Below are 57,671 nucleotides of genomic sequence, written 5' to 3'. Positions count from 1 at the left end.
AGTCTCAGATCTTCAATGCGATCTATGGGATTTTCGACGAGGAAGTCGAAGAGAATGTGGTCGAGAGCCACATCAGCAAGCTGCGCAAGAAACTGCGCAAGAAGCTCGGCGTCGATCCTGTCGATTCCAAGCGTTTCCTTGGCTATTGCATCGATTGGAAATAACCATCTGGCGGCTTTTGCCGCCAGTTTTCAGGGCCTTGCAGCCGATTGTGCTCCTAAGCGTTTTTTCAAACAGCTTCACGCAAGGCCCACTTCATAATCTTCTCACACGACGATCGAATGGGGACGTGGTATGAGCCTTTCAGGCAGCATGAATACAGCCGTATCCGGTTTGCAGGCTCAGGCCAGCAAATTGAGCACGGTCGGCGACAATGTCGCCAACTCGGACACGACGGGCTACAAGCGGGTCTCGACCGCTTTCTCAAGCCTGGTTGTCGGCTCTACCGGCAGCGGCACCTATAATTCCGGCGGCGTGCAGACGACCACCGTCAACAGCATTTCCGAAGACGGCTCCTATCAGTCAACGACGTCAGGCACGGACCTGGCCATCAAGGGCGACGGCTTTTTCGTGGTCAAGGATGCCTCAGGTAGCGTGTTCCTGACCCGGGCTGGTGATTTCCAGGCTGATCAGAGCGGCTATCTCGTCAATTCGGCCGGCTATACGCTGCTGGGCTATTCCTATGAGAATGGCGAACCGGCATCGGTTATCAATGGTTTCGAAGGGCTTGAGCCGGTCAAGATCCAGGATGACAGCATTTCGGCCAATGCCACGGCAAACGCGACGATTTCTGGCAACCTGAAATCTGGCGAAGCAGCAGTAACCGGTACGACTCCGGCAAGTGGCGGTTCTGATTATACTTTCAAGAGCTCGATGGTTGCCTACGACAGCCTCGGTAACGCCAATCAGTATGATATCTACTATACCAAGACGAATGACAACGAGTGGGAAGCGTCGGTCTTCCGCACAAGTGAAGCGACGGCGGGCACAAACTTCCCGTATACCAATGGTGTTCTCGGCTCAACGTCTCTGACCTTTGATGATAAAGGGAAGGTCAGCGGCGGCGATGCATTCACCTTCACTGACAACGCGACTAATCCCCCTCAGACGATCAATATCGACATGTCGAAGATGACGCAGCTTAGCGCTGCCAGCTCTTCGACCGGTACGGTCGACGGTAATGGTGCCAGCCCGGCCTCGTCTGTTGCAGTCGATAGTAGCGGCAACATCGTTGCGACCTACAAGGATGGCTCGACGTCCAATCTCTACAAGATTGCCATGGCAACGGTGGCGAGCCCAGACAATATGAAAGCTGTCAGCGGTACGGCTTTCCAGGTGACGGCGGATGCCGGCACTGTGGTGGTCGGCTTTGCCAATACCGGCAGCTTCGGCAGCATTCAGGCCAAGACGCTGGAAACCTCCAACGTCGATCTCGCGACCGAACTGACCAACATGATCCAGTCTCAGCGTAGCTATAGCGCCAATTCCAAGGTGTTCCAGACTGCGGCTGATATGCTGGACACGCTTATCAGTCTGAAGCGGTAATTCTGTTCCAATAAGGCGGTCCCATGTCCCTCTCGTCGACAATGTCTACGGCAACCAGTTCCCTCGGGAACACCAGCACGCAATCGCAGGTCTTGTCGAAGAACATTTCCAATTCCCAGACGGAAGGTTATGTAAAACGGGATGCCGTCACGATCACGAACAATACCGGAGGGGCACAGGTCCTTACGGTCCGCTCCGACGATCCGGTTCTGCAAAAGCAAATGCTCTCCGCCCAATCACAGGCGGAGGGCCAGGATACTCTGAATACTGGTCTCGATCAGCTCAAGTCTCTGTATGGCGGCAATAACTACGAGTCTGCGCCTTCCACTTACATTACTAAGCTACGCGATGCGATGCAGTCCTATGCGGCGCAACCGAGCGAACGGTCGCTGGCTGAAACGGCGGTCAGTGCTGCCCAGGACGTTGCCAACTCTATCTCCGCGACCACGCAGGGGATCAGCAAGGTTCGCGCCCAGGCCGATTCCGACATCAGCGATGATGTCAGCAAGCTCAACGATCTGTTGTCGCAATTCCAGACGGTCAACGAAGCCGTTACGAAGGCGACGGCCTCTGGCGGCGATCCGAACGATGCTCTCGACCAGCGCGACAAGATCGTCTCCGACATTTCCAAGCTCGTCGGCGTTTCCACGGTCAAACGTGGCAATAATGACATGGCGCTGTATACCAATGACGGCACTGTCCTGTTCGACAAACTGCCGCGTAAAGTCAGCTTTGAGTCGACCGGCGCTTTTGGTGCCACGACATCGGGCAACCCAGTCTATATCGACGGCGTGCCGCTGAAAGCTGGCACCGGCGGCAATACGAGTGCGCAGGGTTCGATCGCTGCCAGCCTTCAGATCCGCGATACCATTGCGCCGCAGATGCAGCAGCAACTTGACGAGACCGCGCGCTCGCTGGTGACGACTTTTTCGGAAACCGATGCCACGAGCGGCGACAGCCCGCTGCCAGGTCTCTTTACCTGGTCGGATGGCTCGACGCAGGATGGCGGCACGCTCGTTCCCGGCATTTCCGAGAGTTTCAAGGTCAATGATGCCTATGTCACCTCCAAGAACGGCGATCCTACATTGCTGCGCGACGGCGGCGTCAACGGAAGCAGCTACAAGTGGAATACCACAGGCGGCGTCAGCTACTCCAAGCTGCTCGATAGCTACGTCACCGGGATGGAGAACAAGCACGACATCGATCCAGCTGTCGGCCTTGGCGACACCTCCAATGTCATGGACTTGTCTTCCAATTCGGTCGGCTGGCTGGAGAGCTATCGCTCTGCTTCGGATTCGGCCAACGAGACGAAGGCTGCCCTGTCGCAGCGGGCAACTGAGGCCTATCAAAACAAGACCGGGGTCAACCTGGACGAAGAATTGTCGAAGATGCTCGATGTCGAGCAGTCCTACAAGGCATCGACCAAACTGATCAACGCGGTCGACGAAATGCTGAAATCGCTTCTGGAGATCGCATAAGTCATGAAGACATCAAGCATATCCAGCCTGACTATCCAGAATGCCATGCGCCTCACGATCAGCGATGCGCAAAAGCAGATGTCGGAAGCGCAGACGGAAGTCACAACAGGCAAATTTGCGGACGTGGGCACCGAACTCGGCGCCAAAAGCTCCTCCGCGGTGGATCTGAACCGGGATTCCCTGCGGCTTCAGTCGCTGATCAGCACCAATTCGATCGTATCGACCCGTCTCGACTCGTCCCAGACGGCGCTGGACACGATGGCGACGGCGGCAACCAAGATCCAGTCGACCCTGGTTGGGCTTGGCAACAGTTCAGACAGTACGACGCTGAACTCGGCACAGCAGACCGTGAAGGATGCCCTTGCCAGTTTCACTGGCGCCGCCAACACCTCCGTCAACGGCGAATATCTGTTTTCCGGCGTCAACACCGATGTGAAGCCAATCGCAGACTACAGCGAAGTGGCATCCGACGGCACGCTCAGCAAGGCGAAGCAGTCTTTCGACAGTCTGTTTTCCAACTATTTTGGCATGTCTCCGGATGATTCCGGCGCAAGCAGCATCACCGCCGATCAGATGACCGACTTCATGGAGAACGTGCTGGAGCCGTCCTTCACCGGATCGGACTGGACGGACAACTGGTCCTCGGCCACCGACGATACGATGCAGAGCCGGATCAGCAAGAACGAAGTCGTTCAGAGCTCTTCCAGCGCCAATGCAAACGGTTTCCGTTACATGGGTCTGGTTTCGGTGATCGGGACGGAGATGCTCAAGAGCAACTATTCCGACGCGACCCGCAACGCGATGGTCAAAAAGGCGGTGGAATATTCGGGTCTTGCCGTATCCGGCCTCAACGACGAGCGGACCCAGCTGGGTTTGTCTCAGGAGCGCGTTACCAAAGCGAACGATTCCTTAAACTCTCAGAAGGACATTATCGAAACGCAATTAAGCAACCTGACAGGTGTTGATGCTTATGAAGCCTCGACCCGTCTGAACAATCTGCAGTCCCTGGTTGAGACATCGTACACCTTGACCTCACGCTTGCAGAAGCTCAGCCTTGTGGATTACCTTTGATGATCAAGGGTGAGTAGGAGTAAAGGAAATCTAGATGTACCAGTTTTCCTACAACGAGATCATGGAGGACGGGGTTGCCGACGCCAAAGAGCGTGAGCGCCAAGTTCTAGAACGATCAATAGACTTGCTGAGCCAGGCCCGGGATGCCGGCCGCTATGGCCGAGAAGGCATTGAAGCTCTTTATTACACGCGCCGCGTCTGGATCCGCTTCATTGAGGATCTGAAGCAGCCTGACAACCAGCTTGGCACGGAGCTTCGCGCCAATCTCATTTCCATTGCCCTTTGGATACTGAAGGAATGCGACCGCATCAGAAAGCGGGAGTCCGACAACTACCAAGGGATCATCGACGTAACCACCATCATTAGGGATGGACTTAAATGAAGAGCACCTTGCGAATCTCGCTGAAATCCGGGGAACGAATCTTTATCAATGGCGCCGTTCTGCGCGTTGACCGGAAGGTTGCCCTTGAGTTCCTGAACGATGTGACGTTCCTGCTGGAAAACCACGTGCTCCAGCCGGAAGATGCCAATACCCCGCTGCGTCAGCTCTATTTCATCGCCCAGATGATCCTGATCAATCCGGAGGGCAAGGAACAGACGATGACGATGTTCCGCAAGTCGATCGTCATGCTGCTCTCCTGCTTCCAGGATGACGAAGTGCTGGCCGAGCTGAAGCGGATCGACGCTCAGGTGGTCTCAGGCCGGGCATTCGACGCACTCAAGGCCATTCGCGGCCTCTATCCGATCGAAGACCGGATCCTCCACAACCAGGAAATGGCACCTGCGACGATCGAACAGATCCGCAAGGAGATTGCGCCATGGCGGTAGACGCGACGACTTCGGCGACCTCCAAGAGTTCGACGACCTCGACGACTTATACCAATCCGTTCGCCAACGCTTCGGCAACATCGGATGCCGCCAGTGCATCGATGAACTACGACAGCTTTCTACAGCTGCTGATCGCGCAGCTGCAGAACCAGGATCCCACCCAGCCGATGGATGCGACCCAACAGGTCTCTCAGCTCGCCACTTATTCGCAGGTGGAGCAGTCGATCAAGACCAATACCTTGCTGCGCTCCATGCTGCAGGCCGAGGCACTGACACGTGCAGGCGATATCGTCGGCAAGACAGTCACCAGCTCGGATGGCGCCACCACCGGTGTCGTGTCCAACGTCAAGGTCAGCGACGATGCCGTGACGCTCACCACCAGTGCCGGCGGTTCCGTGCCGCTGCAAACGGGCGTCCAGTTCAAGACCGGCTCCTGATGCATTTTGCCGCTTCGGAGCGGCATGCGGATACCATCAGTCTTCTCGGCAAAAGTCCCCTTTCCGGTATCGGTCTGGGGAATTTTGCCGTAATAATAGCCGGGAATCAGGTGGCATGAGGCCGCTGGAGGAATTCCAATGAATGAAGCCGACGCCCTCGACATCATGCGCACCGCCGTCTGGACGGTACTGGTCGCCTCGGGTCCGGCCGTTCTCGCAGCCATGATTGTCGGTGTGGTGGTCGCGCTGATCCAGGCACTGACCCAGGTTCAGGAAATGACCCTGACCTTCGTGCCGAAAATCGTGGCCATCATGATCACCATTGGCATTTCTGCGCCTTTCGTCGGCGCCCAGATCTCGATCTTTGCAAATCTTGTATTTTCCCGAGTGCAATCCGGATTCTAAAGCGTGTTGCCGTGAGTAGGCTTCACGGCAACACGCTTTAGCTCTTCTTTTGTCGCATGTACGTTATCGTTTAATTGCGGGCAATTAAATGCGACATGCTTTAGGTCTGTCAGGTTCGGATAGTTGGACTGGTTTCCACCTTTCCTGAAAAACGCCAGCGCCGTAATACTTCATCTTCGCGCGGTTTCTGTCTGGTCATGCTCTAGGCATCTTCGCGCAAGCTTGGCTGATTAGTCCTGTAGTCCTCTCGGCGAATTCTTTCGATTCGCCAGCCTTCTCATGAAGAGACGGAACAGGACATGGCGCAAGCACCGACGACCCCCATTCCGGCAATGGCCACAAATCGCAGTCGAGAAATCGGCTTTGCGATGGGCATTGTTGCCATTCTATGCATTCTATTCCTGCCGATCCCGCCTTTCATGATCGATATGGGATTGGCCTTCTCCATCGCCTTTTCCGTGCTGATCCTGATGGTGTCGCTGTGGATCCAAAGGCCGCTGGATTTCTCGTCCTTCCCGACCATCCTACTGATTTCGACCATGGTGCGTCTGTCGTTGAACATTGCGACGACGCGCGTGATCCTGTCACATGGTCATCAGGGGCATGACGCGGCGGGCAGCGTGATTGCCGGCTTTGCCGGACTTGTCATGTCCGGCGATTTTGTGATCGGTCTGATCGTCTTTGCCATCCTCGTTACGGTCAACTTCATCGTCATCACCAAGGGTGCCACCCGTATCGCGGAAGTCGGCGCCCGCTTCACCCTGGATGCCATTCCCGGTAAGCAGATGGCGATCGATGCCGACCTGTCGGCGGGCATTATCAATGAAAGCGAGGCTCAGCGCCGGCGCAAGGAACTGGAGCAGGAAAGCTCGTTCTTCGGTGCCATGGACGGTGCTTCTAAGTTCGTGCGCGGCGACGCGGTCGCCGGTTTGATCATTACCGCCATCAACATTTTTGGCGGCATCGTCATCGGCTACTTCCGTCACGGCATGCCGGTTGGCGAAGCTGCTGACGTCTTCGTCAAGCTGTCGGTGGGCGATGGTCTGGTTTCGCAGATCCCCGCCCTGATCGTCTCCTTGGCCGCCGGCCTTCTCGTCACCCGCGGCGGCAATGCCGGCTCGACGGACGAAGCGGTCATCAATCAGCTGAGCGGCTATCCGCGCGCCCTGTCGGTCGCTGCGGCGCTGATGTTCCTGCTCGCGATTATTCCGGGTCTGCCATTGGTCCCCTTCGTGACCCTGGGCGGCATCATGGCCTTCGGCAGCTGGTACATTCCCCGTCAGGTGGAAGCCGCCAATCTCGCCAAGCGTCAGATCGAGGAAAAGAAGGTCAGCCAGAACAAGGAAGCCGAAAAGGATTCGGTCAAGAGCGTCCTCAAGACCTCCGAGATCGAGCTTGCTCTCGGCAAGCTTGTCTCGACCCGTCTGCTGGGCTCGCATCAGGAACTGGCTTTCCGTGTCGGCAAGATGCGCAAGAAATTCGCAAGCCAATACGGTTTCGTGGTGCCGGAAATCAAGGTCACCGACGACATCGGTATTCCCGACAAGGCCTATCATATCCGCATCCACGGCACGACGATCGCGTCCAACATGCTGCGTGTCGGCGAAGTGCTCGTCGTGACAGGCAATGGTCGCAAGCCTCGTATTCCCGGCGACGAGATCCGCGAACCCGCCTTCGGCATGCCTGCCGTCTCGATCATGGAGACCTTTACCGAGGACCTGAAGCGCGAGGGCTTCCATCCGATCGACAACGTCTCGGTCGTCCTCACCCATCTCAGCGAAGTGATCCGCAACAACCTGCCGCAGCTTCTGTCCTACAAGGATGTGAAGATCCTGATCGACAGACTGGACCCGGAATACAAGAAACTCGCCGACGAAATCTGCTCCTCGCACATGTCCTATTCGGGCCTGCAGGCGGTGCTGAAACTGCTCCTGTCGGAGCGCGTGTCGATCCGCAACCTGCATCTCATTCTCGAAGCCGTGGCCGAGCTGGCGCCGCATGTGCGCAAGACCGAACAGATCGTCGAACACGTGCGGGTGCGCATGGCCCAGCAGCTGTGCGGCGACTTGACCGACAACGGTGTGCTGCGCGTGCTGCGTCTCGGCAGCAAGTGGGATCTGGTGTTCCACCAGGCGCTGAAGCGCGACAACAAGGGCGAAGTGGTCGAGTTCGACATCGATCCACGCTCGCTCGAGGAATTCAGCGAGCAGGCAAGCCGGGTTATCCGTGAATTCATGGATCGCGGCCTGCCTTTCGTGCTTGTCACCTCGCCGGAAACGCGGTCTTATGTGCGCATGATTATTGAGCGTCTGTTTGCCACTTTGCCCGTTCTGTCGCATGTCGAACTGGCTAAGGGCATCGAGATCAAGATCCTGGGATCTATTTCATGATGAGCGACCCGCAGGGATCGGTGCTGGCACTGTTTCTAGTGTTCTGCCGCATCGGTGCCTGCTTCATGACCATGCCGGGCTTTGCCGCGTCGCGCGTGCCGACCCAGGTGCGCCTGCTGGTGGCGGTTGCCGTGTCGATGGCCTGCACGCCGCTGCTGTGGGACACGGTCTATCCAAAGGTCAGCGGCGGCGGCTCCATGTTCGTCGCGCTGATCGCCACGGAAACGCTGATCGGCGTTGTCTTTGGCATGATTACCAGGATCTTCACGCTCGGCCTGCAATTTGCCGGCTCGATTCTCACCATGATGATCGGCTTCAACGGCACGACCATGCCCGACGTGCTGGAAGACAGCCCCGAAAACCAGATGACCAACATGATCAGCTTCTGTGGGCTGATGATGTTGTTCATGATGGATTTTCATCACATCGTGTTCCGCGCCTTGATCGATAGCTATACGGTCATGCCGATGGGTGGCGTGCCGGATACGCAGAAGATGCTGATCACGCTGACGGATACGGCCTCGCGTACCTACATGCTAATGCTGCGGCTCTCGAGCCCTTTCATCATCTACGGCCTGATGTTCAACGTCGGCGTTGGCCTGGTCAACAAACTCGCACCGCAGATCCCGGTCTATTATATTTCGACCCCCTATCTGATCACCGGCGGGCTGTTGCTCGTCTATTGGTCGATCGGGGTGATGATGCGCCAGTTCGCCGATGCCTTCATGCCGATCTTTCTCGGCCGCTGACGGGGAATGAGCGATGTTTCCTGCACGATCGATGAGGCCGCGCCATGGGACCCGATAAGAAATCCAAGAAGCTGAAGCGGCTGGTCAATGTCCAGCGGCATCTGGAGAAGATCGCCGAATTCGATCTGGTCGAAACTGCCCGCCAGCGCGCGGAAATTTCCGCCGGCCTCGATCGCACGATCGAAGCGCTTGGCTCGATGGATCCGGTGCACCGGCTGTTTGCCCAATCCTATGCCGAACGCTTCGCCCGCCTGTCCAGCGACGACCGGCGCATGGCCGACGTGCAGCGCGTTCAGGAAAACAAGGTTCTGCGCCAGCGCACCAAGGCGGAGCGGCTGGAAGACAAGATGTACGAAGCGCGGGATGCGGAGGATCGCGAGGCCGAAGACCAGGCGCTTCAGGATCTGATCGATCTCACACTTGCCACACCAGCCTCCAGCAAGCTTCACAAGGGATAGTCGTTCTCGTATTGATTTTCAGGGAACGATGACCGTGGCTATTTCTCCTCCGAGCGATCTTGTTATGGACGTGGTACGGGCGGCTGAACCGTCCGCCATGGCTGAGGCTCAGCAAAGGCTGCAGTCGGCGCGGGCGAGCGTCCAGGCGGCCAGCCTGAATGAAAAAAGTGCTGGCTTTGAAGTGGCGATGAACGCACTCAACGATGGCGCCGCCACCAAGGCAGGCCTTGCCAATCGCGCCACCAATTCGATCAAGGCAAGCGATATCCCGAAGCCCTATCGGCAGTACGAAGGTATCGTGCTGCAGAACTTCATTTCCAACATGCTGCCCAAGGATAGCGAAGCTGTTTACGGCAAGGGCAATGCCGGCGAGATCTGGAAAAGCATGATGGCCGAGCAGATCGGCAACACGATCTCCGAGCGCGGTGGCGTCGGCATAGCGAAGCAGATGTATGCCGACGAACTGGCAAAGCTACGCGGCCATGGGGTTCAGAACCTGACCACCGATCCGGCCCAGAAGAACATGGCGCAGATGCGGCTCGACGAGATCGAGCGCAAGACGCTCGGCTTGTCGGAGTCGGCGCAGAACAAGGACGACGTTGCCGCGCCTTATTCCAACACGACTTCAGCCACCGTCTGAGATTTTTCCGGAGACCCCGACCTTGCGACAGGCGGGTGGGTATCCGGTAGCGACACCATCGTCTGACCCGGCGAAAGCTGGTCAAGGCTTAACCTATAAGAAATGACGGCAAGCCCCCGTGCCGCAGCGCGGGGGAATGCGCGTCGGAATTCAAGGAACAAAGTTTTCATGGAACACGTGACCCAGGACTACCGGATCAAGACCGTTCTTGGCCGCCTCGAAATGATCGTTGACAATGAAAACCAACGGATCGGCAAGGATCCGGAATTCGACCTGAAGGTTTCGAACGCACACAAGAGCCGCTGCCTCTATGAACTGACCATGCTGTTTCGCGATACCGACCCCAAGGAAGTGGCCGTCAATTATGTCGAGCAGATGCATGGCCTGAAGAAGAAGCTGGCCCTGAACGCAAGACGGGTCGAGGCTCATCTGGAGGCGGTGAAAGCTGTTGCCGATATTTTGCGTACCGCGGTGCAGGAAGCCGATGGCGATGGCACTTACTCCCAGGAACAGTTTCTCTATAGAGAAAATTGATGGTCAAGATTGTTCTAGCCGGCGTCTGGGCCTGCATCGTCGCTCTGGTGGCGGTTTATTTCTCCGTGAAACTGGCCACTGCGCCGCCACCGGTGGAAGAATCCAAGGCGCCGCCGACAGAAGTGGTGCGAGGCGAATCCATCACCGTGCCGTTCCTCGATAATGGCGCGGTGAAGGGCTATTTCATCGGTCGCTTCTCTTTCATGGTCGACAAGCAGAAGGCCGAGGGGTTGCAGATGCCGATGACGGCGCTGACCACGGACGAACTGTTCACGCTGCTGGTGGGCAATCGGATGGTCGACCTGTCGAAATCGACCAAACTTGATGTCGAGGGCTTCAAGCAGGCGATCAAGACCGGCATCAACAAGCGGCTGGGCACCGATGTCATCAATGACGTGCTGATCGAGCAGCTCGATTTCCTCGGCAAGGATGATATCCGCGAGGGCGGCGGCGGTAAGCCGAAGCTGCTGCCGGCGGTCAAGATCGTCGAAGGACAGAAGCCGCCGGAATCCGCAGCACCTGCTGAGTAAGCCTTATACATCATGCAGCCGGTCCGATGGACCGGGCCGGTCGCCACAAGATTGCAGTAAACGAAGTATAAACGAAAAGCTCCTATTTCTACCGGGCTGTTTAAGCCGGATTTTATGCCTGTCTGCTAGCCTGGACACGGTTTCAATCTGGCTCGTCTCGTTTATGAATACTCTTTCTACGCGCAAAGCTCCCGTTGCCGATGCTGATGAGCAGATCAGTACGGCACGCCTTATCCACCGGGTGCGCCAGGATCTGGCCGGGGACTGGTTGCGCAGCGGCCGCCTCCATCATGATGATGAGTTCCACCCGATGAACCTGATTTCCACTGCCGAAGAGATTGCGCCGAAGAAGATCCTGTTTGGCATGCCGATCTTTGATCTCTCCTGGGTCTCTGGACTGAGCCTGATCGCCCAATACGCGGCCACGCCCGGCGCCCACGCGCAGGTGTCTTTCCTCAATGCCAATAATATCAATATCATGATGAAGGACGCCGCTTACCGCGAGGTCCTCAAGAACCATATCGTGCTGCCCGATGGCATCGGCATGGATCTTGCCGCCAGCATCATCGATGGCCAGCCCTTTGCCGCCAATCTGAACGGTACCGATTTCGTGCCGGCCCTGTTTACCTATATGGAAGAGCCGCGCCGGATTGGCCTGCTCGGTGCCAAGCCCGGCGTGCTGGCCGGCGCTATCGCCCGGTTTCGCAAGCATGCCCCCTGGCATGAATTCGTGCCGGTTGCCGATGGCTTCTTCGACAGTGAGGAACTGCCGATTATTCTCGAGCGGCTGGAGGACGCCAAAATCGACGTCCTGCTTGTGGGTATGGGCACGCCACTGCAGGAAAAATGGATCGCGCAGCACATCAAGCCGCAGCATGCGCGGGTGGTGTTCGGCGTGGGCGCGCTGTTCGATTTTGTCTCCGGCACCATGCCGCGCGCGCCGCTGTGGATGCGCAAGATCCGCTGCGAATGGCTCTATCGGTTGACCCGCGAGCCGAGCCGCCTCTGGCGCCGGTACCTTATCGGTATTCCGGTCTTCCTGATGCATGTGCTGCGCTTCAAGATGGAAGCGCGCCGTGAACGGGCGTCTGCGCGCTCCTGACATTTGTCCGGGAGCCGACAATAAAAGTTTCGACAGCCCGCATGGTTCGTCCCGAGCCATGCGGGCTGTCTGCATTTTTTCAGGCTTACCGCAGCTTTTGCCTTTGACAGCGCCCACCGCGATGTTAGCTACCTTGGTCATAAGCCCGTCTTCAGCGGGTGATCAGGGCACTGCAGTGCTCTGATCTGTTTTAACGCATTTCCGGACGGAAAACCGTTTCACACTTTTCCTGGAAATGCTCTAGCCTTTTCGACGAGAGGAACCACGCGTGGCGACGGTGATTGACGGGAAACAGGTAGCGGCATCGGTTATCGAGGCTGTCAAAAATAGTTCCGAGGCTTTCGAGCAGGCGGTCGGCCAGAAGGTCGGTCTTGCCGTGGTGATCGTCGGTGATGATCCGGCCAGCCACGCCTATGTCGGCTCCAAGGGCCGGATGGCCAAGCAGTGTGGCTTTAATTCCGTTCAGCATACCCTGCCGCTGGAGACGACCCAGCAGCAGCTTCTCGATCTCGTGGCAAGCCTGAACGCCGATCCGGCCATTCACGGCATCCTCGTGCAATTGCCGCTGCCCAAGCATTTCGACAGTGAGGCTGTAATCCAGTCGATCCTGCCGGAAAAGGATGTAGACGGGCTGCACATCGTCAATGCCGGCAAGCTGGCGACTGGCGATCTCAAGACCGGCCTGATTTCCTGTACGCCGGCAGGGGCCATGCTGCTGGTGCGCCAGATCCACGGCGGTGACCTTTCCGGGCTGAACGCGCTGGTGATTGGCCGCTCCAACCTGTTCGGCAAGCCGATGGGGCAATTGCTGCTCAATGCCAATGCGACCGTAACAATGGCGCACTCCCGCAGCCGAGACCTTCCGGGCCTCGCTCGGCAGGCGGATATTCTCGTTGCCGCCGTTGGCCGTGCGGAAATGGTCAAGGCCGATTGGGTAAAGGATGGCGCCACCGTGATCGATGTCGGCATTAACCGAGTCGATGCCCCGGAAAAGGGTGAGGGCAAGACCAAGCTGGTCGGCGATGTCGCCTTTGGCGAGTGCCAGGCCAAGGCCGGTGCCATCAGTCCCGTACCCGGTGGTGTCGGCCCGATGACCATCGCCATGCTGATGGCCAACACCGTCATCGCCGCCTACCGCAGCGCGGACAAAGAAGCGCCGACGTTCTAAAAGCATTTTCAGGAAAAGTGGGAACCGGTTTTCCGTCCGGAAATGCGTGGAAGCAAACATTTCCAGGAAAAGTGGGAACCGGTCTTGCCAATCGGAAACTGCTAAATCATGAGGGCGCCGGGCCGGTGGAGGCCCGGATCACCAGTTCCGCCTGCCAGAGCTCCTGGAGCGGCGGGCCTTGCGGTGGCGTGTCGATATCGGCGATCAGCCGTTGCGCCACGCGCCGTCCGGCGTCGCGAAGCGATGACCGTGTCGTGGTCAGTGGCACCCGAAAATGCTCGGGCTTCAGGAGCGGCAGGTCGTCGTCGTGGGCAACCAGGGAAATATCCTGCCCGACCGTCAGCCCAGCGTCATTGATCGCCCGCACTGCACCGAGCGCCAGCACGGTACTGGCGCACAGCACCGCTGTCGGTCGAACCGGTCCCTGCAGCAGGGCGCTCATTTTCCGGTAGCCCCATTGGTCTGTCATCTGGGTGTGACTGATCGCGGCAGGTGGCAGTTCTAGCTGCGCAGCCATCAGCGCCTTTTGCGCGCCGATCCGGCGGCGCAGCGCAAAATCCAGCTCTTCCGGCCCGTTTAACAGCGCGAAATGGCGATGGCCAAGCCCGATCAGCAATTCCGTTGCCTGATGGAAGGCCTGCTCGTTGTCGATATCGAGATAGGGATAGTCTTCGGCAATGCCCTGCGACCGGCCGTGCACGATGAACGGCACGGAGAGCGACTTTGCCATGGCAATGCGCGGATCGTTGGCCCGGAGATAAGCGAGATAGAAGGCATCGACGGCGCCGCTGCCGACGAGGCCTCTGATAGCCTGCTGCTCGGCGGCGGGATGGGCTGGAATGATAACGAAATGAAATTCATGCTCCAGACAGGCTTCCGCCAAACCGCTTTGGAACTCGGCAAAATGGATGTCGGCGCTGAGATCAGGGGAAATCGGCATGACCAGCCCCAGTGATCCGGCTTTGCCAGTTGCCAGCCGAAGTGCTGCCCGATTGGGCCGATAGCCGGTCTCTGCAGCAGCCTTCGCCACCCGCTGCCGGGTCTCTTCATTGACTTCCGGATAGCCGTTCAATGCCCGGCTGATCGTCGTCTGCGACAGACCGAGCATCTGCGACAATTCTTTCAGGTTCACGCGGAAACGTCCTCCCTCCAGCATCGTCGTTCATGCCGAACGTGGCGTGATGCTGTCAATTTTATGATTTGCCTGGGTTCTCCCACACCCAAAGCGCTTTCAAAATACCAGCCGTACCAAATGCTGCAAACTGAAAATGGATTTTTAGGCCGAACCCTTCCCCAAATTAACTGGCGCTCCATTTTTCCAGCTGGAGGATGGGCAGATTAGCCACTAATCCGCTTGACTCTCGCGCGAACAATGATGATTGTTTCCAACCAAAGCGCTTTGGGAGTTGGATTTAGAGCGCGAACGGAATGGTTTCAGCTTTTTAGGGCGTGGAACGGCCACCACAACAGGTCTGGATTAAAGGGAGGGATTTTCGTGAAAAAACATCTGCTGACGGGGATTGCAGCGCTTTGCTTGCTCGCGGGCGGCGCCAATGCTGCCGATTTGAAGTTCAAGCCGGGCGAGGATGCCCGTTTCAACTGGAAGAGCTATGAGGAATTTTCCAAGTCCCATCAACTGAAGGGCCAGACCATCACGATTTTCGGTCCCTGGCGTGGCGAAGACCAGACGCTGTTTGAAAGCGTGCTAGAATATTTCCGCCAGGCCACCGGTGCCGATGTCAAATACTCTTCTTCTGAGAATTACGAGCAGCAGATCGTTATCGATACCCAGGCTGGCAGCCCTCCCAATGTCGCTATTCTGGCGCAGCCTGGCCTGGTCGCCGATCTCGCCGCCAAGGGCGCGTTGACGCCGCTTGGCGAAGATAACTCCAAGTGGCTGAAGGACAATTTCTCTGCCGGCCAGTCCTGGGTTGACCTCGCCACCTACAAGGGCAAGGACGGCAAGCCGATGATCTACGGCTTCCCCTACAAGATCGACCTGAAATCGCTGATCTGGTACGTGCCCGAGAATTTCGAGGATGCCGGCTATGACGTGCCGAAGTCCATGGAAGACCTGAAGAAGCTGACGGAGAAGATCGCTGCCGACGGCGGCGTGCCGTGGTGCATCGGTCTCGGTTCCGGCGGCGCCACCGGTTGGCCGGCCACCGACTGGGTCGAGGATTTGATGCTGCGGCTCTATCCCGCTGATGTCTATGACAAGTGGGTGAAGAACGAGATCAAGTTCGACGATCCGAAGGTGGTAAAGGCCATCGAGGAATACGGTTGGTTCTCGCGCAATCCGAAATTCGTCGATGGTGGTGCCGCCGGCGTTGCCTCAACCGATTTCCGCGATAGCCCGAAGGGCCTGTTTACCTCGCCGCCCAAGTGCTACCTGCACCATCAGGCCTCCTTTATTCCGTCCTTCTTCCCGCAGGGTACCGTCGTCGGTCAGGATGTCGATTTCTTCCCGACGCCGAACTATGCAAGCAAGCCTGAACTTGGCAATCCGGTCGAAGGTGCCGGCACGCTGGCGATGATTACCAAGGATTCGCCCGGCGCGCGCGCCTTTATCGACTTCATCAAGACCCCGATTGCGCATGAAGTCTGGATGGCGCAATCTGGCTTCCTGACGGCCTTCAAGTCGGCCAATCAGGACACCTATGCCAATGCTCCGCTGAAGAAGCAGGGCAAGATCCTGCTCGATGCCACCACCTTCCGCTTCGACGGCTCCGACCTGATGCCCGGCAAAATCGGCGCGGGTGCCTTCTGGACCGCCATGGTCGACTATGCTGGCGGCAAATCCGCCGAAGACGTCGCCAAGGGTATCCAGAAATCCTGGGATGGCCTGAAGTAAGGTTCGAAAGCGGCCAGGACCCTCGCCATCAGGCGGCGGTCCTGGCCACATCTCGTCAGGCAGGTTGGGAGGCCGGAACCGTGGAACAGCTTTTATACGCATTGGTGACCATCGTGGTCGGCGTCGGTGCAGCGCTCGCCTATTTCTTCGGGTCGAACCTGATCCTCGATCGATTGTTTCCCTCCAACAGTCCCGATCTCGCCCGCGCCTCGCGCAATCTGCGGATATCGAGCCAGATCCGTCCGTGGCTGTTTCTTGGTCCGGCGCTGCTGTCGCTCGCCATCTATCTGGTCTATCCGCTGTTTTCCTCGATCGCCTATTCGCTCTATGACCGGTCCGGCACGCAATTTGTCGGTCTCGACAATTATCGCTGGATGATTTTTGACGGCGAGTTTCGCCTTTCGATCTTCAACAACATCCTCTGGCTGATCGTGGTGCCAACGGGAGCGACGCTGTTCGGCTTGATCATCGCGGCGCTGACCGACCGGATTTGGTGGGGCAATATCGCCAAATCGCTGATTTTCATGCCGATGGCGATTTCTTTCGTCGGCGCTTCGGTGATCTGGAAATTCGTCTACGACTACCGCGATGCAGGTCAGGCCCAGATCGGCCTGCTCAACGCCATCGTCGTCTGGTTCGGTGGCACGCCGCAGGTATGGATCTCGCTGTCTTTCTGGAATAATTTCTTCCTGATGGTCATCCTGATCTGGATCCAGACCGGCTTTGCCATGGTGCTGCTATCTGCTGCGTTGCGCGGCATTCCCGAGGAGACCATTGAGGCGGCGGTCATCGATGGCGCCAATCCTTGGCAGATCTTCCTGAAAATCAAGGTGCCGCAGATCTGGGGCACGATCGCCGTGGTCTGGACGACAATCACCATCCTCGTCCTCAAGGTTTTCGATATCGTGCTGGCCATGACCAACGGCCAATGGCAGACCCAGGTTCTGGCCAATCTAATGTTCGACTGGATGTTCCGCGGTGGCGGCGATTTCGGGCGAGGGGCGGCCATTGCTGTCGTCATCATGCTGATGGTCGTGCCGATCATGATCTGGAATATCCGCAACGCACGCCGCGAAATGGGAGGCCACTGACATGCGCACACGGGCTCTCTCGCCGCTGAATATCGCCGTCCATGCCACGGTTTTGCTGCTGGTCCTGCTCTGGACTATTCCTACTATTGGCCTTCTCGTGACGTCGCTGCGCGACAAGAACCAGATTGTCGCCTCCGGCTGGTGGACGGCACTGACCAGTTCCAGCAAGAACGACATCTATCGCGCTCCCGGTGCCGAAGCCCAGCATCAGGAAGGGCCGCTCTTCGTGATCACTGGGAATGTTCTGGAAGGCGGTTCCGGTAAGGTCAGCGCCTTCGGCACATCCAGCCTCAAGCCCGAAGAATTCAAGGCCGGCGAAACGGCCCAGTTGAAGGATGGCCAGAGCCTGACGGTGGCTGAGGACGGCACCTTCAAGCTGACCTCCAACACATCCTTCGAAGGGTCTCGCGGTCAGCGTATCTTCTTCACTGCCACGCAGCCGCCGCGCTTCAGCCTCGACAATTATCGCACGGTGCTGAATGCCGAGGGCATCGGCAAATCCTTCATGAACTCGCTGACGGTCGCCATTCCCGCGACGATCATTCCGATCCTCGTGGCAGCCTTTGCCGCCTATGCGCTGGCTTGGATGCCCTTTCCCGGTCGCTCGTTGCTGCTGGCCACCATTGTCGGGCTGCTGGTCGTGCCGCTTCAGATGTCGCTGATCCCGCTTCTCAGGATCTATAACGATGTCGGCGCCTTCTTCGGCGTGCCGTCAAAAACCTATCTCGGCATCTGGCTGGCCCATATGGGCTTCGGCCTGCCGCTCGCCATCTATCTCCTGCGCAATTATATCGCCGGCCTGCCGCGTGAAATCATGGAATCGGCCAGGGTCGATGGCGCCAGCGATTTCGAGATCTTCATCAAGATCGTGCTGCCGCTGTCTTATCCGGCGCTCGCGTCCTTCGCGATCTTCCAGTTCCTGTGGACCTGGAACGACCTGCTGGTCGCCATGGTCTTCCTCGGCACCGGCAATGATGAGTTGGTTCTAACCGGCCGGCTCGTCAACCTGCTCGGATCACGCGGCGCTAACTGGGAAATCCTGACGGCGTCGGCTTTCATTACCATCATCGTGCCGCTGCTGGTGTTCTTCGTGCTGCAGCGCTACCTCGTGCGCGGCTTGTTGGCCGGCTCTGTGAAGGGCGGCTGATGCACGGCCGCTCCCGTCTTTCATGTCCTCCCTCCCCAAAAGTGCAACAGGATCCCTTTTCATGAATGCTGTTTTTGATAGTGCCGCGGCGCCCGACAAGGATTGGTGGCGCGGTGCTGTGATCTACCAGATCTATCCGCGCTCGTTTCAGGATTCGAACGGCGACGGCATCGGCGATCTCAAGGGCATCACCGCCCGCCTGCCACATGTGGCAAGCCTTGGCGCCGATGCGATCTGGATTTCCCCCTTCTTCACCTCGCCGATGAAGGATTTCGGCTATGACGTGTCTGACTATACGGATGTCGATCCGATGTTTGGCACGATTGGCGATTTCGACGCGGTGATCGCCGAAGCTCACCGGCTTGGCATCAAGGTGATGATCGACCTGGTGATCTCCCACACCTCCGATCAGCATGCCTGGTTCGTCGAAAGCCGCTCCAGCCGTATCAATGCCAAGTCCGACTGGTATGTCTGGTCCGATCCGAAGCCGGATGGCACGCCGCCCAACAATTGGCTGTCGATCTTCGGCGGCTCGGCCTGGGCCTGGGATCCGACCCGGATGCAGTATTACCTGCACAACTTCCTGACCTCGCAGCCCGATCTCAACATGCACAATCCGCATGTGCAGGAAGCAGTGCTGGATGCAGTTCGCTTCTGGCTGAAGCGTGGCGTCGATGGCTTCAGGCTCGACACGATCAATTTCTACTTCCACGATCAGCACCTGCGCGATAATCCGGCGCTCGCACCCGAAAGACGCAATGCGTCGACGGCGCCGGCGGTCAATCCGTATAATTTCCAGGACCATCTCTACGACAAGAACCAGCCGGACAACCTTGAATTCCTCAAGCGCTTTCGCGCCGTACTGGACGAGTTCCCGGCCATTGCTGCCGTCGGCGAAGTCGGCGACAGCCAGTATGGCTTGGAGATCGCCGGCCAGTATACGTCCGGCGGCGATAAGATGCAGATGTGCTACGCCTTCGAATTTCTGGCGCCTGAACCGTTGACGCCGACGCTGGTCGCCGACACGCAGAAGGCCTTTCAGGAGGCCGCACCCGAGGGCTGGGCATGCTGGGCTTTTTCAAACCATGACGTGGTGCGCCATGTCAGCCGGTGGGGTGCCACTGTCGCTGATCGCGCTGCCTTTGCCAAGTTGATGGCGGCCGTGCTGATGACCCAGCGCGGCTCGGTCTGCATCTATCAGGGTGAGGAGCTTGGCCTGACGGAAGCCGACATCGCTTTTGAGGATCTGCAGGACCCCTACGGCATCCAGTTCTGGCCGGAATTCAAAGGCCGCGACGGTTGCCGCACGCCGATGGTTTGGGATTCGCTTGCCAAACAATCCGGCTTCAGCGCTGCCGACAAGACCTGGCTGCCGATCCCGGTGGAACACAGCCTCAATGCCGTGCATGTCCAGGAAGGTCATGAGGACAGCGTGCTGGAACAGTATCGCCGCTTCCTGCATTTTCGCCGGACACTGCCTGCCTTGATCAAGGGCGAAATCGCTTTCCATACGGTGAGCGAAACCGGTCTTGTCTATGCGCGCAGCTTTGCGGGAGAGACGGTGCTGTGCGCCTTCAACATTTCCGCCGAGCCGCTGGATCTGCCACTGCCGGATGGAGACTGGCAGGCGCTGGAAGGCCATGGCTTCGCCGGTACTGCAGAGGGCGGCAAGATTCGTCTGCCGGCCTGGAGTGCATGGTTCGCGCGCGGCTAAAGTTTGTCAGGGGAAAGCGCAATCCGGTTTTCCCGACCAGACAAACGAAAACAACAGGGATCGGAGGCTGTCCTTACAGCCTCCGATCATACAAACGGACCTGTCCGCTGGTTCTCAGTCTGGCAGTTCGAAACCGAAAAAAGGGGGAGGACAATGGCAAGCTTGGTCCTGAAAGACATCCGCAAGGCCTATGGTCAGGTCAAGGTGTTGCATGGCATCGACCTGGAAATCGCCAAAGGTGAATTCGTGGTCTTCGTTGGCCCGTCCGGCTGTGGCAAGTCCACATTGCTGCGGATGATCGCCGGCCTGGAGGACATAACCAGCGGCGAAATGCGCATCGATGGTCATGTTGTCAACGACGTGCCGCCGTCCAAGCGCGGCATTGCCATGGTCTTCCAATCCTACGCGCTTTATCCGCATATGACTGTTTATGATAACATGGCCTTCGGCATGCGGATCGCCGGCGAGGACAAACAGGAGATCGAGCGCCGAGTGCGCTCAGCCGCAGCCATTCTTCAACTCGAGCCCTATCTCGACCGGCTGCCCAAGGCGCTCTCGGGCGGCCAGCGGCAGCGCGTGGCGATCGGCCGCGCCATCTGCCGCGATCCGAAAGTCTTCCTGTTCGATGAGCCGCTTTCCAATCTTGACGCAGCACTGCGTGTTGCCACGCGCATCGAGATCGCCAAGCTGCACGAGCAGATGTCCGACACCACGATGATCTATGTCACCCACGACCAGGTCGAGGCGATGACGCTTGCCGACCGGATCGTGGTTCTCTCGGCCGGGCGGATTGAGCAGGTCGGGGCGCCGCTCGAGCTGTACGAGCGGCCCGCCAATCTGTTTGTTGCCCAGTTCATCGGTTCGCCAGCCATGAATATCCTGCCCGTCACTGTCGTCGACGCAGGCCCGGAGACCCGCATCGCGCTGAAGGACCGCTCAACTCTGTCGGTGCCGATTGCCGTACCAGCCGCTGATGCCGGCAAATCAGCAAGCTTTGGCGTGCGCCCGGAGGACCTCACTGTCGCCACCGAAGGTCCAGCCCTGTTCGAAGGGACAGTGTCGCTGGTCGAAGCGCTCGGGGAGGTGACGATGCTGTATGTCGACGGCCCGGTCGAGGGGCAGCCCGTTGTGGTCAAGCTGCCCGGCATTGCTAATGTCACCAAAGGTGAACGACTGCGCTTTGCCGCACCCAAAGAAAAACTGCATTTATTTGACGCGCAAGGGCAAAGCTACAAGCAGAAGTAGAATTCATTTTTGCTCTATTAACCACCAGAAAACAGGAGAGGGGCTGCACCTGTCCCCCCTGCTGTTTTATCACTCTCTGTTAATGTCCGTTGCCTAGCCTGAGCTCAGTGAAGACGTGAGTGGGGTAAGCGTTATGAGCACGGCAGCGGGTCGATCAAACTACCTGGGCAGGGAAGAATCCTTCATGTACGACCGGGAAAACCGGTTCCGCATGGAAGACACGATGAATTCCGGCCGGTTGGAATATACTGAAAAGGGCATGACGCATATGGCGTCGCGCCGTTGCGATATTATCCGTATCTCGCAGAGCGGCGCGATTATCGCACTTCTCACCCAGTATAATCTTCCCAAGCAGTTTTATCTCGATATTCCTGACGCGCGCATCAACAAGGTCGGCGCTGTTCTCATGAAAACCTTCCCGAACAATACGGCTGAGATCCGCTTCCTACGGTTGCTCACCCAGAAGGAGATCGACCGGATCTTCGTGTTCAGTACCCATCCGGCGCATCGCGACCGGGTTCTGGATGTGCGCAGCTGGTAAGCCTGCACGTCAACAGGTGCTGGCCGGCTGTCTGCCTAAAGCGCAAGCCTCCAAGGCAAGGTCTGCAGGGCAGCCAGGTAAAGGTCGGTACGATACCTGACAAACTTTCAGTTTGAATCGTTGATGGGGAGCTTCGGCTCCCCATTTTGTTTTCAGTGAGGCGCAACCCTGATCGTCTGACCGCTATCGGACAAAACAGCCGTCGGGCATGCCGCAGGCCGGGCGCGCCATGGGACGGAACGCTTTAGTTCCCCCGTTCATGCCGCTTCACTTGGGCAGCCCTTGCCGGATTAAGCTCAACCAAATCAAGGAAATAAGGCGAAAAGTCCTGCCATTCAGGCTGAAGCGGCATTTCTACGGTGGCTCTGCGTCGCGCTCAGCAGATCAAGATCAGTTCAAGCACGCACTGACGGAATGCGCTAAAAATGCCGTAAAGCCATGGTGACCCTCGCTGCGGATGAATATGAGACATTTCGATAATAAAAAACTCGATTCGTAAACCTTTTGGTTACCAAGTTTCTTCATCCTTTAGAGACAGTCGAAGTTCCGCGAAAGCGGGGGGCGAAGGGATCGGCTGGCCTTGGTACAAACGTTGCGGTTTTGAAGCCGCCAGCCGCTGCAGGCTGTTTGGGTACGAGTTTACGAGTATGGCGTTCGCCGTTGATTTCTTTCCGGGCACTGATCGATCGGGACGGGCCACATCCGTTCTGCTCCCCAAGCTGATGTCAGGTGCGGCTCTTGTCGGCGGTGGTCTTGCCGCCGGTCTCTGGGTCGCCGTCACCTTCAGCACGCTGCATGGGTTCAGCTTTTCGCAAACATCTGCCTCGGCCCCGTTTGCGCGGGACCTGGCCTCCGAATTCCGCCAGAGCCTGATGCTGCCCAAGCCGCCTCTATCAGTCGCCAGCCATACCAATGGCCGCTCGGTAGAGGCCGTGAAGCAGAAGATGGCCGAGGTTCGCCAGGAAATGGCAGCCCTTACCGCACCGGCTTCCAAGCCGCTCGACCAGGCTGGTCGCGCTATTCTCGAACAGGCACTCGCCGTGTCGATTGCCGAACGGGCGCTCGCGCAGCGCTGGAGCAACGATACCGGCAGCGAGGTTGCCGAGGCAGCTCTCAAACAGCCGGCAAGCCAGCCGCAGGTTCAGAACGTCGCCCAGGCGACACCACAGCCATCCGCCCCAGCAACACCCGCCATGCCGCCGCAGCAGGTGGCTGAAGCCATCTTGAAAACAGCGCCGCCGCTTGGCGCGATCAATCAACAGCTGCCGGCTCAGTTGCAGCCGGTCTCCACCCTGGTTGCCGATCGCGGCCCGGTCGCACCTGCACCGACTGCTGCTGCCGCAACGATTGCTGCTGCTGCGCCGCCGGTGAAGCCAACTGAAATGGCGATGTTGCCCGAGACAGTGCCTGCGCCGCTGAGACGGCCAAAGGGCGATCCCTTCCGCGAAGTCCTGGTTGGCACCAAGGCCGAAGCTGATGCAGACAATGATTCGACGCAGAAGACGGAGCCGAAGACCATTCCGTTGAAGTCGGCGCCGGAAAAGAATGCGCCGAAGACGGTGCTGGCCTATGCCCGCTCGCAGGAAACGATGGATGACGACGAGAGCCCGTCGATCTTCCGCAAGCGCGCATCCCTGCCGGGCCGTGGCAGCGGTGTCGCCGTCTACGATATCTCAAGCGCAACGGTCTATCTGCCGAGCGGCGAAAAGCTGACGGCCCATTCCGGTCGCGGCGAAAATCGTGATAATCCGCGCTCCGCCCATATCAAGAACCGTGGCGTCACGCCGCCGAACATCTATCGTCTGTCGCCGCGTGAAAGCCTGTTCCATGGGGTGGAGGCGTTGCGCATGACCCCTGTTGGCGGCAATAGCATGTATGGCCGCGACGGCTTCCTAGCTCATACCTTCATGCTGCGCATCCGCGGCGATTCCAGCGGCTGCGTCGTATTCCAGGATTATCCGCGCTTCCTGGCCGCCTACAAGCGCGGCGAAATCAGAACCCTGATCGTGTTGCCAACGGTGGCTGAACTGCCGAAATACATGGCGAAACTGTAAGTCGACACTAACCTATATGTTAAGAGGATGCCGCGCCTTCAAGCGCGGCATCTCCGTTTCAAGCCATGTGCTGGAAGGCGATGATAGCGCAGGTCACAGTGATTGCGCCGCCGATACGAGTGGCGATCTGCGAAAAGGGCATCAGGCTCATTCGGTTGGCAGCGGTCAGAATGGCGATATCGCCGGTGCCCCCCTGGCCGCTGTGACAGCCGACAACCACGGCAACATCGATCGGAAACATCTTGACCAGCCGCGCTGACAGAAAGCCGGTGCCGATTAGCGTGCAGACCGTTGCCACAACAGTCACCACCGTCTGCACCGTGAAGGCGCTGATAAAGCTCTGCCAGGGCGTATATGAAATTCCCATGGCAAACAGCAGCGGCCAGGTGACGATGCGCGAGAAGAAGGCATAGACCTCGCGGCCACCGTCTTCCAGGCTCGGCGACACCAGTTGGCCGAGCTTGGCGATGACGACCAGAAACAGCATGGTGATTGGTGCTGGAAAATCAAACAGCCGCTGCGCCAGCACGCCGACCAGATAAAACGTGACGATGGTGACGCCAGCGGTGGCGATCATTGCCCGGTCAACGGGCTCATCGCTGCGGCGGGCATTGACGTCGATATTCAGCAGGCCGGCCTGTAGCCGCCCTTCGCCGGTCAGATGCGGATAGCGCTTGCCGAGCACATTCAGCAACCCGCAAAGGACGACGGCGGTAAAGCTACCGAGCATGACCACCGGAATGATCTGGGCGAAAATCTCCGTCTGCGGCTGCGACATGACCCCGGCATAGCCCATGGACAGCGGAATGGCGCCTTCACCAAGGCCACCCGCCATGATCGGCAGAACGACGAAGAACAGGCTGTGTTCGAAGCCCATCCCGGTGCCCATGCCAACCAAAGTGCCGACCATCATGGCGACGACGGAACTGATCGCCAGCGGCACGAAGATCTTCAGGAAGCCGGCGATCAGCACGCTGCGATCCATGCTCAAGATGCTGCCGACGATGATGGCGGCGATATAGAGGTATAGGAAATTCGAGCTCTTGACGAATGTGTCCATGGCTTCGGCCACCGGCGGCGGAATGAGGTGGTAGAACACCATGGCCGAGGGTACGACGAAGCACATGATCGCCGCACCGCCCATCAGGCCGAGCCAGGGCAGCCATCGGCCAAGCTGCATGAAGAAGAAGCCGCCGAAGGAGAGGATGGCGATCGACATGGTAAGATCGGAGGGAACCTTGCCTGTCGCCACGAAGGCGGCGATGAGCAGGAACAACAGAATATAGATCGGCGCCGGCACCACGCCGATCTTCAGATCGACGATCCGCCACCAGCGTTCACGCCAACCGCTAACCGGCTGCGGTGCATGACTGTTAGGCTGCTTGGAAAGATTGGGCTGCGATCCATCCGAATGGCGATCGCCGTCGTAAAGTGATGACACTATGAACTCCTGTCTATCTCCCAAGGAGGGTTTTATAGGACCCGACGCGAAGGGGAAATAGAAAAGCCGGTGCGATCTGGGAAAGCACCGGCTGGAGTGAGGCAAAACAGCGTTGGTGATAACGTGTCTTGGCGCATGCGAAGGCGATGGGGGCCGGATCTTTCTTAAAAGACGCGGCTCAACTTCGAGATCAGAACAACACGCTCGCGCCTTGGTCTGCCGGTCCGGCAATCCGGCGGAGCGGCGCAAACAATTCGCGGCCCATGCCGAATTCGTTGTCGGAGAGATCGACCGTCACCGCCGGGCGGGCGGCAAATTCGGCACCGTCGACCAGCACTTCCAGCGTGCCGGCGACGGCGTCGAGGCGCAGTATGTCGCCGTCCTTGATCTTGGCGATCGGCCCGCCATCGACAGCTTCCGGTGTAACGTGAATGGCGGCCGGCACCTTGCCTGATGCGCCGGACATGCGCCCGTCGGTGACCAGCGCCACCTTGAAGCCGCGATCCTGCAGCACGCCGAGCGACGGGGTGAGCTTGTGCAGTTCTGGCATGCCATTGGCCTTGGGGCCCTGGAAGCGCACGACGGCGATGAAATCCTGGTTCATCTTGCCGGCCTTGAAGGCATCCTGCATGTCCTGCTGGCTGTGGAACACCATGGCCGGTGCCTCCACAACATGCCGCTCCGGCTTGACGGCTGAGATCTTGATGACAGCTTTGCCGAGATTGCCGGTCAGCATCTTCAAGCCGCCATTCGCCTGGAACGGGGTTTCGATGCGGGCCAGGACCTTGGGATCGGCGCTGTCTTCAGGCGAGGGCTGGCGGTCGACGGTGCCGTCGGCATTCAGATGCGGTTCGATCGTATAGGCAGACAGACCCTGGCCATAGACGGTGCGCACGTCGTCATGCACGAAGCCGGCCCGCAGCAATTGCTTGATCAGGAAGCCCATGCCGCCGGCGGCGTGGAAATGGTTCACATCGGCTGAGCCGTTCGGGTAGACCCGGGCCAGCAGCGGCACGATGTCCGAAAGGTCGGAAATATCCTGCCAGCTGAGGACGATGCCGGCCGCCCGCGCCATGGCGATCAGGTGCATGGTGTGGTTGGTCGAGCCGCCGGTGGCGTGAAGGCCGACGACGCCATTGACGATCGAGCGCTCGTCGATCATTTCGCCTGATGGCGCGTATTCGTTGCCAAGCGCGGTGATCGCCAGCGCCCGCTTGGTGGCTTCCTTGGTGAGCGCGTCGCGCAGCGGCGTGCCCGGATTGACGAAGGAGGCGCCGGGCATGTGAAAGCCCATGATTTCCATCAGCATCTGGTTGGAATTGGCTGTGCCGTAGAAGGTGCAGGTGCCAGGACCGTGATAGGATTTGCTTTCGGCTTCCAGCAGTTCGGCGCGGCCGACCTTGCCTTCGGCATAGAGCTGACGGATGCGGGTCTTCTCGTCGTTTGGCAGGCCTGTGGTCATCGGACCGGCGGGAATGAAGACCGAGGGCAGGTGGCCGAAGGTCAGCGCCGCAATGACAAGGCCGGGCACGATCTTGTCGCAGACGCCGAGGAAGACGGCCGCATCGAACATGTTGTGGCTGAGGCCAATGCCGGCGGCCATGGCGATAACATCGCGGGAAAACAGCGATAGTTCCATGCCGGGCTGGCCCTGGGTGACGCCGTCGCACATGGCGGGCACGCCACCGGCCACCTGCGCCACGCCGCCGACCTCTGCCGCAGCCTTACGGATCAGCGCCGGATAGGTCTCAAACGGTTGGTGGGCCGAGAGCATGTCATTATAGGCGTTGATGATGCCGAGATTGGGGACGGTGTCGCCAGCCAGCGCCGCCTTGTCCCCGGGGGAACAGACCGCAAAGCCGTGGGCGAGATTGCCACAGGCCAGCGTCCCGCGGTTGACGCCCTTGGATGCTGCCCGGCGGGTACGATCCAGATAGGCTTCGCGGGTCGGCTTGGAGCGCTCGACGATCCGCTTGGTGATAGCTTCGATACGATGATCGGCACTCATTGACGGCATCCTTCCTGACAAGGGGCAACAGCCGGCGGCATCGCGCTTGTCCAAGCGCTACGGCCATCCGGCGGGTCTACAGCATCGTGCCTTCGATAAAAGGCCACATGATTGTTGATACCAAAATGGATCAAGGACGTTCTGATCGAGATCAGGGCGCCCAATAAATATCGACAGGCGTCTCGGCCCGGGAGAGCACGGCGCGAATAGGCATTTCCGCTTCGTCCTCGCCAGCCAGCGCCTTTTCCAGCACCGCCTGCTTTTCCTCGCCCTCGATATGAAGGATCAGCAGACCGGCATCGGCGAGGCTGGAGAAGGACAGTGTCAGGCGCGGTTCGCCAGCGCCTGATGCCTGCATGGTAATCACCCGTGGCGGCAGTTCGAGATCGAGCGCGTCTTCCAGATTGTCGCCGCCGGGAAAAAACGAGGCCGTGTGGCCGTCGCTGCCCATGCCGAGAATGACGACATCAAGCGGGGTGCCGAGATCCGACACCGCGTCGGTGGCGACAGCGGCGGCCGCCTCGATGCTGTCTTCCGGCGCATAAAGCGGCACGAATTCAGCCTCTGCCGCTTTGTTCTTCAGCAGATGCGTGGCCACCAGCAGATGGTTGGAACGTGGATGATCCTCGGGCACGAAGCGCTCGTCGACCAGCGTCACCGACACCTTGCTCCAATCCAGATCCTCAAGCGATAGCGCCTCGAAAAAGGCCTTGGGCGTCGAGCCGCCGGATACGGCCAGCGAAGCGGCGTCGGAGGCGGCAATTGCCGCCTTCAGCGCTTCAGCAACCCGACCGGCCAGCGCGGTCGCCAATGCTGCGCCGTTTTCAAATGTATGCAGGCTATGCGTCATGATGCCGGGATCCTCAATCGTTCTCGTGCCAAGTGCGGCCGTCGCGTTCGATCAGCGCGATGGCCTGGCTCGGACCCCAGGTGCCTGACGTATAGCCCTGCGTTTTCTGACCGACTTCTTCCCAGCTCTTCAGGATCGGATCGACCCAGTTCCAGGCTGCTTCTACTTCGTCGCGGCGCATGAACAGCGTCTGGTTGGACCGGATCACGTCCATCAGAAGCCGTTCATAGGCATCCGGATTGCGCACGCCGAAGGATTCGGCAAAGCTCATGTCCAGAGGCACATGGCGCAGGCGCATGCCGCCCGGGCCAGGGTCCTTGATCATCAGCCACTGCTTGACGCCTTCATCCGGCTGCAGACGGATGACCAGCTGGTTGGCTTCGATGCGGCCGGCAACATCGCCGAAGATCGAATGCGGGATCGGCTTGAACTGAATGACGATTTCCGACACTCGCTCGGCCAGCCGCTTGCCGGTGCGCAGGTAGAAAGGCACGCCAGCCCAGCGCCAGTTGTTGATCTCGGCCTTGATGGCGACGAAGGTTTCCGTGTCGGAGGAATCTTCAAGCTCCTCGATATAGCCCTTGACCGCGCCGCCCTTGGAGGCGCCCGCCTTGTACTGGCCGCGCACGGTAAGCTTTTCGACATTGGAGGCGTCAATCGGCTTCAGTGCCCTCAGAACCTTCAGCTTTTCGTCGCGCAGCGCCTCTGAGTTCATCGAGGAGGGGGCTTCCATGGCGACAAGGCAGAGCAATTGCAGGATATGGTTCTGCACCATGTCGCGCAGCGCGCCGGCCTTGTCGTAGTAGGTGACGCGGCCTTCAAGCCCGACGGATTCGGCCACCGTGATCTGCACGTGGTCGATATGGGCGGAATTCCACAACGGCTCATAGAGCGCATTGGCAAAGCGCAGCGCCATCAGGTTCTGCACGGTTTCCTTGCCGAGATAGTGGTCGATGCGGAAGATCTGCTCTTCCTTGAACACCTTGCCGATCGTGTCGTTCAGCGCCTGCGCAGAGGCGAGATCGCGGCCGATCGGCTTTTCAACGACGATGCGGGTGGATTTGGTGATCAGCTTGTGATCGCGGATCTTGTCGGCGATATCGCCGAAGATCGACGGCGATACGGCGAGATAGAAGGCGCGTACGATGTCCTTGCCGCTATCTAGCAGCTTCTTCAGCGTGTCCCAGCCCTTGTCGGCCTTGGCATCGACGGAGACATAATGCAGCCGTTCGAGGAAGCGCTTGACTTCGCCTTCCTCCAGTTCGTCGGCCTTAATGAATTCCTTAAGTGCCTTGTGGGCAAATTCTCGGTATTCCGCATCCGTCATCGGGGAGCGCGACGCGCCGATGATCCGGGTCGGCTCGGTGAGCTGACCGGCCAGCTGGCGGTGATAAAGGGCCGGCAGAAGCTTGCGCTCGGCAAGATCCCCGGTGCCGCCAAAGACGACATAGTCAAAGGGTTCGACAGGAATAATCTGGCTGCTCATAAGGGCATCTCTCATTCATGGCCATCGGCTAGGCTGTTGGCTCAGGTTATAATTCAATCGATTTAAAAAAGCCACACCCAGTGTGGTTAATTTCCTGATAGAGGCTCGGGCGCCTCGGATTGGCGCGGATCGTGGAGGATCCTTTTTGTGTCGCGTTGTTGGTCAGCATCATGGGCTTTGCCTTCACTTTGGCCGGTAAACAGCCTCGAAATCGACCCCATGACGCTGGACAGAAAACTCTTGCTTGCTACCGGGTTTTCAACAGGCTGCGGAGCGGCCTCGGGGTCAAGGGCGTCAGGTGTCTCTTCCGTCTCGGCCAGAAGATCGAAAGCCATTTCAGCTTGCGATTGTGGCACGAGAATAGCCAATCCGCCCAATCCTCTGGACAGGTGGACGCCGCGATAGTTCCCTGGATTGCCGCGCTCACCAACGATGATGCCATAGGCTTCCAGAAAGGAGCGGGTTACCAGATATTCGTCTTCGCTATAGACAGTCGCAATGCAGACGGGGCGATCGAGGATCTCCTTCATGCTTCTTTTCCTTGGCCTTAGAACCGGTCGCGCAGCGCATACCAGCTGAGTGCCAGAAACAGAAGCGGCGAGCGCAACCGTCGCCCGCCCGGAAAGGCCGGGACCTTCAATTCCTTGAACAGATCCAGCTCGTTCGCTTGCCCCAGAACCGACTTGGCAAACATCGTACCGCAATAATTTGACAGCATCACGCCATGGCCGGAATAACCGGCGACCGAGATCACCCGGGGCATGACTTCGCGGGCAAAAGGCTGGCGGTTCATGGTGATGCCGACCGAGCCGCCCCAGGCATGGGTCATCTCGATATCCTTGAGATCAGGATAGATCTCGGCGATCTGTCGGCGGATATGGACGGAAATGTCGCGCGGGCTATCGGCCGTATAGGCTTCGCGGCCGCCAAACAGCAATTGCCCGTCGCGGGTCTTGCGGAAATAGCGCACCACGAAGCGGCTGTCGGCCACCGCTTCCGAGCCGGGCAGGATCTTGGGGAAGTCCGTGAGCGGCACGGTGGCGCCGATGAAGGAGCGGATCGGCATGACATGCGCAGAGGTTACCGGCTCCAACCCGCCGATATAGGCATTGGTGGCCAGCAGGACATGAGTGGCCGTCACGGTGCCGCGTGGCGTCTCGATCATCGTCTTGCCGCCGCTTTGCGCAATCGATGTGGCCTTGGTCATTTCATGCAGGCGGGCGCCGGCATTCTTTGCCACCTTGGCAAGACCGACCAGAAGCTTCAGCGGATGGATATGGCCGGTGCCGATATCGCGGATGCCGCAGTAATAGACGGAAGACCCGAGCCTTGCCGTAGTTTCCTCCCGGTCCATGAATTGCATATGCGGATAGTCGAAGCGAGTGGCGGCAATCTCGATGCTCTTGCGATAGTCCTTCTCCTTGCCGCGCTTGTGCTCGACATTGAGCTGGCCGGGCATGAATTCCATGTCGATCTGGTGTTCACGGGCAAAGTCGAGAATATAGGCCTTGGCATGTTCGGCCATGTCGAACAGTGCCTTGGCGCGCTCGAACCCGAACTGTTCTTCCAGCTCTTCCGGCCAGGCGCGCTGGCCGGTGCCGAACTGGCCGCCATTGCGCCCGGACCCGCCATCGCCAAAACGCCCGCCCTCGATCAGCACGACGCTGACGCCGGCCCTTGCCAGCGTATAGGCCGCCTGTAAACCGGTATAGCCGCCGCCGACGATGGCAACATCTGCCGTGACCGAACCGTCCAGCGGCTCATATTCTGGCCTCTCGCCCACCGTTGCCTGATACCAGGAAAGGCCGGGCGCAATCGGGCTTTGCCACATGGAATTTTCTCCTTGTCGGTGTGCCGCTTCCAGCGCGGTTAGCGCCTGAAGCGGTTTGCGCCGATATCAGACGTTGAGCAGCAGGAATTCCCGCTCCCAGGGGCTGATCACTTGCATGAAGGTCTCGAATTCGCCGCGTTTGACACCGGCATAGATGTCGATGAAGGCGCGGCCGAACACGGTTTCGAAATCCGGCTCGGATTCCAACAGCGCGACGGCTTCCAGAAGCCCACGCGGCAGCTCGATCGAGCCTTCGTTGGCGGTGTCTGCCGTCGGCGCGGTCGGCTCGATTGCCTTGCAGATCCCGAGATAGCCGCAGCCGAGTGAGGCAGCGAGCGCCAGATAGGGATTGGCATCCGAGCTTGGCAGCCGGTTTTCCACCCGCCGCGCCGCTGCATCTGAAATCGGCACACGAAAGGCCGTCGTGCGGTTGTCATAGCCCCAGGCATTGTTGACCGGGCAGGCCATGTCTGGTGTCAACCGCCGGTAGGAGTTCACATAGGGCGCCATCATGACAAGGGAATTCGGCACATATTTCTGCATGCCGCCGATGAAGTGGAAGAATTCCGAGGACGGCGAACCATCCGCCTTGGAAAAGATATTGCGGCCGGTCTCGATATCCACCACTGACTGATGGATATGCATGGCCGATCCCGGCTGGGCCTGCATGGGCTTAGCCATGAAGGTGGCGAAGATCCCATGCTTCAGCGCCGCCTCGCGGATGGTGCGCTTGAACAGGAACACTTGATCGGCCAATTCGATCGGATCGCCGTGACGCAGGTTGATTTCCAGCTGGGCCGGGCCTTCCTCGTGGATCAGCGTATCGATTTCCAGACCCTGCTTGGCCGAGAAATGGTAGATATCGTCGATCAACTCGTCGAATTCGTTGATGCCGGCAATCGAATAGCCCTGGCCACCAATGATCGAACGGCCAGAACGGCCGGTCGGCGGACGCAGCGGATAATCCGGGTCCTCGTTCTTGGCCACGAGATAGAATTCGATTTCCGGGGCGACAACGGCTTTCCAGCCCTTTTTCTCATAGAGTTTCAGGACGTTCTTCAGCACGTTGCGCGGCGTGTAGCTGACATCTTCGCCCTCGGTGCCGACGATGTCGCAAATCACTTGCGCGGTCGGATCGGTCTCCCAGGGCACGACCGACAGGGTCGACAGATCAGGCAAAAGCTTGATGTCGCTGTCGCGGCTGTCATAGCGGAAATTGCCGGTTTCATCGGGATATTCGCCTGAAATCGTGTGGCGATAGAGCGCGGACGGCAGGGCAAGCGAAGTATTGCTGGTGAATTTTGAGCTCGGCATCATCTTGCCGCGCGGCACGCCGGCGAGGTCGGGCGTGATGCATTCGATATCCTCGATGCCACGGGCGCGCAGCCAGGAGGCCGCTTCCTTCCAGGTCTTGACGCCGCGTGTCGGGCTCGTGTCAGGGGGAATGCTTGCCTTTTTGGATGCCGCGCCCTTGGGTCTGAGCATTGTCTTTTTTGCAGGCATGTCTCACCGGATCTGAGTTGATACTGTTTCTATCATATCGACCTCGCACGAATTGGCGAGGCCCATTATGGGATTGACATCGCGTTGCCGATCGAAAACACCGCCTTGCGGGAATAATATTGCCGGAGAGCAAGGCATGTGGCTGCGAAACCGCACCGATGTCTTGAGACATGACCGAAAATGATGATGGAGACATGACATTGTCGACACTTGGGCCAAGAACTGGGGCGGACACACGCGTCGACGTGGTGGTGCTCGGCGCCGGTGCGGCCGGCATGATGGCGGCGATCCGCGCAGGCGAACGCGGCCGTTCCGTCGTGCTTCTCGATCATGCCAAGGCGCCCGGCGAAAAGATCCGTATCTCCGGCGGTGGTCGCTGCAATTTCACCAATCTCCATGCCGGACCGAAGAATTACCTGAGCGCCAATCCGCATTTTGCCAAGTCGGCGCTGGCCCGGTTCACGCCATCCGATTTCGTCGCCATGGTCGATCGCCACCGGATCGGCTGGCATGAAAAGACCCTTGGGCAATTGTTCTGCGATGACAGCGCCAGGGACATCATCCGCATGCTGCTGGAGGAGATGCGCGCTGCCGGCGCCAGGCTGCATTTGCAGACGGAGATCCGCACGGTGGAAAAGACGCTGTCCGGTTTTCGCGTCGAGACATCGGAGGCGGTTTACGACTGCCAGTCGCTGATCGTCGCCACCGGTGGCAAATCGATCCCGAAAATGGGTGCGACCGGCTTTGCCTACCGGCTTGCAGAGCAATTCAGCCTCGGCCTGATCGAAACCCGTCCCGGTCTGGTGCCGCTGACATTGGAGCCGACATTGCTGGAAGATCTGGCGCCGCTGTCGGGCGTCTCGGTTGATGCCATAGTGCGCCATGGCAAGACGACCTTTCGCGAGGCCTTGCTGTTTACGCACCGTGGGCTGAGCGGCCCGTCCATTCTGCAGATATCGTCCTACTGGCGCGAAGGCGAAGCCGTCAGCATTGCCCTGGAGCCGGATCGGGACTTTCTCGAGCTCTTGAAGACCGCCCGTCGTGAAAATGGTCGCCAGGCGGTGCAGACCGTGCTTGGCCAATATCTGCCCAAGCGCTTGGCCCAGCACTGGAGCGAGCGTCTTGGCCTTGAAAAACCGCTGGCCGACCTGTCCGACAAGGTGCTTTCAAGCCTCGTCAGTGCGTTAAGCGATTGGCAGATCAAGCCAGCCGGCTCGGAAGGCTACCGCACCGCCGAGGTCACGCTGGGCGGGGTCGATACCAAGGACCTCGATTCGAAAACCATGCAGGCAAAGGCGGTGCCGGGCCTTTATTTCATCGGTGAAGCCGTTGACGTGACGGGCTGGCTGGGCGGCTATAATTTCCAATGGGCCTGGGCATCGGGCCATGCGGCCGGTCTTGCGGCTTAAAGTCGGCTTGGGATCACGACCGTCGATACGATTTCTTTACCGCGATCGGTTTTCTCTTCGCAATAAAAGCAGCACGCCGCATTCCGGCCTCTATCTTTCAATAGATGTTAATATACCTTGTTCATCGTGATCTTCGCTCGATTGTTTTCCTGTTTCTTCGGAAAGCCAATTGCGGTTACGATCAAGGTCGGGGTGATTCCCCGCTCAACTTTTGGAAAGTGCTGCCTATGAACAGACCCATCCGGAAGGCCCGCGCTATTGCCATTGCCAAGGCACGCGACGATCACAACAAACTCATGCTGCGCACCGCCGGGCTTGGCCTGGTGGCATGCTTTCTCGCTTACGGACTGATGCTTCTTGGCTGAGCGACCAGATCGCTGTTCAGGGCTAATGGTTCTTCCGTCTTGCCCGCGTCAGCGGTGACTGACGGCCGCCATCGATATAGCCGCATCGTGGTTCTCAGCGTGCGTTCGATCCAGCTGAGCCGAGGCCAGAGTGGCTCGGCGTAAAAAGCATAGAATGCGTCTTCCTTTTGGGCGGATGTCATTGTGTGGCGGTTGAGCGCCGTTTTTCTCATGTCATCCTGATAGGCAAGCAATCCCAGAAGATCCATGGCACCTCTCCAATGTCCGGGAGAAGGTTAGTCTTTCGCTGCTGGTGGAAGTAGAGGCGATTTTGCGCTATGTCTTTCACCTATGAAAAACCTCGCGTGGGACAGCTATCAACTCTTTATCGCAGTGGCGCGCTATCGCGGGTTGACGGGCGCCGTTCAATCAACAGGACTCAGCGCCGCAACGCTTGGCCGGCGCATGCTGGAGCTGGAGGCTGAACTCGGCCGCACTCTGTTTCACCGTGCCCAGACCGGCTACACGCTGACAGCGGATGGCCAGGCGCTTCTCGATCATCTCAAGTCCTTTGAGGCTGCTGCGCGCGGTGTCGATCTTTGGCGGCGACAGTCGTCGGAGCCGGCATTGGTGAGGGTCACCGCTGGCACCTGGGTTGCCCGGCTGATTGCCCAGAACATGACGAAGCTGTGCCGCAGCACTGATGCATTTCGCGTCGAGCTGACGATCACCGAGGAGCGGGCGGCCCTTGCGCATCGGGAAACCGATATCGGCATCCGAGCCGTCGAGCCGCAGGAGAGCAATCTTGCCCGCATCGCGCTTGGCGATGTCGCCTATGCCGCTTACCGGCACCATCTGGCCGATGACCTTCAGCTCCAACCCTGGATCGCGGTTTCACCGGACGCGGCAATCTCGGCCTATCTGAAATGGCCGCATCAGCTTGTGGCCGATCAGATCCGGGTCACGGTCAGCAGGCCGCGGTCGCTAAAGGATCTGGCGGTTGCAGGCGCGGGGCTTGCCGTGCTGCCGTGCTTTGTCGGCGACGCCGATCCGCAGCTGCAGCGCGTTGGTAGCGAGATCAAGGAACTGCGTCATCGGCAATGGCTGGTCACCAACAATGACGATCGCCACCGCAGCGAGGTGCGCCTATTCGCCCGCCGACTGACCAATTTGATGAAGGATCTGGGACCGGCCTTTGCCGGGAACCGGCAGGGCTGACTTCGATTGGTGCAATGCAAAAAGTGCGAAATTTCGCAACTCTTCTAAAGGTTGCGATGGCCCTACAATTTTCCCCAGTTGACTGGGCGAATAGAGTCCAAATCGAGTCTTTGTCTTCAGAATTTGTTCAGACCGACATGTAACAACAAAAAGGCGACATTTCTATTCGAGTATTCGAAATAATAATATCGCCCTAATTCCAGGGGGTTGCTGTCATGTTCGATCGTCTTCTTTCGCACTACAAAATCCAGACCAAGGTTCTGGTCTTCATCATTCCCTTCGTGCTTGCGATATCCGCTGTCGGCGCGGCGGGCTATTACGCCTCGCGCTTGTTGCAGGGTCAGATGGAAGTCACGAACAATGTGGTCAACACGTTGAGCGGGTTTAAGAACGTCTATCAGTCGATGACCGTGTTTTTGCAGCAGACCAATGACAGCACGAAGGCGGCGCTGGATCGCGAGCTGGATACGCAGCTCTCGGCCTTGAAGACCATGCGCGACACTCTAGCGGATCGCGATGGCGCGACGCGGATCGATGCGGCCATGACCGGCACTCAATCGATCGCCGGCCAGGTCAAGCGTCTATGGGACCTCGACCGCAGCGAAACCGACCTGCGCGCTGCCCTTGATAGCGATATCAAGCAGCTGTCGAGCCAGCAGGGCGACCTTCTCAGCTTCTCCACACAGGTGCGCGAAGCGCTTGCCAGCGATGAAGGCAAGGCAAAGACCATGCTGCGCGACGCTGATCGGCTGACCCGCGGCGCCAATCTGATTGCGCAACTGGTCACCGATTTCAACAGCGCCACCGTGCCACAGACGAAGATGGACATGGTCAAGACGCAGATGCCCGAGCTGAAGAAGGCCGTGGCCGATATCGTCGCGGCGCTGCCGGCCGACCAAACGGTGCTCGGCAACAATCTCAACGACAATATCGTCCAGCTGGCGGCCCAGGTCGATCTCGGCATCGTCAATGATGCGACGGTCGGCGCGACAGAGCAGGCGATCAACCTGATGCGGCCGGTCTCGATCCGTTTGCAGGGCGCCTCTACACTCAAGGCCCGTCAGGCCACCGCCGTATTCGGCACACTCGACCAGCCGATTGCCGAGGCAACGGCATTGCTGAATGCCACCCGTCAGCTTGCCGATATCGCCGATGGCGTCGAATTGCGCGGCGTCAGATTTACGGCGGCTGCAAATGCCGACAACCTGCAGAAGTTCCAGGCGGCACTCGGCAGCCTCAGCCGCCGCGCCGCCGCCATGGCGAAGGACGACAGTGTTAGCGCCGACATCAAGGCAAAGCTCGCCGGCATCGAACCGCTGACCCTGTCCATGGGCGATAAGGCAAGCAAGCTTCTCACCATGGACGGCGAGCGCGTCTCAGCCTTTACGACCGCCGCCCGCGACATCGACGTCATCTGGACCCAGCTCAGCGATTTTGCTGCCGCCCAACAGGACGTGGCCGATGCTGAGCGGGGCGTCGCCGATACGCTATCGGCCATCGCGCTTGCTGCCGGCATCTTCATCGCCGCCATTGCCGGCGTCGGCCTGATTGCCACTTTCAAGGGACCGATCAACCAGATCACATCAGCTATGCGCCGGCTTGCCGGTGGCGATCTGCAAATCGCAATCGCCGGCGAGGCACGTCACGACGAGATCGGCGACATGGCCCGCGCGCTTGGCGTCTTCAAGAGCAATGCCGAGGCGAAGATCCGCGCCGAGGCCGAAGGCGAGCGCGTCCGTGCCGAGATCGAGGCCGACCGCGCCCGCAACGACGCCGAAAAGCAGGAGACCGAGCGGCAGGTGCAATTCGCGGTCACCGAGCTTGCTAGCGGCCTCGAACGTCTCGCCAATGGCGATGTCTCGGCGATGCTGGAAAAGCCCTTTACCGGCCGCCTCGAACAATTGCGCGTCGACTTCAATCGCTCGCTTGCCCGTCTCAAGGAGACAATCGGCCTGATCCAGGGCAATGTCACCGCCATCCAGGGCAATGTCCGGCAGATGGCCCATTCCACAGACGACCTGTCGCGCCGCACCGAAACTCAGGCCGCCTCGCTGGAGGAGACCGCCGCCGCCGTCAACGAAGTCACCGCCAATGTCCGTCAGGCCGCTGAAAAGGCCCGTGAGGTCAATGCCATTGTCGGTGAGACCCGCGACAATGCCCAGGCCTCGGCTGTGGTGGTCGGCAATGCGGTTTCGGCCATGGGCCGAATCGAGGATGCCTCCAAGAAGATCGAGCAGATCATCAGCGTCATCGAGGAAATCGCCTTCCAGACCAACCTCCTGGCGCTGAATGCCGGTGTCGAGGCTGCCCGCGCCGGTGAAGCCGGCAAGGGCTTTGCGGTCGTTGCCCAGGAAGTGCGCGAACTCGCTCAACGCTCCGGCAGGGCTGCCAAGGACATCAAGACGCTGATCAACACCTCGACGGAAGAGGTCAATGCCGGCTCGAAGCTTGTCCAGGAAACCGGGGAAGCGCTGACCGTCATCAGCCAGCAGATCGCCACGATCAGCAGCCATGTCGAAGGCATAGCCGCTGCCAGCCGCGACCAGTCTGCGGCCCTTGGCGAGGTCAACGGCGCCGTTGGCCAGATGGATAGCCTCACCCAGCAAAACGCTGCCATGGTTGAAGAAACCTCCGCCGCCAGCCGCCAGCTGGCCGAGGAAGCCGATCAACTCGTCGGTCTGCTGCAGCAGTTCAAGCTGGAGAGCAGCGCGCCGGCACAAAGGTTTGGTCGCGCAGCCTAAAGCTGTGACGATGTGATTTGAAGGCGCCCGGTCGCAAGATCGGGCGCTTTTTTGTTTGCGTCAAGCGACCGCTCTGCAAAAACAGCGATGCCCGTTTGTCGTAGGCAAGTGCCACAGTTCGGCGAGGAGCAGGTTATGCGCAGATTGATTGTCACCGGCGCGAATGGATCGGGCAAAAGCCATTTTGCCAGGCATTGGCGGCCATGCGCCCCGATGTGCCGGTCATTTCCTTTGATGCACTCAAGCTGACAAGCAATTGGAAGCAGCGTCCTCGGCCTGAAGTCGACGCACTGTTGTCAATGGCGCTGCAGGCGGAGGCCTGGATCTTGGAAGGCGGTCCAAGCCTGCTTCCCTATGCGCTGCAACACGCCGACGCCGTCATGTGGCCCGACCCACCGGAATGGCTGAGGGCATGGCGTTTGTTGACCCGGCCGCTTCGCAGCAGAGGCCGGACGCGGCCCGAACTGCCGGATGGCAATGTCGATTGGCTCTGGGAGCAATACAAGTTCGCGATACGCAGCCTGAGGCATGGTGGTGAGTTTCGAGATACGATCTCTACTCGACTTGCAGCCGCAGGGCATTTGAGCGTGTGGCGCATCCGAACGGCTGACGACATTGCCTCTGCCGTTTACGCGTGGTGCGGATGAGCAATCTGAGCATCGCCAGTGGCTTTCATATTTCATCGGTCACTTTCCGTTGAGGCGAGGCATGGCGTCTCTATGGGTTGAATTGGTGTCTTCCTTTCGTTTAACTTATTTCCCGTAGAGCCTCTTTTAACTCTGCCAGCGCTGCCTTCGGTGCAGCGCGCGAAGCCTTGCCGCTGATCGCCATGAGGCCTAGCTTCTTATAAAGCAGGGCCGGCCGTTTCCAACTCGCTGTCGACATCTCATTCTAACAATGGGAGCCGCTTTTGATCGATCATCGACTTCTCCTCGGCGCCTCTGCCAGCATCTCCTTTTTCTTCTGGGGGATGCTCGGTGTGTCCATTGGTGCGCTTCTGCCAAATGCGATGCATACGTTCGCTCTTTCGCCGCTTCTGGCGGGAATGGTGTTTGTGGCGTGGTCGCTGGGGTTCAGCGCGGGTTCTTTTGCGGCTAATCGCCTGTTGAGGATTTTTGGGACGGTGCCGGTTCTGGCTTGTCTTTCTGCGCTGACGGCGCTTTTTGCTCTTGTCCAGTTTGCGACCACCGCGTCGGGCGTATTCTATATCGTCTATCTCCTGCTAGGGCTCTGCGGTGGGGCGATCTTCACTGCGTCCCATACTTTGTTCGGCGATCTCTTCACCGAGCGGCGATCATCGGCATTGGCCATTCTCGATGTCGTCTTTAGCCTCGGCAATATGGCCGCACCGCTCTACATCTTGATGGTCTTGCATCTGCAGATGAGCTGGCAGAGCTTTTATCTCACGATTTCCATAGGCTTTGCCGCGGTCGGTGGCCTGTTTGTCTTGCAATTGCTCGGACCGCTTGCGACGGGCGCCAGAGCGACGGCGGCGATGACGGGGAATGATCGCACGAGCTTGGCGCTTTCGGAGTTGCTGTTCCTTGGCCTCGCCAGCTTTTCGCTCGGGGCAATCGAGTGGACGCAAAATGTCTGGTTCGTTGCCTATGCGCTCGATGTGGGGCTGCAACAGGATATCGCACGCTATGGTCTCACAGCTTTTACGGCTGGGATGATAGCATCAAGGATTTTTGTGATGGCATTCGCCAGTGCGGCCAAGTTTGCCTGGACCCAGAGGTCAATGCTTATCGCCGCCCTGTTAGGTGAACTTCTTGTTCTGTTTGCCGGCAGCGCGCCGTTGATACTGGTCGGCAATTTTGTGCTTGGCATCGGCATCGGTGGACTTTTCCCGATATTTCTGGGGCGAGCCATGGATCGCAATCCGACGGCCAGCGCAGCACTTTCTATGCTGATGGTCGTATCGCTCACCGTGGGCGGCCAAGTTGCCTCCTTTGCGCTTGGCGCGTTCGCCGATCATTTTGGCGTGTCTGCCGCTTTCTACGTGACGCTACCCGTTATTGCCACCATGTCGGTGTCGTCGGAAGTCTGTCGTCGTCTGGACAGCGCTTCTACATAACGCCACCTCTTGCCCTAGCTGGCTCACTCGCCTAAAAACACGTTATCGCGCAAAGTGAGTGTCCGTTTCCATGCCGTTTAGGCTTGGTTGCCGGCTGTGTCCGGTCCGGGTATTCAAGTATACGTCGTCTATCTGCCTTTGCCGCAGCGGCCGGCCAGCGTTTCCCCAACAGGCGGTCTGATCTCGATCAGGCCTAACAGCAGAGCGTTGGCGCTGGTATGGTGCCTTCCGCCTGCCTTTCAGGAACGCGCCATGAGCAAATCTCTTCTCGTCATTTATGCCACCGTCGCTCTCGATGCCGTCGGCTTTGGGCTGATCTTTCCCATTCTGCCGGCGCTGTTGCGCGATGTGACCCATATCGACAATGTCGCGCCCTACATCGGCGTGCTGGTGGCGCTGCATGCGGTCATTCAGTTTGTATTCGCGCCGGTTCTGGGGTCGCTCAGCGACCGGCTCGGGCGCCGGCCGATCCTGCTGATTTCGCTCGCCGGAGCGGCGGCGAATTATCTGCTTTTGGCCTTTGCCGACAATCTCTGGCTGCTGGTGCTCGGCCGGGCGATCACAGGGCTGACAAGCGCCAATATGTCGGTTGCCACGGCCTATCTTACCGATATTTCTCCGGAGGATCAGCGGGCGCGACGGTTTGGCCTGTTCAATGCCATGTTCGGCCTTGGTTTCATCGTCGGCCCGGTTCTCGGCGGTGTGCTGGGGGATCATTGGGTCCGTCTGCCCTTCATCGCGGCGGCGGTGCTGAATGGCGCCAATCTTCTGCTTGCCCTTATCGGCCTGCCGGAAAGCCGGGAGCCGAGCCGCGCGCCGATCGATTTCGCCGCTCTCAATCCCTTGAAGCCGCTCGGCTGGGCCTTGTCGCAGAAGCAGTTGCTGCCTGTCATCCTGATCTTCTTCCTGTTTAGCCTGACCGGCGAGGCCTACGGGACCTGCTGGGTGCTTTGGGGTGGCGATACCTTCCAGTGGAACGGGCTTTGGACCGGCCTGTCGCTTGCCACCTTCGGGATCTGTCAGGCGCTGGCGCAGACGCTGCTGCCTGGGCCAGCCGTCCGGCTGCTGGGCGAACGGGCCGCCATCCTGTTTGGCACCGGCTGCTCGATACTGGCGCTCTCGGTCATGGCGCTGACGACGCAAAGCTGGATGGTGTTTGCGATCATGCCGGTGTTTTCCTTCGGCGGTATCGGCACGCCGGCGCTGCAATCGCTCGCCACCCGCCAGGTTTCCGAAGATAACCAGGGCCGCTTCCAGGGCGTGCTCGCCTCGGCGCTCAGCCTTGCCGCCATCATCGGTCCGCTCGGCTTTTCCAGCATCTATTTCCTCGTCGAGGATTATTGGCCGGGAGCGATCTGGATCGCCGTTATGGTGGTCTATGCCCTGACCATTCCGCTGGTGCTTGGCCTGCGGTTTCGGGCGTCTGCCACTTGAAACTGTAAGGCAGTTCAGCCCGGCGCTGTCGCCGGGCTGAACGGGTTCCTCGTGAAAGGCTCTATATTCTTTTGCTTTCGTTTGTCTTTTCGGGAAAACCGGGTCCCACTTTTCCCTGACAAACTCTAGGCGGCTCTGATGCCTTCGGCTGCCGCCGCCTGGGTCACGATGACCGGGATCAGCAGATCACCCCAATTGCCGTCGCCGGCGTGGTGGCGGGCGGAGCGGACGAGCTCGACGGAGACGCCGGCCTCGACAGCTTTCATCACGGAATGGTTCAACCGGTGCAGGTCGTTGGCCAGCATACGGATCAGCGCCTGCTGATCGGCATTCATGGCGGTTGCCTGCTCTTCGGCACGTTCTTTGACGCGGGTCTGGGGTGTCATGGCATTGCTCCTCTTATGTCTGGGGTTTTTGAAGGGATGTCGGTCAGTCTTCGTCAGGCTGGGAGGTGGGGCTTCGCACCCCCTCATCCCCCTGCCGGGGACTTCTCCCCGCCGGGGAGAAGAGGGATTGTGGATCGGGCAACGACCTAAAGTTGACGCCCACTGTTACGCTGACATTATCGATGTGAGCGAAGGTCTCTCGGCTTGTCTCTTCTCCCCAGCGGGGAGAAGATGGCGGTAGCCTGATGAGGGGGGCGAAGCCCGATGCTGTGGACTGAACCAAGCATCAGCAACACCAGCGCCCAAACCTCATTCAGCAGCAGGACGGAACTGGTCATGTTCGGTCGATTCCTTCATGGCTGTGGTCGAGGACGTGCCGCCGGAGATGGCCATCGAGACGGCATCGAAATAGCCGGTGCCGACTTCGCGCTGATGCTTGGTCGCCGTGTAGCCATTGGCTTCCGCGGCAAATTCCGCCTGCTGCAGCTCGGAATAGGCAGCCATCTGCCGGTCCTTGTAGCCGCGCGCCAGTTCGAACATGCCGTAGTTCAGCTGGTGGAAGCCGGCGAGCGTGATGAACTGGAACTTATAGCCCATCGCCCCCAGTTCCCGCTGGTATTTGGCAATGGTCGCGTCATCCAGGTTCTTCTTCCAATTGAAGGACGGCGAGCAGTTATAGGCGAGCTTCTTGCCGGGATGCGCCTTGTGCACGGCCTCGGCGAACTTGCGCGCCTGCTCCAGATCCGGCTTGGAGGTTTCCATCCAGATCATGTCGCAATAGGGCGCATAAGCGATGGCGCGGGCAATGCAGGGCTCGATGCCGTTGCGCACCTGGTAGAAGCCCTCCGCCGTGCGGCCGGCGTCATGATCCACGAAAGGCCGATCGCGCTCGTCGATATCTGAGGTCAGCAGCTTGGCGGCTTCAGCATCGGTGCGGGCAATGATCAGCGTCGGCGTGCCCATGACATCGGCGGCCAGACGTGCGGCGGTGAGGTTACGGATATGCGCCGCCGTCGGGATCAGAACCTTGCCGCCGAGATGGCCGCATTTCTTTTCAGACGCCAGCTGGTCTTCATAGTGAACGCCGGCAGCGCCCGCCTCGATGAAGGCCTTCATGATCTCGAAGGCATTGAGCGGCCCGCCGAAACCGGCTTCGGCATCGGCAACGATTGGTGCAAACCAGGTGTCGACCGACAGGCCCTTGCCTTCCTGAGTTTCGATTTGATCGGCGCGTTGCAGCGTCTTGTTGATCCGCTTGGCCAGTTCCGGCGCCGCATTGGCCGGGTAGAGCGACTGGTCCGGATACATGGACGAGGCCGTATTGGCATCGGCAGCGACCTGCCAGCCTGATAGATAGATTGCTTTCAGCCCGGCGCGGACCATCTGCATGGCCTGATTGCCCGACAGCGCCCCCAGCGCATTGACGAAACCGTCCTGGTTGATCAGCTGCCACAGCCGGTTCGCGCCCATTTCGGCCAGCGTATAGCGGATCTCGACCGAGCCGCGCAGCCGCTTCACATCCTCGGCCGTGTAGTTGCGCTCGATCCCGTCGAAGCGGCCCTTGGGGGCAGTCGGAACGATGTTGTAAAAATCTGTCATAGCAGTCTCCTCTTGTCGGTTCCGGGTGATGGTATCGCGCTCCTCTTGCGCTGCCATCGCCGTGTCTGATGTGACTTGTTTTACAGTGCGCTGCAAAAATCGCCAAGAAGAACCGTCAGAACAAGGCTTTGAAAGAGGTTAGGATGTCTTGTCGTTTACAAAGGAAGGCTGTAATATTGTAAAAACTGTAAATACGCGGAAGTAAGCTTCAACGAGCGAAACTTGTAAAAACTCTGTCGGAGGTGGGCATGGCCGATCATAAAATCTTTGCCGGGCCGCGAGTGCGCCGGGTGCGCAATGGCCTCGGCCTGACCCAGACCGCCATGGCCGAGGCGCTCGGCATTTCGCCGTCCTATCTCAATCTGATCGAGCGCAACCAGCGGCCCCTGACGGTGCAACTGCTGTTGAAACTGGCCTCGGTCTACAAGGTTGATCTCGAGGAGTTGCAGGGCGATGCGCGGGGCGGCTCGGCAGCGCTGCGCGAAGTCTTTGCCGATCCGCTATTGTCTGGCGAAATTCCCGGCGACCAGGAACTGATCGAGCTGGCAGAGGCGGCGCCCAATGCCGCAAGCGGCGTGGTGAAACTCTACCGGGCCTACCGCGAACAGGCCAAGCGCCTATCGGATCTGGCGCAGCTTCTGGCGCGCGAGGGGCATGAGACGGCGCTGGCTGGAGCACGGCTGCCGATCGACGAGGTGCGCGACGTGCTGGAGCGCCGCAGCCTGCATTTTCCTCTGATCGAAGTGGCGGCTGAGGCGTTTCATGCCGCGCTCGATCCGGCCGATGGGTTGGAGGCGGCACTGAAGTCCTGGCTGCGGGCCAAGCACGGCATCGTCGTGCGCGCACTGCCCGTGCATGTCATGCCGCATCTCGGCCGCCGCTATGATCGCCATTCCATGCGGCTGTTCCTGTCGGAGCGATTGTCGGTCTTCGATCAGGTCAGGGAAATGGCGATGGAAGCCTGTCTTCTCGCCATGGGCGAAGAGATCCGCGCCGAGCTGGAGGGGCTGGCGCTGACCTCCAACGAGGCAAAACGCATCGCTCGCTTCGAACTGGCGCGTTACGCAGCGCATGCGCTGATCATGCCCTACGGTGCCTATCTCGCTGCGGCCCAACGCGCCCGTTACGATATCGACGTGCTGCGCGCCCGCTTCCGGGTGTCCTATGAGCAGGCAGCAACACGGCTGATCAGCCTGCAACGACCGGGAGCGGCGGGCATCGGCTTCTTCCTGATGGAAATCGATCACGCCGGCAATATCATTCGCCGTGCCGGCGCCTATGGCTTTCCCCGCGCCAGTTTTGGCGGCCAATGTCCGAAGCTCAACATCCATGCCGCCTTCGCTGAGCCGGGCCGGGTGCTGGTCGAGCCGGTCGCCACACCTGAAGGGGCTTCTTTCCTCACCATCGCCCGCAGCCTGGAGGGGCCGCAGGCCGGCTATCAGCAACGCCTGCGCCGTACGGCGCTGCTGATCGGTTGCGATCTGCGTGAGGCGGGCGAGACCGTCTATGGTGAAGCGCCGGCGCCTGTCATAGAGATCGGTCCTGCCTGCCGGATCTGCGAGCGCCAGGCCTGCCTGTCGCGTGCCGAGCCGCCGATGACGCGGCCGCTTGGTCTTGATGAAATGACGGCGGGTCTCAGCGCCTTCGATTTCCAGTAGCAGCACTTTGCTGTGCTGCGGAAAATTACGCTTGTCGGGGGCATTTTTCCTTTCTAGTCTGTCTTAAAAACAAGCTCTGAAAAGACAATGGGAACGTTAGACCGGCACGGGATTGCCTCGACAAAGCCGGTCATTAAACAGGAGACGTGATGACAGCCCCCGGGATTCGTTTTGCCGCTGCCGCCTTTGCGGCCATGTCCATCACCGCTTCGGCAGGCCTGCTGCCGGCGCGTGCCGCCGATCGCGAAGTGCATGTCTACAACTGGTCGGATTATATCGATCCGCAGATCCTCGAGGATTTCACCAAGGAAACCGGCATCAAGGTCGTCTATGACGTCTTCGACAATAACGATCTCCTGGAAACCAAATTGCTCGCCGGCGGCTCCGGTTACGATGTCGTGGTGCCGACCGGGCCGTTCCTCGCCCGCCAGATCCAGGCCGGCGTGTTTCAGAAGCTCGACAAGTCGAAACTGCCGAACCTGAGCAATATGTGGCCGATGGTCATGGAGAGGCTCGCGAATTACGATCCAGGCAACCAATATGCCGTCAACTACATGTGGGGCACGACCGGGATTGGCTATAACGTCAAGAAGATCAAGGCGGTCTTCGGCGACGACGTCAAGATCGATAGCTGGGACTTCATCTTCAAGCCTGAAAACGCCAAGAAGCTGAAGCAGTGCGGGCTGAACATTCTCGACGCGTCCGACGAGACCTTCGCCATCGCCATGAACTATGTCGGCAAGAACCCCGACAGCAAGAAGACGCCTGACCTGGAAGCCGGCGGCAAGGTCTATTCGGCCATCCGCCCCTATGCCAAGACCTTCAACTCCGCCGCCTATATCAACGATCTCGCCAATGGCGACATCTGCGCCTCCATCGGTTGGTCGGGCGATATCATCCAGGCGAAGAAGCGGGCGGAAGAAGCCAAGAATGGTGTCGAGATCGCCTATGTCATCCCCAAGGAAGGCACTTACATGTGGTTCGACAACCTGGCGATCCCGGCTGACGCCAAGAATGTCGAGGAGGCCCATGCCTTCATCAATTATCTGATGAAGCCTGAGGTGATCGCCAAGGCCTCGGACTACGTCTCCTACGCCAATGGCAATCTCGCCTCGCAGAAGCTCATCAGCCCCGACGTGTTCAACAACCCGTCCGTCTACCCTGACGAGGCGACGATGAAGCGGCTCTTCACCATCTCGCCTTACGATCCGAAGTCACAGCGCGTGCTGAACCGGCTCTGGACCCAGATCAAGACCGGCAAGTAACCGAGATGAAACGGGGCAGCAATGCCCCGTTTTCAATTGAGAAGACGCGGAAAAGACCGCAAGTGCCTGATCGATATGGTCGAGCGGCTGGCGGGGAAGGGGATCGATGGCGAAGACTCTGGGGCCGGTAAAGCGCAAATTTGCACCATGGACGGAGCGGGGGCAATTGCCCTTCATCCGCTTCGAAAACGTCACCAAGCGGTTCGGTCCGTTCACGGCCGTCAACAATCTCACCCTCAACATCTATGAGCGGGAATTTTTCTCGCTGCTGGGCCCCTCCGGCTGCGGCAAGACCACGCTGATGCGCATGCTGGCCGGCTTCGACGAGCCCACCGAAGGCCGCATCCTGCTTCAGGGCCGCGACCTCGCCGGCGTGCCGCCCTATCGGCGCCCGACCAATATGATGTTCCAGTCATACGCGCTGTTTCCGCATATGACTGTCGAAAAGAACATCGCCTTCGGCCTGGAGCAGGACAAGATGCCGAAGGCAGAGATGGCCGCCCGCGTCGAGGAAATGCTGCATCTGGTCAAATTGGAAGACTTCGCCAAACGCAAGCCGGGCCAACTCTCCGGCGGCCAGCGCCAGCGCGTGGCACTGGCCCGTTCACTGGCCAAAAAGCCGAAAGTGCTGCTGCTGGACGAGCCGCTCGGGGCACTGGATCGCAAACTGCGCGAAGAAACCCAGTTCGAGTTGATGGATATCCAGACCAAGCTTGGCCTGACCTTCCTGATCGTCACCCATGACCAGGAAGAGGCGATGACGGTGTCAGACCGTATCGCCGTGATGGACAAGGGCGAACTTGTGCAGGTGGCGACACCGGCGGAAATCTACGAGGCGCCCAATTGCCGCTATGTCGCCGACTTCATCGGCGACATCAACATTGTCGAAGGCAAACTGCAGCATCCTGAGGGCAACGGGACGGGACCTGTCGCCATCGCCTGCGACGGGTTCAAAGCCGTGGTCGACCAGACCTGCGATCTCTCGGAAGGCGCCACTGTCGCCTTTGCCATCCGCCCGGAAAAGGTAAAGATTTCGCTGGACCCGCCGGCCGATACCAGCGCCAACGCACTTTATGGCGAAGTCTGGGATATCGGCTATCTCGGCGATTTCTCGGTTTTCATCATCAGGCGCGAGGATGGCTTCACCTTCCGCGCAGCGCAGGCCAATGTCTCCCGCCTGGTCGACCGTCCCATCACCTTCGGCGACCACGTCTGGCTGTCCTGGACGTCGGATGCCGGCCTGTTGCTGACGAGGTAGCGCCATGGCCGAACCCGCGACACTTGCCGAGACGAGCCCCAGCTTTCCCCAGTCCGGCCTGCCGAAAGCCAGCCGCGCCCGCTGGCTGATCGTGCTTATTCCCTATATCTGGATGGCGCTGTTTTTCCTCGCGCCCTTCTTCATCATCGTGAAGATCTCGCTGTCGGATACGGCCATCGCCATGCCGCCGTATACGCCTGTGTTCGAGGGCTTCTCGCAGCTAGGCGATTTCCTGTCGCAGCTGGATTTCGAAAATTTCCAGATCCTGACCGACGACCCGCTTTATATCGAATCCTATCTATCATCGCTTCGCATTGCCGCGATCTCCACGCTGCTCCTGCTGCTGATCGGGTATCCAATGGCGCTGGCCATGGCGCGGGCAAGGGCGGAGTTGCGCCCGACGCTTGTCATGATGGTGATCCTGCCCTTCTGGACCTCCTTCCTGATCCGGGTCTATGCCTGGATCGGCATCCTGAAGCCGGAGGGCCTACTGACGCTGCTTCTGCAAAGCCTGCATATCTACGGGCCGGACCAGCAGGTGCATATCTACCAGACGGAAATCGCCGTCTTCATCGGTATCGTCTATTCCTATCTGCCGTTCATGGTCCTGCCGCTCTATTCGGCGCTGGAAAAACTCGACGGCACGCTGCTTGAAGCGGCAAGCGATCTCGGCTGCCCGCCGACCACAGCCTTCTGGCGCATCACCTTTCCCTTGTCGCTGCCGGGCGTGATTGCGGGCGCAATGATCTGCTTCATCCCGATCACCGGCGAATTCGTCATTCCCGACCTGCTCGGTGGTGCCGATACGCTGATGATCGGCAAGACACTGTGGACGGAATTCTTCGGCAATCGTGACTGGCCCGTCGCCTCGGCGGTCGCCATCGTGCTGCTCTTGCTGTTGGTGGTGCCGATCGTGATTTTCCAGAACCAGCAAAGCAAGGTGTGAGGCAAGACCATGAAGCCAGGCCGTCTCGACCCCGTTCTTCTCACCATCGGTTTTGCCTTTCTCTATCTGCCGATCCTGATCCTGGTGGTATTTTCCTTTAATGCCTCCAAGCTGGTTACGGTTTGGGGCGGCTTTTCGCTGAAATGGTATCAGGAGATCTGGCATAACCAGAGCCTGTTGGATGCCGGCTGGGTCACGCTGCGGGTCGGCATCGTCTCCGCCAGCCTGGGGACTGTGCTCGGCACGCTGGCGGCGCTCGCGCTGGTGCGGTTCGGTCGGTTTCGCGGCCGTATGCTGTTTTCCGGCATGGTCTATGCGCCGCTGGTCATGCCTGAGGTGATCACCGGGCTGTCGCTGCTGTTGTTGTTCGTTGCGCTCGATGTTGACAGAGGCCTGATGACGATCACGCTGGCCCATACCAGCTTCACCATGTGCTATGTGGCAATCGTCGTGCAGTCGCGGCTCGTCACCTTCGACCGCAGCCTGGAAGAGGCGGCGCTCGATCTCGGCTGCCCACCGGTCAAGACCTTTTTCCGTATCACCCTGCCGCTGATCCTGCCGGCGGTCGTCTCGGGCTGGATGCTGGCCTTCACGCTCTCGCTCGACGATCTCGTGATTGCGAGCTTCACGACGGGACCGGGCGCCACGACCTTGCCGATCAAGATCTATTCCCAGGTACGCCTTGGCGTAACGCCTGAGATCAACGCCATCTGCACCATCCTGATTGCTGTCGTCACGCTCGGCGTCATCATCGCCTCCATTGGTACTAAACGCCGAGAATTGCAGCGCCAGCGCGACGAACACACGGCTGCCGCCGGGCGCTAACCTATTGCTTTGGGGCGGGCTGTGCGCCAGCTGGCGACAGGATCAGGTCCGGCCAGGAGCCACCGATGAACAGCCGGAGCGGCGCAGCGCCGTCGGCCTCGTTGCTTGCCGGTGCCGTGCTTGGCCGCATTTCTGTTGAAAGCGCGAGACCCTTAAAGTCGTAGGGCACCACACCGCTAAACGTGCCCGACTGAGCGCTGCCCAGCAGTTCGCCCTTGTCGATGTTGATGCTGCCCTTGCCCAGCGTGGCAGAGAGGGTCATGCTGTCGAAAGCCCAGTCGCCTTTGCCGGCATCCTGCAGCCGGAAGAATTTCTGCGCCGCCGCCGTCTGCCGCACGCCATCGGGATTGATCCCGGTGATGCGTCCCGGCCCGGCGTTGAGCGTCAGCGTGCCGTTGATGTCACTTGGCTTGGTTTCCCAAAGCGCCCGGTTTGTCTCAGCCGACACCGTCAGCGATCCCGTGCCGAGCGGCAATGGCCCGGTTAGCGCCAGCTTGCCTTCGATATCCGACATATCGGCATTGGTCAGTGACAGATCGAGATGGGCGCCCTGGTCGAAACCTCCATTGCGACCCTCGAGATGCGCAACCAGTGCGCCGTCGGCAAGCGTGCTGTCGGCAATGTCGAAAACGGCAGTGCCGTCGGTGACGAGAATGCTGGCGCCCATGTCTGTGAGCGTGAACGGGGAATAGGTCGCCTTGCGCGCAGACAGCGTCAGGTCGAATTCCAGCCAGTTCAACAGGCCGCTCTTGCCCTTGTTTGCGCCGATATCGGGTGCCGAAAGCGAAAACGCGCCTAGAACGGTTGGAATGTCCATCTGCTCGAAGGCCAGCGTGCCGCTCAGCTTCGGCTTGCCGCTTCTCCCCTGCGCCATGTCCATCAGTCCGGTGGCCTTGGCGTCATTGGCCGTCAGGGAGAGGCCATCCAACCGTATCCGATCGGCTTCCGCCGTCACCGTCGCCTGCACCGCGACGGTATGCAGCGCCTCGGTTCCGGGCAGGGTGGCGCCGGTCCAGGCCAGCAGGCCCGGCACATTGGAAACCGAAAAGCTGAGATCGCCGGAGGCGAACCGGGCGGGTGCGAGCCCGGTCTTACCCTTGAAGGTGCCGGTCATCACAGGCGCGGTCAGCGAAAATTCCGTCTGGCCAACGCCGCCGCCAAACAACAGCAGCGGCTGACTGGAGGAAAAATCGAGCCTGGTGTCGACGCCGCCGATGATCATGTTGGCAGTGCCGCCGACAGGCGCCGACATGACGGGCCAAAACAGATGTGAGAAGATGCTGTCGATCACTATCTTGCGGCGAAGCTGCTGGTCATCGATATCGATCCGGCCGTTCTCGACGGTGATCGTGCCGATCCTGGCGTCATAAGCCTTGTCGAGGGTCTGGCCGCCTTTGCCATTGTCTTCGGCATGGGCGATGGCGTCCGACAGCAGGCCCTTGCCGGCCCAGTCGAGATGACCCTCGGCATCGCGGTGCATATAGAGATGCGGCCGCACCAGGTAAAAATCGTCGAAAACCGGATTGCCCATGACAGCCTTGATCAAACCGAAATTGGCTGACAGCAGGTCGACATGGGCGATGATCTGCTTGCCGCCGATTACCGTATCTCCGGGCTTTGCCGGCCCGCGACTGGTGATCGTGACATTGGGCAGGGTGATACGTGGTTCCGGCCAGAATTGCAGGCTGGGCGTTCCGGCAATTTCCACCTCATGGCCGCTCCAGCGGCTGATCGCCTTTTCGATGCTGCCGCGCACCAGACTGCTGGAAACGATATAGGGAGCTGCCAACCTTGAGGCGACGAAAATGCCGAGCGCGGCGACAGTGGCGACGGCGGCCATGCGGACGAGCCTTCGACCCTGCGCGCGTCGCGGCGCCGGCCATTTCCGTTTAGAACCCAGCGTCACAGGAAGCCTTTCAGATCTGCTGCGGGACGAACAACTGCGACGTCTGGATAGAGCAAAGCAATTTCCCTTGCAATGTCAGCGCACGCCGAGGCTTGCCAGATCATGCGCACGCTGCAACGCATCAGCCGAATCCGGCGTCACTCAGCCGGCAAGCACTCTGGGCGAGGGGAAGCTGATTTCCACAAGCGTTCCCTCGTTTGGTGTTGACTGGATCGAGAAGCTGGCGCGATTGGCATCGACCATGGCCTTGGTCAGTGGCAGGCCGAGACCGGTGCCGTCGCCGCGCAGGCGTGCTCCACCGGGCGACACCTGCCGGAAAGGCTTCATCGCCTGTTCCAGTTCCGCCCGGGTCATGCCGATGCCGGTATCGCGGATGCGCAGGGTGACGCTGCCATTTGCCTCGTAATTGGTGGAGACGATGATCTGCCCGCCCGAAGGTGTGAAGCGGATGGCGTTCGACAGGATGTTGAGCACGATCTGCTTGATCGAACGCATGTCGGCGACGACATTGGGCACAGCCTGCGACAGCGCCGTGCGGATGATCACCCGTTGGCCATTGGCCTGCGGCTGCACGATGGCGACCGCTTCGCAAACCGTCTCGTTCAGCCCGACGGCAATGAATTCCAGATCCATCTCGCCGGCCTCGATCTTGGAAATATCCAGGAGATCGTTGACGATATCGAGCACATGCCGACCAGACCGACCGATATCGGCGGCATATTCGGCGTAGCGGCCATGGCCGATCGGCCCGAAGCGCTCATCCGCCATGATGTCTGCAAAGCCGATGATGGCATTGAGAGGTGTGCGGATCTCGTGGCTGACCCGCGCCAGGAAATCGGTCTTGTGGGCATTGGCGGTTTCGGCGGCGCGCTTGGCGCTGCGCAGTTCCTCTTCGGTGCGCTTCCACTGGGTGATGTCGCGGATCACGGCGCAGAACCCGTTGGAAGACGACAACCGTCCGATGGTCATGAACAGCGGAATGAAACCGCCGGAGGATTCGCGGCCGATCACTTCGCGCCCGTCATTCAGCACACTCGCCACACCATGGCCGGTCAAGCCGCTGAGATAATCGAGGATCGCCCGCTGGCTTTCATGGGCAAACAGGGTGACGAAGGGTTTGCCGCGCAAATCGTCTTCGTCATAGTTGAACAGCGCGCTTGCCGCCCCGTTCATCGTGCGGATTTCGCCTTCGACGTTCAGCGTCACGACGCCATCGGTGGCGGTCTCCAGGATCGAGCGTAGCTCTTCCACTTCGATGCGCAGATCCGATTGGTCGATTGCAGCAGGCCGGATGGCCTCTTCGCTCGCCTGCTCAACAGGTGATACCAGCGTCAGCATCGGCTGGATCTTATCGGCAGGCTTTTCCTGTTGCTCGGTTTCGACAGGCTTCGCATCGGCCTGCGGCACCAGCGACAGCAGGAGCGCGCTTGCCTCTTCCCACCGAATCGACTGCAGCCTTGCTGAGACTGGCAGCAGGGCATCGTCTGCCCGCACCACGACCAGACGGCCGTCACGGCGCTGGCCATCGTCTTCACCAACAAGATCGTCCCGCTGCAACAGTGCTTCGAGCCCGCCGGCAGCAGCGAGGTGGTCGACACTGGCATAGCCGGTCAAGGCCAGAAACTCCGGATTGGCGTGGATCAGCTCGTCACCGCGATGAGCAAGCAGCGCCACTGGCAGCATATCCAGCATTTCGGGTGAGAAAACCACATCGCGCGGCGGCCTTGGCAGGTGCACGCCCACATTCGGCGCCACCGGCAGGATTTCAGTTGCTGGCGCGATTGCTTCGACCTCGTGATCGTCCTGATCACTGTTTTCAACCGTTTGCAGATCTTCGCTTTGCGACCCTTCGTTTACGCTGCTTTCGACACGATCGGTATCTGCTGACTGATCGTCTTGATGTGCCTCGGCGTCGTTCTCCGCAGTCGTCGGGTGGCCCTCGATCTCTGGAAGAGGGTCTGCAGAGGCCGTTTCAAGCGCTTCATGCTCGCTCAAAGACAGATCGGGTGCCGCAGCGCTGGCGTCATGCTGTTCCGGATTGTCATGATCCTCGAGCGGGTGAGCGACGCCAGCCTGCTCAGAAGCAATGTCTTGCTCATCTGCAGCGTGCTCCTGCGCCGTCACAGCCTCACTGGCGCTTGTCTCTTCATTGTGAGCCAAGGCACGACTGTCATCTTCTCCAGCATCGAGATGATCCGGGGAGGTAGCCGTTTCCGCGCTGACGGTCTCTGCTAGCCCATTGTCTTCGCTTGCGATCTGCCGATCACCAAGATCCTGCGGCGCCGGTTCGCTGCGGTCGTCAGCAGCTTCAACAACACTGTCCGAACCAGCAACATCCGCAACCACTGAAGTTGCCTCGGGCGCGTCCGTCAGGGTGTTCGGCGTCACACCGGCGATCTCGCCGTCCGCCTTGTCGGAAACGGTCGGCTTCGCATCGGCGGATTTCAGGCCAAGTGCGTCCAGCCGGCGGGCAATCTCCCGAAATGTCGCGTGTTCCGCCGGGCTCAAACCCTCGCGGTTGACATGACGCGGCTTCAGTTGAACGATATTTTCCGTCTCGGGAATGGGCGCAGGCCGGCTGATGACCAGCGCAGGCGGTTCGGCCTGTGGGCCGGCTTTCGGTTCCAGCGTCGGTGTCGCAGCCTCTTCTGGCTGCTCTTCAGCCAAGGAGGCCTCATCTCCAAAATTCCGCGGCTCGAGAGTCTCTTCCACGGCCTCTAGCTCAACCGCCGCACTGTCATCCTGCTGTTCAGCCGTTGCCGGCAAAAAGGTCAGGCCAACCTTGTCGGGATCTTCGACGCAATCTGCCAGCCGTACCACGCCAAAACCGCGAAAGCCGTCGAAGTCGCGGTTGCGGGTATAGGTCGGCAGCGCCGCCAGATCGACGGGAACTTTAAGCGTTGTGCCCTCGATGGGCCAATAGATCGTCTTGCCGGACCAGGTGTCGCGCTTCTTCAAAAGGTCCGCGATCTTGCCCTCGGGGTCGAGATTGAACAGGGCGGCCAGATCGGAAAATGTCTCTCCTTCGATCGCCGCCGAGCGCGGTCCGACGGCACGAGCGAATTCCGAGGACACTTCGCTGAACCGGCCCAGTGCATCCACCTTCCAAACGAAGCGTGCAGCCCGCATCGAAGGTGAAAAGGCGAAGCCGCCGCCTGGCTGGGTTCGGTCCACGGAATCGGTTTCGACGGGGCGGCTTTCAGGCCGCACGTCTTCAGCAACAGCCGTTTCTGCAGAGTGAGGCACCTCGTCGGCAGCCTCCGGCCATTCAAGTTGAGCATCGTCTGCGACAGTCTCGGAGGCGGCCGGTTCGTCATGATCAGGGACATAGGTCTCTGGATCCGTGACCTGATGGTCAAAATCGGTCTCGGTCAGAGCCTCGTCCTGTAGCAGATCTGCGGTCGAGGCGTTGACCGACCCTTGGGTGTCATCGATCTCTGCAGCAGCTGGCTCTTCGGGCTGTTCGGCTTCCACATCGCCCGCCTGATCATCCGCAGACGAAGACACGCCAGTCGGCTCAATGCTATCAGTATCTGCGTGCGTCTGTTCAACCTCATGCTCGGCATGGGGCAGCTCTTGCGCCACCGGTGCCTCAACAGCCGATGTCGTCACGTCCTCGTCCGCGATCTCGCTGTTAGCCGGAACCGCGTCGCTGCCGGCTTCATCGTCGGCGATAACGGCGAGGAGGGGCTCGTCATCAAGCGCTTCCGGCTCGGGTTCCCACTCGTTGATGCTGCCCAAGGCATCGACGACATCCTCGAAACTATCGGCCTTTACGGTAGCCGTGTCGGTGTCCACCGAGCCATGATCCTCTAAGAGCGAAGAGACCGGCTCCGCGCTGAGGACTTCAGCAGAAGGAAAGACTTCAGACGCGGCCGGAACCTCCGCGACGACTGCGGCACTCGCCGGTGCGGCAGGTGCAACCGGTGGAGCCGATGCATCCGCTGCGGGCTCCACGGCAAAGCCATCGGAAGCATCGAGCGTGCCGAGCAGGGTTTCCACGGCAAACAGCAGAAATATCGCCGGGGCATCGGCGATCTGGCCAAGCGCAGCCGGCAGATTGCCGCGTGCCGTCGGGATTGGCCGTTTCATCAATCCGCCTGATTGACGCCCGACCATATCGACGATGGTTTCCGCCGTACGCGGGCTGATGCCGAGCCGGTCGAAATTGGTAGAGGCGCCGATCACGCGGCCCTTGCTATCCAATAGCGCCATATGGGTATCTGGATCGTCGAAGCCGCGCAGCAGCGCCTGGGCGCGGGTTGCGTCATCGGCATAAGCGACCGGCATGGAAAACAGCAGCACCGGCTCGCCGGGGCGGATTTCCAGCCGCTCCACCTGCGCTTCAACCTGTACGAGGCGGAAGCCGGCGCTGATGCGCACCATCAGCTTGCGGCTATCGCCAGCCGTTTTCAGCTGGCGGCCCATGGCTGAAATCTGCCGGAAGGTCACGTCCTGGATCGGCGGACCCTGATCCAGGAAATCGTAAACCGAGGGCGTGCCGAAGAAGTCGGCGCCGGCGCCATTGGCCCAGAGTACCTGCTGCAGGTCAGGCGAAAACAGCGCCAGAGCTTCCCCGCGCGCAAATCTGTCCCGGACCGCGCGATGCACGGCGATGTCGATGAACGGGTATTGGATAGCGGGCATGATCAACCTGTCGTGCGTTTTGCCGGCACTGTTTTGAATTAACAGATTTTTAATAACTTCGCACCCCCTCGGGGTCCAGTCTCGGCCGCCTCTATTGAGAAACAGAGTTAATGGCTAAAACTTTTTTTATTGTGCAGTGCAACATGATATTGCAATGCACAATAAGCCTTGCTATATGGAGGTCATCGAAACACACCGGGCTGCACGCTAAGGCGAGGGCGGCCCTTTTCCAAAGGAGTTCCACCATGGCCACTGCAAAGACCACCAACACTTTCAACGCTGCTGCTTTTGATCCTGCAAAGATTTCCGACAGCCTGCGCGAATTCACCGAAAAGGGTGCCGCACAGTCCAAGGAAGCCTATGCCAAGATGAAGGCTGCTGCCGAAGACGCATCCAAGACCGTTGAAGCCACGCTGCAGAGCGCCCAGAGCGGCACCGTCGAGCTGAGCCTCAAGGCCATCGACGCCCTGCGCACCAACGCCGAGCTGTCGCTGTCGCACATGGAAGCCCTGATGGGCGTCAAGTCGATTGCCGAACTGGTCGAACTGCAGACCGCCTTCATCCGCAAGCAGGCTGAAGTCACCGTCGAGCAGGCCAAGGCCATGCAGGAAACCGTCAAGAAGGTTGCCGAAACCGTTGCCAAGCCTGGCAAGGAAGCAGCCGAAAAGGCCATGTCCGGCTTCAAGCTCGGCTGATTGCCGCCGGCCACCCGCCGGCCGATCGATTATCCGCAAAAGGGTCGGCTCTTCCGGCCCTTTTTGTTTTTTCGCTTTGCCGGTCTCATGCAAATAAGCACGCAAGTGCAAAAAAGGGGCTTGAAAAATTCCCTCACCCCTCGTATGTGACCCCTCGAAAGCG

At 59.5% G+C, this 57,671-nt stretch carries 49 protein-coding genes (1 of these 49 running past the window's edge); 36 read left to right on the top strand and 13 right to left on the bottom strand.

Annotated features, from left to right (window positions below; translation table 11 throughout):
* From rem to BJF91_RS01530, 16 genes are all read left to right on the top strand, one after another.
* Positions 1-164 carry the final stretch of a transcriptional activator Rem gene (gene rem, locus BJF91_RS01605; protein WP_075612738.1) on the top strand. It extends 508 nt beyond the left edge of the window, so 164 of the gene's 672 nt are visible here — the last part of the coding sequence; its start codon lies beyond the left edge, outside the window; the stop codon is at positions 162-164.
* Between the two features lie 130 nt (positions 165-294).
* A complete protein-coding gene (locus tag BJF91_RS01600; RefSeq protein WP_075612737.1) occupies positions 295-1,545 on the top strand; it encodes a flagellar hook protein FlgE in 1,251 nt (416 codons plus the stop codon).
* Positions 1,546-1,568: 23 nt separating this feature from the next.
* Positions 1,569-3,023, top strand: a complete 1,455-nt coding sequence (gene flgK / locus BJF91_RS01595) for a flagellar hook-associated protein FlgK (protein WP_075612736.1) — start codon at positions 1,569-1,571, stop codon at positions 3,021-3,023.
* 3 nt (positions 3,024-3,026) lie between these two features.
* Positions 3,027-4,094, top strand: coding sequence for a flagellar hook-associated family protein (locus BJF91_RS01590; protein WP_075612735.1), 1,068 nt, complete (start codon positions 3,027-3,029; stop codon positions 4,092-4,094).
* Between the two features lie 34 nt (positions 4,095-4,128).
* A complete protein-coding gene (gene flaF / locus BJF91_RS01585) occupies positions 4,129-4,476 on the top strand; it encodes a flagellar biosynthesis regulator FlaF (protein WP_075612734.1) in 348 nt (115 codons plus the stop codon).
* On the top strand, positions 4,473-4,922 hold the full coding sequence (gene flbT, locus BJF91_RS01580) for a flagellar biosynthesis repressor FlbT (RefSeq protein WP_075612733.1): 450 nt from the start codon (positions 4,473-4,475) through the stop codon (positions 4,920-4,922). Before flaF ends, flbT begins: the two co-directional genes overlap by 4 nt.
* Positions 4,913-5,359: a flagellar hook assembly protein FlgD gene (flgD, locus tag BJF91_RS01575; RefSeq protein WP_075612732.1), complete on the top strand. Its 447-nt coding sequence runs from the start codon at positions 4,913-4,915 to the stop codon at positions 5,357-5,359. Before flbT ends, flgD begins: the two co-directional genes overlap by 10 nt.
* Before the next feature lie 138 nt (positions 5,360-5,497).
* Positions 5,498-5,764 (top strand): flagellar biosynthesis protein FliQ, encoded by a 267-nt coding sequence (gene fliQ, locus BJF91_RS01570; RefSeq protein ID WP_075612731.1) that lies wholly within the window; start codon positions 5,498-5,500, stop codon positions 5,762-5,764.
* A gap of 299 nt (positions 5,765-6,063) precedes the next feature.
* Entirely contained in the window at positions 6,064-8,154 is a 2,091-nt protein-coding gene (gene flhA, locus BJF91_RS01565; RefSeq protein ID WP_075612730.1) for a flagellar biosynthesis protein FlhA, read from the top strand.
* Positions 8,151-8,903 carry a flagellar biosynthetic protein FliR gene (gene fliR, locus BJF91_RS01560; RefSeq protein WP_075612729.1) on the top strand — a complete coding sequence of 251 codons (753 nt, stop codon included), beginning with the start codon at positions 8,151-8,153 and terminating at the stop codon, positions 8,901-8,903. The genes flhA and fliR overlap by 4 nt, the downstream gene beginning before the upstream one ends.
* Positions 8,904-8,947: 44 nt before the next feature.
* Positions 8,948-9,361, top strand: a complete 414-nt coding sequence (locus tag BJF91_RS01555) for a hypothetical protein (RefSeq protein WP_075612728.1) — start codon at positions 8,948-8,950, stop codon at positions 9,359-9,361.
* 34 nt (positions 9,362-9,395) lie between these two features.
* A complete protein-coding gene (locus tag BJF91_RS01550; RefSeq protein WP_075612758.1) occupies positions 9,396-10,001 on the top strand; it encodes a rod-binding protein in 606 nt (201 codons plus the stop codon).
* A gap of 168 nt (positions 10,002-10,169) precedes the next feature.
* Entirely contained in the window at positions 10,170-10,535 is a 366-nt protein-coding gene (locus tag BJF91_RS01545) for a hypothetical protein (protein WP_075612727.1), read from the top strand.
* Positions 10,535-11,065 (top strand): flagellar basal body-associated FliL family protein, encoded by a 531-nt coding sequence (locus tag BJF91_RS01540; protein WP_075612726.1) that lies wholly within the window; start codon positions 10,535-10,537, stop codon positions 11,063-11,065. Before BJF91_RS01545 ends, BJF91_RS01540 begins: the two co-directional genes overlap by 1 nt.
* Before the next feature lie 163 nt (positions 11,066-11,228).
* On the top strand, positions 11,229-12,167 hold the full coding sequence (locus BJF91_RS01535) for a WecB/TagA/CpsF family glycosyltransferase (protein ID WP_234801510.1): 939 nt from the start codon (positions 11,229-11,231) through the stop codon (positions 12,165-12,167).
* A 268-nt stretch (positions 12,168-12,435) separates the two neighbouring features.
* A complete protein-coding gene (locus BJF91_RS01530) occupies positions 12,436-13,335 on the top strand; it encodes a bifunctional methylenetetrahydrofolate dehydrogenase/methenyltetrahydrofolate cyclohydrolase (protein ID WP_075612725.1) in 900 nt (299 codons plus the stop codon).
* 106 nt (positions 13,336-13,441) lie between these two features.
* Here the strand turns inward: BJF91_RS01530 and BJF91_RS01525 are convergent, their stop codons facing one another.
* The gene (locus BJF91_RS01525) at positions 13,442-14,467 is read right to left on the bottom strand and encodes a LacI family DNA-binding transcriptional regulator (RefSeq protein WP_075612724.1); all 1,026 of its coding nucleotides are present in this window, start codon (positions 14,465-14,467) and stop codon (positions 13,442-13,444) included.
* A gap of 363 nt (positions 14,468-14,830) precedes the next feature.
* On the opposite strand from BJF91_RS01525, the gene BJF91_RS01520 reads away from it, so the two are divergent.
* The 7 genes from BJF91_RS01520 to BJF91_RS01490 all read left to right on the top strand — a co-directional run bounded on the left by BJF91_RS01520 (position 14,831) and on the right by BJF91_RS01490 (position 23,981).
* The gene (locus BJF91_RS01520) at positions 14,831-16,189 is read left to right on the top strand and encodes an ABC transporter substrate-binding protein (RefSeq protein WP_075612723.1); all 1,359 of its coding nucleotides are present in this window, start codon (positions 14,831-14,833) and stop codon (positions 16,187-16,189) included.
* An 80-nt stretch (positions 16,190-16,269) separates the two neighbouring features.
* Positions 16,270-17,280, top strand: a complete 1,011-nt coding sequence (locus tag BJF91_RS01515; protein ID WP_075612722.1) for a carbohydrate ABC transporter permease — start codon at positions 16,270-16,272, stop codon at positions 17,278-17,280.
* 1 nt (position 17,281) lies between these two features.
* Positions 17,282-18,427 (top strand): carbohydrate ABC transporter permease, encoded by a 1,146-nt coding sequence (locus tag BJF91_RS01510; RefSeq protein WP_075612721.1) that lies wholly within the window; start codon positions 17,282-17,284, stop codon positions 18,425-18,427.
* Between the two features lie 61 nt (positions 18,428-18,488).
* Complete coding sequence (gene bglA, locus BJF91_RS01505; RefSeq protein ID WP_075612720.1) at positions 18,489-20,141, top strand: beta-galactosidase BglA; 1,653 nt, start codon at positions 18,489-18,491, stop codon at positions 20,139-20,141.
* A 153-nt stretch (positions 20,142-20,294) separates the two neighbouring features.
* Complete coding sequence (locus BJF91_RS01500) at positions 20,295-21,386, top strand: ABC transporter ATP-binding protein (RefSeq protein ID WP_075612719.1); 1,092 nt, start codon at positions 20,295-20,297, stop codon at positions 21,384-21,386.
* Positions 21,387-21,519: 133 nt separating this feature from the next.
* A complete protein-coding gene (locus BJF91_RS01495) occupies positions 21,520-21,927 on the top strand; it encodes a hypothetical protein (RefSeq protein ID WP_075612718.1) in 408 nt (135 codons plus the stop codon).
* A gap of 647 nt (positions 21,928-22,574) precedes the next feature.
* Complete coding sequence (locus BJF91_RS01490; RefSeq protein ID WP_075612717.1) at positions 22,575-23,981, top strand: DUF2778 domain-containing protein; 1,407 nt, start codon at positions 22,575-22,577, stop codon at positions 23,979-23,981.
* A 58-nt stretch (positions 23,982-24,039) separates the two neighbouring features.
* Here BJF91_RS01490 and BJF91_RS01485 read toward each other — a convergent pair whose 3' ends face one another.
* From BJF91_RS01485 to BJF91_RS01455, 7 genes are all read right to left on the bottom strand, one after another.
* Positions 24,040-25,422, bottom strand: a complete 1,383-nt coding sequence (locus tag BJF91_RS01485; protein WP_075612716.1) for a 2-hydroxycarboxylate transporter family protein — start codon at positions 25,420-25,422, stop codon at positions 24,040-24,042.
* 190 nt (positions 25,423-25,612) lie between these two features.
* Entirely contained in the window at positions 25,613-27,430 is a 1,818-nt protein-coding gene (gene edd / locus BJF91_RS01480) for a phosphogluconate dehydratase (RefSeq protein ID WP_075612715.1), read from the bottom strand.
* 151 nt (positions 27,431-27,581) lie between these two features.
* The gene (gene pgl / locus BJF91_RS01475) at positions 27,582-28,280 is read right to left on the bottom strand and encodes a 6-phosphogluconolactonase (RefSeq protein WP_075612714.1); all 699 of its coding nucleotides are present in this window, start codon (positions 28,278-28,280) and stop codon (positions 27,582-27,584) included.
* 13 nt (positions 28,281-28,293) lie between these two features.
* Positions 28,294-29,766 (bottom strand): glucose-6-phosphate dehydrogenase, encoded by a 1,473-nt coding sequence (gene zwf, locus BJF91_RS01470; protein WP_075612713.1) that lies wholly within the window; start codon positions 29,764-29,766, stop codon positions 28,294-28,296.
* 86 nt (positions 29,767-29,852) lie between these two features.
* The gene (locus tag BJF91_RS01465; RefSeq protein ID WP_075612712.1) at positions 29,853-30,296 is read right to left on the bottom strand and encodes a hypothetical protein; all 444 of its coding nucleotides are present in this window, start codon (positions 30,294-30,296) and stop codon (positions 29,853-29,855) included.
* A gap of 17 nt (positions 30,297-30,313) precedes the next feature.
* Positions 30,314-31,597 (bottom strand): NAD(P)/FAD-dependent oxidoreductase, encoded by a 1,284-nt coding sequence (locus tag BJF91_RS01460; RefSeq protein ID WP_075612711.1) that lies wholly within the window; start codon positions 31,595-31,597, stop codon positions 30,314-30,316.
* A gap of 66 nt (positions 31,598-31,663) precedes the next feature.
* On the bottom strand, positions 31,664-33,082 hold the full coding sequence (locus BJF91_RS01455; protein ID WP_407639849.1) for a glutamine synthetase family protein: 1,419 nt from the start codon (positions 33,080-33,082) through the stop codon (positions 31,664-31,666).
* 212 nt (positions 33,083-33,294) lie between these two features.
* Between BJF91_RS01455 and BJF91_RS01450 the strand changes: the two genes are divergently transcribed.
* Positions 33,295-34,509: a BaiN/RdsA family NAD(P)/FAD-dependent oxidoreductase gene (locus BJF91_RS01450; RefSeq protein ID WP_075612756.1), complete on the top strand. Its 1,215-nt coding sequence runs from the start codon at positions 33,295-33,297 to the stop codon at positions 34,507-34,509.
* Positions 34,510-34,736: 227 nt separating this feature from the next.
* Positions 34,737-34,874: a hypothetical protein gene (locus BJF91_RS24925; RefSeq protein WP_162843819.1), complete on the top strand. Its 138-nt coding sequence runs from the start codon at positions 34,737-34,739 to the stop codon at positions 34,872-34,874.
* Here the strand turns inward: BJF91_RS24925 and BJF91_RS01445 are convergent.
* Positions 34,850-35,122 carry a hypothetical protein gene (locus BJF91_RS01445; protein ID WP_075612709.1) on the bottom strand — a complete coding sequence of 91 codons (273 nt, stop codon included), beginning with the start codon at positions 35,120-35,122 and terminating at the stop codon, positions 34,850-34,852. The genes BJF91_RS24925 and BJF91_RS01445 overlap by 25 nt on opposite strands.
* Before the next feature lie 82 nt (positions 35,123-35,204).
* Here BJF91_RS01445 and BJF91_RS01440 point away from each other — a divergent pair, with 82 nt between their 5' ends.
* The 5 genes from BJF91_RS01440 to BJF91_RS01420 all read left to right on the top strand — a co-directional run bounded on the left by BJF91_RS01440 (position 35,205) and on the right by BJF91_RS01420 (position 42,323).
* The gene (locus BJF91_RS01440; protein WP_075612708.1) at positions 35,205-36,071 is read left to right on the top strand and encodes a LysR family transcriptional regulator; all 867 of its coding nucleotides are present in this window, start codon (positions 35,205-35,207) and stop codon (positions 36,069-36,071) included.
* Positions 36,072-36,286: 215 nt separating this feature from the next.
* Positions 36,287-38,812 carry a methyl-accepting chemotaxis protein gene (locus BJF91_RS01435; protein WP_075612707.1) on the top strand — a complete coding sequence of 842 codons (2,526 nt, stop codon included), beginning with the start codon at positions 36,287-36,289 and terminating at the stop codon, positions 38,810-38,812.
* Positions 38,813-39,015: 203 nt separating this feature from the next.
* Positions 39,016-39,459 carry a P-loop NTPase family protein gene (locus BJF91_RS01430; RefSeq protein WP_208610929.1) on the top strand — a complete coding sequence of 148 codons (444 nt, stop codon included), beginning with the start codon at positions 39,016-39,018 and terminating at the stop codon, positions 39,457-39,459.
* A gap of 263 nt (positions 39,460-39,722) precedes the next feature.
* On the top strand, positions 39,723-40,889 hold the full coding sequence (locus tag BJF91_RS01425) for an MFS transporter (RefSeq protein WP_234801509.1): 1,167 nt from the start codon (positions 39,723-39,725) through the stop codon (positions 40,887-40,889).
* A 252-nt stretch (positions 40,890-41,141) separates the two neighbouring features.
* Entirely contained in the window at positions 41,142-42,323 is a 1,182-nt protein-coding gene (locus tag BJF91_RS01420) for a TCR/Tet family MFS transporter (protein ID WP_075612706.1), read from the top strand.
* 125 nt (positions 42,324-42,448) lie between these two features.
* Here BJF91_RS01420 and BJF91_RS01415 read toward each other — a convergent pair whose 3' ends face one another.
* Both BJF91_RS01415 and aceA read right to left on the bottom strand, forming a co-directional pair.
* On the bottom strand, positions 42,449-42,709 hold the full coding sequence (locus BJF91_RS01415; protein ID WP_075612705.1) for an SMc00767 family acetate metabolism repressor: 261 nt from the start codon (positions 42,707-42,709) through the stop codon (positions 42,449-42,451).
* 309 nt (positions 42,710-43,018) lie between these two features.
* Positions 43,019-44,308, bottom strand: coding sequence for an isocitrate lyase (aceA, locus tag BJF91_RS01410; RefSeq protein WP_075612704.1), 1,290 nt, complete (start codon positions 44,306-44,308; stop codon positions 43,019-43,021).
* A gap of 248 nt (positions 44,309-44,556) precedes the next feature.
* Here aceA and BJF91_RS01405 point away from each other — a divergent pair, with 248 nt between their 5' ends.
* The 5 genes from BJF91_RS01405 (at position 44,557) to BJF91_RS01385 (ending at position 50,260) form a co-directional block, all read left to right on the top strand.
* Positions 44,557-45,966 (top strand): helix-turn-helix domain-containing protein, encoded by a 1,410-nt coding sequence (locus tag BJF91_RS01405; RefSeq protein WP_075612703.1) that lies wholly within the window; start codon positions 44,557-44,559, stop codon positions 45,964-45,966.
* 194 nt (positions 45,967-46,160) lie between these two features.
* A complete protein-coding gene (locus BJF91_RS01400) occupies positions 46,161-47,231 on the top strand; it encodes a polyamine ABC transporter substrate-binding protein (RefSeq protein WP_075612754.1) in 1,071 nt (356 codons plus the stop codon).
* Positions 47,232-47,337: 106 nt separating this feature from the next.
* Positions 47,338-48,489, top strand: a complete 1,152-nt coding sequence (locus BJF91_RS01395; RefSeq protein ID WP_075612702.1) for an ABC transporter ATP-binding protein — start codon at positions 47,338-47,340, stop codon at positions 48,487-48,489.
* 112 nt (positions 48,490-48,601) lie between these two features.
* Positions 48,602-49,435 (top strand): ABC transporter permease subunit, encoded by an 834-nt coding sequence (locus BJF91_RS01390; RefSeq protein ID WP_234801511.1) that lies wholly within the window; start codon positions 48,602-48,604, stop codon positions 49,433-49,435.
* Between the two features lie 9 nt (positions 49,436-49,444).
* A complete protein-coding gene (locus tag BJF91_RS01385) occupies positions 49,445-50,260 on the top strand; it encodes an ABC transporter permease (protein WP_075612701.1) in 816 nt (271 codons plus the stop codon).
* Position 50,261: 1 nt separating this feature from the next.
* Here the strand turns inward: BJF91_RS01385 and BJF91_RS01380 are convergent, their stop codons facing one another.
* Both BJF91_RS01380 and BJF91_RS24550 read right to left on the bottom strand, forming a co-directional pair.
* The gene (locus tag BJF91_RS01380) at positions 50,262-52,100 is read right to left on the bottom strand and encodes an AsmA family protein (RefSeq protein ID WP_075612700.1); all 1,839 of its coding nucleotides are present in this window, start codon (positions 52,098-52,100) and stop codon (positions 50,262-50,264) included.
* A 207-nt stretch (positions 52,101-52,307) separates the two neighbouring features.
* Entirely contained in the window at positions 52,308-56,813 is a 4,506-nt protein-coding gene (locus BJF91_RS24550) for an ATP-binding protein (protein WP_234801508.1), read from the bottom strand.
* A gap of 245 nt (positions 56,814-57,058) precedes the next feature.
* Between BJF91_RS24550 and BJF91_RS01370 the strand changes: the two genes are divergently transcribed.
* Positions 57,059-57,508 carry a phasin gene (locus tag BJF91_RS01370; RefSeq protein WP_075612699.1) on the top strand — a complete coding sequence of 150 codons (450 nt, stop codon included), beginning with the start codon at positions 57,059-57,061 and terminating at the stop codon, positions 57,506-57,508.
* Positions 57,509-57,671: the final 163 nt, after the last annotated feature.

Source organism: Gillisella taibaishanensis, from assembly GCF_001938985.1.
GTDB classification, from domain to species: domain Bacteria; phylum Pseudomonadota; class Alphaproteobacteria; order Rhizobiales; family Rhizobiaceae; genus Allorhizobium; species Allorhizobium taibaishanense.
The sequence above is the reverse complement of the archived record's forward strand: the minus strand, read 5'-3'. Positions and strand labels throughout refer to the sequence as shown.

What these genes read in the sequence shown, in the direction of transcription:
- BJF91_RS01600 (WP_075612737.1), top strand. Translation starts at nt 295, where the DNA reads ATGAGCCTTTCAGGCAGCATGAATACAGCCGTATCCGGTTTGCAGGCT.
- flgK (WP_075612736.1), top strand. Translation starts at nt 1,569, where the DNA reads ATGTCCCTCTCGTCGACAATGTCTACGGCAACCAGTTCCCTCGGGAAC.
- BJF91_RS01590 (WP_075612735.1), top strand. Translation starts at nt 3,027, where the DNA reads ATGAAGACATCAAGCATATCCAGCCTGACTATCCAGAATGCCATGCGC.
- flaF (WP_075612734.1), top strand. Translation starts at nt 4,129, where the DNA reads ATGTACCAGTTTTCCTACAACGAGATCATGGAGGACGGGGTTGCCGAC.
- flbT (WP_075612733.1), top strand. Translation starts at nt 4,473, where the DNA reads ATGAAGAGCACCTTGCGAATCTCGCTGAAATCCGGGGAACGAATCTTT.
- flgD (WP_075612732.1), top strand. Translation starts at nt 4,913, where the DNA reads ATGGCGGTAGACGCGACGACTTCGGCGACCTCCAAGAGTTCGACGACC.
- fliQ (WP_075612731.1), top strand. Translation starts at nt 5,498, where the DNA reads ATGAATGAAGCCGACGCCCTCGACATCATGCGCACCGCCGTCTGGACG.
- flhA (WP_075612730.1), top strand. Translation starts at nt 6,064, where the DNA reads ATGGCGCAAGCACCGACGACCCCCATTCCGGCAATGGCCACAAATCGC.
- fliR (WP_075612729.1), top strand. Translation starts at nt 8,151, where the DNA reads ATGATGAGCGACCCGCAGGGATCGGTGCTGGCACTGTTTCTAGTGTTC.
- BJF91_RS01555 (WP_075612728.1), top strand. Translation starts at nt 8,948, where the DNA reads ATGGGACCCGATAAGAAATCCAAGAAGCTGAAGCGGCTGGTCAATGTC.
- BJF91_RS01545 (WP_075612727.1), top strand. Translation starts at nt 10,170, where the DNA reads ATGGAACACGTGACCCAGGACTACCGGATCAAGACCGTTCTTGGCCGC.
- BJF91_RS01540 (WP_075612726.1), top strand. Translation starts at nt 10,535, where the DNA reads ATGGTCAAGATTGTTCTAGCCGGCGTCTGGGCCTGCATCGTCGCTCTG.
- BJF91_RS01535 (WP_234801510.1), top strand. Translation starts at nt 11,229, where the DNA reads ATGAATACTCTTTCTACGCGCAAAGCTCCCGTTGCCGATGCTGATGAG.
- BJF91_RS01510 (WP_075612721.1), top strand. Translation starts at nt 17,282, where the DNA reads ATGCGCACACGGGCTCTCTCGCCGCTGAATATCGCCGTCCATGCCACG.
- bglA (WP_075612720.1), top strand. Translation starts at nt 18,489, where the DNA reads ATGAATGCTGTTTTTGATAGTGCCGCGGCGCCCGACAAGGATTGGTGG.
- BJF91_RS01500 (WP_075612719.1), top strand. Translation starts at nt 20,295, where the DNA reads ATGGCAAGCTTGGTCCTGAAAGACATCCGCAAGGCCTATGGTCAGGTC.
- BJF91_RS01495 (WP_075612718.1), top strand. Translation starts at nt 21,520, where the DNA reads ATGAGCACGGCAGCGGGTCGATCAAACTACCTGGGCAGGGAAGAATCC.
- BJF91_RS01490 (WP_075612717.1), top strand. Translation starts at nt 22,575, where the DNA reads ATGGCGTTCGCCGTTGATTTCTTTCCGGGCACTGATCGATCGGGACGG.
- edd (WP_075612715.1), bottom strand. Translation starts at nt 27,430, where the DNA reads ATGAGTGCCGATCATCGTATCGAAGCTATCACCAAGCGGATCGTCGAG.
- pgl (WP_075612714.1), bottom strand. Translation starts at nt 28,280, where the DNA reads ATGACGCATAGCCTGCATACATTTGAAAACGGCGCAGCATTGGCGACC.
- zwf (WP_075612713.1), bottom strand. Translation starts at nt 29,766, where the DNA reads ATGAGCAGCCAGATTATTCCTGTCGAACCCTTTGACTATGTCGTCTTT.
- BJF91_RS01465 (WP_075612712.1), bottom strand. Translation starts at nt 30,296, where the DNA reads ATGAAGGAGATCCTCGATCGCCCCGTCTGCATTGCGACTGTCTATAGC.
- BJF91_RS01460 (WP_075612711.1), bottom strand. Translation starts at nt 31,597, where the DNA reads ATGTGGCAAAGCCCGATTGCGCCCGGCCTTTCCTGGTATCAGGCAACG.
- BJF91_RS01455 (WP_407639849.1), bottom strand. Translation starts at nt 33,082, where the DNA reads ATGCTCAGACCCAAGGGCGCGGCATCCAAAAAGGCAAGCATTCCCCCT.
- BJF91_RS01450 (WP_075612756.1), top strand. Translation starts at nt 33,295, where the DNA reads ATGACATTGTCGACACTTGGGCCAAGAACTGGGGCGGACACACGCGTC.
- BJF91_RS24925 (WP_162843819.1), top strand. Translation starts at nt 34,737, where the DNA reads ATGAACAGACCCATCCGGAAGGCCCGCGCTATTGCCATTGCCAAGGCA.
- BJF91_RS01445 (WP_075612709.1), bottom strand. Translation starts at nt 35,122, where the DNA reads ATGGATCTTCTGGGATTGCTTGCCTATCAGGATGACATGAGAAAAACG.
- BJF91_RS01440 (WP_075612708.1), top strand. Translation starts at nt 35,205, where the DNA reads ATGAAAAACCTCGCGTGGGACAGCTATCAACTCTTTATCGCAGTGGCG.
- BJF91_RS01435 (WP_075612707.1), top strand. Translation starts at nt 36,287, where the DNA reads ATGTTCGATCGTCTTCTTTCGCACTACAAAATCCAGACCAAGGTTCTG.
- BJF91_RS01430 (WP_208610929.1), top strand. Translation starts at nt 39,016, where the DNA reads ATGCGCCCCGATGTGCCGGTCATTTCCTTTGATGCACTCAAGCTGACA.
- BJF91_RS01420 (WP_075612706.1), top strand. Translation starts at nt 41,142, where the DNA reads ATGAGCAAATCTCTTCTCGTCATTTATGCCACCGTCGCTCTCGATGCC.
- BJF91_RS01415 (WP_075612705.1), bottom strand. Translation starts at nt 42,709, where the DNA reads ATGACACCCCAGACCCGCGTCAAAGAACGTGCCGAAGAGCAGGCAACC.
- aceA (WP_075612704.1), bottom strand. Translation starts at nt 44,308, where the DNA reads ATGACAGATTTTTACAACATCGTTCCGACTGCCCCCAAGGGCCGCTTC.
- BJF91_RS01405 (WP_075612703.1), top strand. Translation starts at nt 44,557, where the DNA reads ATGGCCGATCATAAAATCTTTGCCGGGCCGCGAGTGCGCCGGGTGCGC.
- BJF91_RS01400 (WP_075612754.1), top strand. Translation starts at nt 46,161, where the DNA reads ATGTCCATCACCGCTTCGGCAGGCCTGCTGCCGGCGCGTGCCGCCGAT.
- BJF91_RS01395 (WP_075612702.1), top strand. Translation starts at nt 47,338, where the DNA reads ATGGCGAAGACTCTGGGGCCGGTAAAGCGCAAATTTGCACCATGGACG.
- BJF91_RS01390 (WP_234801511.1), top strand. Translation starts at nt 48,602, where the DNA reads ATGGCGCTGTTTTTCCTCGCGCCCTTCTTCATCATCGTGAAGATCTCG.
- BJF91_RS01385 (WP_075612701.1), top strand. Translation starts at nt 49,445, where the DNA reads ATGAAGCCAGGCCGTCTCGACCCCGTTCTTCTCACCATCGGTTTTGCC.
- BJF91_RS01380 (WP_075612700.1), bottom strand. Translation starts at nt 52,100, where the DNA reads ATGGCCGCCGTCGCCACTGTCGCCGCGCTCGGCATTTTCGTCGCCTCA.
- BJF91_RS24550 (WP_234801508.1), bottom strand. Translation starts at nt 56,813, where the DNA reads ATGCCCGCTATCCAATACCCGTTCATCGACATCGCCGTGCATCGCGCG.
- BJF91_RS01370 (WP_075612699.1), top strand. Translation starts at nt 57,059, where the DNA reads ATGGCCACTGCAAAGACCACCAACACTTTCAACGCTGCTGCTTTTGAT.